The sequence below is a fragment of the Lichenifustis flavocetrariae genome (genome assembly GCF_026130545.1).
In the GTDB taxonomy this organism is placed as follows: Bacteria; Pseudomonadota; Alphaproteobacteria; order Rhizobiales; family Beijerinckiaceae; genus Lichenihabitans; species Lichenihabitans flavocetrariae.
In genome coordinates this window covers 1-53,110 of record NZ_JAMOIM010000020.1, presented here as the reverse complement: position 1 = coordinate 53,110, position 53,110 = coordinate 1, and the positions used below count along the sequence as shown (strand labels likewise).

At 64.4% G+C, this 53,110-nt stretch carries 65 protein-coding genes, 1 pseudogene and 1 riboswitch (1 of these 67 cut by a window edge); of the genes and pseudogenes, 15 read left to right on the top strand and 51 right to left on the bottom strand.

The annotated features are described in order from the left end of the window. A protein-coding gene (locus tag M8523_RS23870) for a methyl-accepting chemotaxis protein (protein ID WP_282587410.1) crosses the window boundary here: on the top strand, positions 1-533 show its end. The gene continues 1,255 nt to the left of window position 1, outside the view; only the last 533 of its 1,788 coding nucleotides appear in the window; its start codon lies off the left edge, out of view; the stop codon is at positions 531-533. Between the two features lie 247 nt (positions 534-780). Beyond that, positions 781-1,872: a dihydroorotase gene (gene pyrC / locus M8523_RS23865; protein ID WP_282587409.1), complete on the top strand. Its 1,092-nt coding sequence runs from the start codon at positions 781-783 to the stop codon at positions 1,870-1,872. Between the two features lie 9 nt (positions 1,873-1,881). On the opposite strand, the gene M8523_RS23860 is transcribed toward pyrC, so the two are convergent. The 5 genes from M8523_RS23860 to ykgO form a co-directional block, all read right to left on the bottom strand. Continuing rightward, positions 1,882-2,133, bottom strand: coding sequence for a hypothetical protein (locus tag M8523_RS23860; protein ID WP_282587408.1), 252 nt, complete (start codon positions 2,131-2,133; stop codon positions 1,882-1,884). A 110-nt stretch (positions 2,134-2,243) separates the two neighbouring features. Continuing rightward, positions 2,244-3,239, bottom strand: a complete 996-nt coding sequence (gene iolG, locus M8523_RS23855; RefSeq protein ID WP_282587407.1) for an inositol 2-dehydrogenase — start codon at positions 3,237-3,239, stop codon at positions 2,244-2,246. A 167-nt stretch (positions 3,240-3,406) separates the two neighbouring features. Continuing rightward, complete coding sequence (locus tag M8523_RS23850; RefSeq protein WP_282587406.1) at positions 3,407-4,180, bottom strand: SDR family NAD(P)-dependent oxidoreductase; 774 nt, start codon at positions 4,178-4,180, stop codon at positions 3,407-3,409. A 76-nt stretch (positions 4,181-4,256) separates the two neighbouring features. After that, a complete protein-coding gene (locus M8523_RS23845) occupies positions 4,257-4,811 on the bottom strand; it encodes a tetratricopeptide repeat protein (protein ID WP_282587405.1) in 555 nt (184 codons plus the stop codon). Positions 4,812-5,106: 295 nt separating this feature from the next. Then, positions 5,107-5,232, bottom strand: a complete 126-nt coding sequence (ykgO, locus tag M8523_RS23840) for a type B 50S ribosomal protein L36 (RefSeq protein WP_012590802.1) — start codon at positions 5,230-5,232, stop codon at positions 5,107-5,109. Positions 5,233-5,370: 138 nt separating this feature from the next. On the opposite strand from ykgO, the gene M8523_RS23835 reads away from it, so the two are divergent. Both M8523_RS23835 and M8523_RS23830 read left to right on the top strand, forming a co-directional pair. Continuing rightward, positions 5,371-6,087: a helix-turn-helix transcriptional regulator gene (locus M8523_RS23835; RefSeq protein WP_282587404.1), complete on the top strand. Its 717-nt coding sequence runs from the start codon at positions 5,371-5,373 to the stop codon at positions 6,085-6,087. A 44-nt stretch (positions 6,088-6,131) separates the two neighbouring features. Continuing rightward, positions 6,132-6,500, top strand: coding sequence for a VOC family protein (locus M8523_RS23830; protein WP_282587403.1), 369 nt, complete (start codon positions 6,132-6,134; stop codon positions 6,498-6,500). Between the two features lie 13 nt (positions 6,501-6,513). Here the strand turns inward: M8523_RS23830 and M8523_RS23825 are convergent, their stop codons facing one another. The 3 genes from M8523_RS23825 to mnmA are packed head-to-tail and all read right to left on the bottom strand — an operon-like array spanning position 6,514 to position 9,803. Continuing rightward, entirely contained in the window at positions 6,514-7,920 is a 1,407-nt protein-coding gene (locus M8523_RS23825) for an FAD-binding oxidoreductase (RefSeq protein ID WP_282587402.1), read from the bottom strand. Positions 7,921-7,926: 6 nt separating this feature from the next. Continuing rightward, complete coding sequence (locus tag M8523_RS23820; RefSeq protein ID WP_282587401.1) at positions 7,927-8,604, bottom strand: class I SAM-dependent methyltransferase; 678 nt, start codon at positions 8,602-8,604, stop codon at positions 7,927-7,929. Beyond that, positions 8,601-9,803, bottom strand: a complete 1,203-nt coding sequence (gene mnmA / locus M8523_RS23815; RefSeq protein ID WP_282587400.1) for a tRNA 2-thiouridine(34) synthase MnmA — start codon at positions 9,801-9,803, stop codon at positions 8,601-8,603. Before mnmA ends, M8523_RS23820 begins: the two co-directional genes overlap by 4 nt. A gap of 336 nt (positions 9,804-10,139) precedes the next feature. Between mnmA and sciP the strand changes: the two genes are divergently transcribed. Then, a complete protein-coding gene (gene sciP / locus M8523_RS23810; RefSeq protein ID WP_282587399.1) occupies positions 10,140-10,415 on the top strand; it encodes a CtrA inhibitor SciP in 276 nt (91 codons plus the stop codon). Positions 10,416-10,519: 104 nt separating this feature from the next. Further along, complete coding sequence (locus M8523_RS23805; protein ID WP_282587398.1) at positions 10,520-10,780, top strand: DUF3297 family protein; 261 nt, start codon at positions 10,520-10,522, stop codon at positions 10,778-10,780. A gap of 10 nt (positions 10,781-10,790) precedes the next feature. Here the strand turns inward: M8523_RS23805 and M8523_RS23800 are convergent, their stop codons facing one another. The 3 genes from M8523_RS23800 to hemE all read right to left on the bottom strand — a co-directional run bounded on the left by M8523_RS23800 (position 10,791) and on the right by hemE (position 13,361). Continuing rightward, positions 10,791-11,735 (bottom strand): lysylphosphatidylglycerol synthase transmembrane domain-containing protein, encoded by a 945-nt coding sequence (locus M8523_RS23800; protein ID WP_282587453.1) that lies wholly within the window; start codon positions 11,733-11,735, stop codon positions 10,791-10,793. Positions 11,736-11,852: 117 nt separating this feature from the next. After that, a complete protein-coding gene (hemJ, locus tag M8523_RS23795) occupies positions 11,853-12,284 on the bottom strand; it encodes a protoporphyrinogen oxidase HemJ (RefSeq protein WP_428351161.1) in 432 nt (143 codons plus the stop codon). 45 nt (positions 12,285-12,329) lie between these two features. Continuing rightward, a complete protein-coding gene (gene hemE, locus M8523_RS23790) occupies positions 12,330-13,361 on the bottom strand; it encodes a uroporphyrinogen decarboxylase (protein ID WP_282587397.1) in 1,032 nt (343 codons plus the stop codon). A gap of 442 nt (positions 13,362-13,803) precedes the next feature. Between hemE and M8523_RS23785 the strand changes: the two genes are divergently transcribed. The 3 genes from M8523_RS23785 (at position 13,804) to M8523_RS23775 (ending at position 16,863) form a co-directional block, all read left to right on the top strand. Then, positions 13,804-14,637, top strand: coding sequence for a pyruvate, water dikinase regulatory protein (locus M8523_RS23785; RefSeq protein WP_282587396.1), 834 nt, complete (start codon positions 13,804-13,806; stop codon positions 14,635-14,637). Between the two features lie 8 nt (positions 14,638-14,645). After that, the gene (locus tag M8523_RS23780) at positions 14,646-15,266 is read left to right on the top strand and encodes a Maf family protein (protein WP_282587395.1); all 621 of its coding nucleotides are present in this window, start codon (positions 14,646-14,648) and stop codon (positions 15,264-15,266) included. A gap of 169 nt (positions 15,267-15,435) precedes the next feature. Then, a riboswitch (glycine riboswitch) is annotated at positions 15,436-15,537 on the top strand. Positions 15,538-15,591: 54 nt separating this feature from the next. Continuing rightward, the gene (locus M8523_RS23775) at positions 15,592-16,863 is read left to right on the top strand and encodes a D-amino acid dehydrogenase (protein ID WP_282587394.1); all 1,272 of its coding nucleotides are present in this window, start codon (positions 15,592-15,594) and stop codon (positions 16,861-16,863) included. 26 nt (positions 16,864-16,889) lie between these two features. Here the strand turns inward: M8523_RS23775 and M8523_RS23770 are convergent, their stop codons facing one another. The 4 genes from M8523_RS23770 to M8523_RS23755 form a co-directional block, all read right to left on the bottom strand. Next, positions 16,890-17,360 (bottom strand): DUF2269 family protein, encoded by a 471-nt coding sequence (locus M8523_RS23770; protein ID WP_282587393.1) that lies wholly within the window; start codon positions 17,358-17,360, stop codon positions 16,890-16,892. Further along, positions 17,353-18,615, bottom strand: a complete 1,263-nt coding sequence (locus tag M8523_RS23765) for an SDR family oxidoreductase (RefSeq protein WP_282587392.1) — start codon at positions 18,613-18,615, stop codon at positions 17,353-17,355. The genes M8523_RS23770 and M8523_RS23765 overlap by 8 nt, the downstream gene beginning before the upstream one ends. A 118-nt stretch (positions 18,616-18,733) precedes the next feature. After that, the gene (locus M8523_RS23760) at positions 18,734-18,991 is read right to left on the bottom strand and encodes a hypothetical protein (RefSeq protein WP_282587391.1); all 258 of its coding nucleotides are present in this window, start codon (positions 18,989-18,991) and stop codon (positions 18,734-18,736) included. 66 nt (positions 18,992-19,057) lie between these two features. Further along, positions 19,058-19,564, bottom strand: coding sequence for a GbsR/MarR family transcriptional regulator (locus M8523_RS23755; protein WP_282587451.1), 507 nt, complete (start codon positions 19,562-19,564; stop codon positions 19,058-19,060). Between the two features lie 108 nt (positions 19,565-19,672). Here M8523_RS23755 and M8523_RS37085 point away from each other — a divergent pair. Together M8523_RS37085 and M8523_RS23750 are read left to right on the top strand one after the other, a co-directional pair. Further along, positions 19,673-19,942 (top strand): annotated as a pseudogene (locus tag M8523_RS37085) (GFA family protein); the annotation flags it as partial. Between the two features lie 3 nt (positions 19,943-19,945). Beyond that, positions 19,946-20,131 (top strand): hypothetical protein, encoded by a 186-nt coding sequence (locus M8523_RS23750; RefSeq protein ID WP_282587390.1) that lies wholly within the window; start codon positions 19,946-19,948, stop codon positions 20,129-20,131. Here the strand turns inward: M8523_RS23750 and M8523_RS23745 are convergent. From M8523_RS23745 to M8523_RS23725, 5 genes are all read right to left on the bottom strand, one after another. After that, on the bottom strand, positions 20,128-21,105 hold the full coding sequence (locus M8523_RS23745) for a glycosyltransferase family 9 protein (RefSeq protein ID WP_282587389.1): 978 nt from the start codon (positions 21,103-21,105) through the stop codon (positions 20,128-20,130). The two genes, M8523_RS23750 and M8523_RS23745, sit on opposite strands and share 4 nt — an antisense overlap. Positions 21,106-21,152: 47 nt before the next feature. Further along, a complete protein-coding gene (locus M8523_RS23740) occupies positions 21,153-21,710 on the bottom strand; it encodes a YceI family protein (RefSeq protein WP_282587388.1) in 558 nt (185 codons plus the stop codon). After that, the gene (locus tag M8523_RS23735) at positions 21,707-22,315 is read right to left on the bottom strand and encodes a cytochrome b (protein WP_282587387.1); all 609 of its coding nucleotides are present in this window, start codon (positions 22,313-22,315) and stop codon (positions 21,707-21,709) included. The genes M8523_RS23740 and M8523_RS23735 overlap by 4 nt, the downstream gene beginning before the upstream one ends. Before the next feature lie 16 nt (positions 22,316-22,331). Continuing rightward, positions 22,332-22,934, bottom strand: a complete 603-nt coding sequence (locus M8523_RS23730) for a YceI family protein (RefSeq protein WP_282587386.1) — start codon at positions 22,932-22,934, stop codon at positions 22,332-22,334. 126 nt (positions 22,935-23,060) lie between these two features. Then, a complete protein-coding gene (locus M8523_RS23725) occupies positions 23,061-24,818 on the bottom strand; it encodes a glucan ABC transporter ATP-binding protein/ permease (RefSeq protein ID WP_282587450.1) in 1,758 nt (585 codons plus the stop codon). Positions 24,819-24,988: 170 nt separating this feature from the next. Between M8523_RS23725 and M8523_RS23720 the strand changes: the two genes are divergently transcribed. Further along, positions 24,989-25,267, top strand: coding sequence for a hypothetical protein (locus tag M8523_RS23720; protein ID WP_282587385.1), 279 nt, complete (start codon positions 24,989-24,991; stop codon positions 25,265-25,267). Between the two features lie 116 nt (positions 25,268-25,383). Here M8523_RS23720 and M8523_RS23715 read toward each other — a convergent pair whose 3' ends face one another. The 6 genes from M8523_RS23715 to M8523_RS23690 all read right to left on the bottom strand — a co-directional run bounded on the left by M8523_RS23715 (position 25,384) and on the right by M8523_RS23690 (position 28,143). Continuing rightward, a complete protein-coding gene (locus M8523_RS23715; protein ID WP_282587384.1) occupies positions 25,384-25,920 on the bottom strand; it encodes a hypothetical protein in 537 nt (178 codons plus the stop codon). Continuing rightward, positions 25,917-26,234, bottom strand: coding sequence for a hypothetical protein (locus tag M8523_RS23710; protein WP_282587383.1), 318 nt, complete (start codon positions 26,232-26,234; stop codon positions 25,917-25,919). Before M8523_RS23710 ends, M8523_RS23715 begins: the two co-directional genes overlap by 4 nt. 31 nt (positions 26,235-26,265) lie before the next feature. Then, positions 26,266-26,454, bottom strand: coding sequence for a hypothetical protein (locus tag M8523_RS23705; RefSeq protein WP_282587382.1), 189 nt, complete (start codon positions 26,452-26,454; stop codon positions 26,266-26,268). A gap of 6 nt (positions 26,455-26,460) precedes the next feature. Further along, the gene (locus M8523_RS23700) at positions 26,461-26,682 is read right to left on the bottom strand and encodes a hypothetical protein (RefSeq protein WP_282587381.1); all 222 of its coding nucleotides are present in this window, start codon (positions 26,680-26,682) and stop codon (positions 26,461-26,463) included. A 30-nt stretch (positions 26,683-26,712) separates the two neighbouring features. Continuing rightward, positions 26,713-27,159: a glycoside hydrolase family 73 protein gene (locus M8523_RS23695; protein ID WP_282587380.1), complete on the bottom strand. Its 447-nt coding sequence runs from the start codon at positions 27,157-27,159 to the stop codon at positions 26,713-26,715. 66 nt (positions 27,160-27,225) lie between these two features. Then, entirely contained in the window at positions 27,226-28,143 is a 918-nt protein-coding gene (locus tag M8523_RS23690) for a hypothetical protein (protein ID WP_282587379.1), read from the bottom strand. A gap of 120 nt (positions 28,144-28,263) precedes the next feature. Between M8523_RS23690 and M8523_RS36825 the strand changes: the two genes are divergently transcribed. Beyond that, positions 28,264-28,521 (top strand): BrnT family toxin, encoded by a 258-nt coding sequence (locus M8523_RS36825; RefSeq protein ID WP_428351182.1) that lies wholly within the window; start codon positions 28,264-28,266, stop codon positions 28,519-28,521. After that, positions 28,503-28,931 carry a helix-turn-helix domain-containing protein gene (locus M8523_RS23685; RefSeq protein ID WP_282587378.1) on the top strand — a complete coding sequence of 143 codons (429 nt, stop codon included), beginning with the start codon at positions 28,503-28,505 and terminating at the stop codon, positions 28,929-28,931. The genes M8523_RS36825 and M8523_RS23685 overlap by 19 nt, the downstream gene beginning before the upstream one ends. Here the strand turns inward: M8523_RS23685 and M8523_RS23680 are convergent. The 7 genes from M8523_RS23680 to M8523_RS23650 all read right to left on the bottom strand — a co-directional run bounded on the left by M8523_RS23680 (position 28,850) and on the right by M8523_RS23650 (position 38,567). Continuing rightward, the gene (locus tag M8523_RS23680) at positions 28,850-30,979 is read right to left on the bottom strand and encodes an SGNH/GDSL hydrolase family protein (protein ID WP_282587377.1); all 2,130 of its coding nucleotides are present in this window, start codon (positions 30,977-30,979) and stop codon (positions 28,850-28,852) included. The two genes, M8523_RS23685 and M8523_RS23680, sit on opposite strands and share 82 nt — an antisense overlap. Further along, the gene (locus M8523_RS23675) at positions 30,979-31,734 is read right to left on the bottom strand and encodes a hypothetical protein (protein WP_282587376.1); all 756 of its coding nucleotides are present in this window, start codon (positions 31,732-31,734) and stop codon (positions 30,979-30,981) included. The genes M8523_RS23680 and M8523_RS23675 overlap by 1 nt, the downstream gene beginning before the upstream one ends. A 4-nt stretch (positions 31,735-31,738) precedes the next feature. Then, positions 31,739-32,137 carry a DUF2793 domain-containing protein gene (locus M8523_RS23670; protein WP_282587375.1) on the bottom strand — a complete coding sequence of 133 codons (399 nt, stop codon included), beginning with the start codon at positions 32,135-32,137 and terminating at the stop codon, positions 31,739-31,741. A 240-nt stretch (positions 32,138-32,377) separates the two neighbouring features. After that, positions 32,378-33,031 carry a hypothetical protein gene (locus M8523_RS23665; protein WP_282587374.1) on the bottom strand — a complete coding sequence of 218 codons (654 nt, stop codon included), beginning with the start codon at positions 33,029-33,031 and terminating at the stop codon, positions 32,378-32,380. A 391-nt stretch (positions 33,032-33,422) separates the two neighbouring features. Then, positions 33,423-37,361, bottom strand: coding sequence for a baseplate multidomain protein megatron (locus tag M8523_RS23660; RefSeq protein ID WP_282587373.1), 3,939 nt, complete (start codon positions 37,359-37,361; stop codon positions 33,423-33,425). Between the two features lie 77 nt (positions 37,362-37,438). Next, the gene (locus M8523_RS23655; RefSeq protein ID WP_282587372.1) at positions 37,439-37,915 is read right to left on the bottom strand and encodes a hypothetical protein; all 477 of its coding nucleotides are present in this window, start codon (positions 37,913-37,915) and stop codon (positions 37,439-37,441) included. Between the two features lie 79 nt (positions 37,916-37,994). After that, positions 37,995-38,567: a M23 family metallopeptidase gene (locus tag M8523_RS23650; protein ID WP_282587371.1), complete on the bottom strand. Its 573-nt coding sequence runs from the start codon at positions 38,565-38,567 to the stop codon at positions 37,995-37,997. A 338-nt stretch (positions 38,568-38,905) separates the two neighbouring features. Here M8523_RS23650 and M8523_RS23645 point away from each other — a divergent pair, with 338 nt between their 5' ends. Further along, positions 38,906-39,328 carry a cupin domain-containing protein gene (locus M8523_RS23645; RefSeq protein ID WP_282587370.1) on the top strand — a complete coding sequence of 141 codons (423 nt, stop codon included), beginning with the start codon at positions 38,906-38,908 and terminating at the stop codon, positions 39,326-39,328. A gap of 21 nt (positions 39,329-39,349) precedes the next feature. Here M8523_RS23645 and M8523_RS23640 read toward each other — a convergent pair whose 3' ends face one another. From M8523_RS23640 to M8523_RS23555, 18 genes are all read right to left on the bottom strand, one after another. Then, positions 39,350-39,784, bottom strand: a complete 435-nt coding sequence (locus tag M8523_RS23640) for an NlpC/P60 family protein (RefSeq protein ID WP_345894287.1) — start codon at positions 39,782-39,784, stop codon at positions 39,350-39,352. Positions 39,785-39,786: 2 nt separating this feature from the next. Further along, a complete protein-coding gene (locus M8523_RS23635; protein ID WP_282587368.1) occupies positions 39,787-40,683 on the bottom strand; it encodes a phage/gene transfer agent baseplate hub protein in 897 nt (298 codons plus the stop codon). A 164-nt stretch (positions 40,684-40,847) separates the two neighbouring features. Then, positions 40,848-41,489, bottom strand: coding sequence for a phage distal tail protein, Rcc01695 family (locus M8523_RS23630; protein WP_282587367.1), 642 nt, complete (start codon positions 41,487-41,489; stop codon positions 40,848-40,850). Next, on the bottom strand, positions 41,489-42,403 hold the full coding sequence (locus M8523_RS23625) for a phage tail tape measure protein (protein ID WP_282587366.1): 915 nt from the start codon (positions 42,401-42,403) through the stop codon (positions 41,489-41,491). Before M8523_RS23625 ends, M8523_RS23630 begins: the two co-directional genes overlap by 1 nt. Positions 42,404-42,583: 180 nt before the next feature. Further along, entirely contained in the window at positions 42,584-42,976 is a 393-nt protein-coding gene (locus tag M8523_RS23620; RefSeq protein ID WP_282587365.1) for a GTA-gp10 family protein, read from the bottom strand. Between the two features lie 41 nt (positions 42,977-43,017). Beyond that, the gene (locus tag M8523_RS23615) at positions 43,018-43,440 is read right to left on the bottom strand and encodes a phage major tail protein, TP901-1 family (RefSeq protein WP_282587364.1); all 423 of its coding nucleotides are present in this window, start codon (positions 43,438-43,440) and stop codon (positions 43,018-43,020) included. A gap of 55 nt (positions 43,441-43,495) precedes the next feature. After that, positions 43,496-43,924 (bottom strand): DUF3168 domain-containing protein, encoded by a 429-nt coding sequence (locus M8523_RS23610; RefSeq protein WP_282587363.1) that lies wholly within the window; start codon positions 43,922-43,924, stop codon positions 43,496-43,498. Continuing rightward, positions 43,921-44,307, bottom strand: a complete 387-nt coding sequence (locus M8523_RS23605; RefSeq protein ID WP_282587362.1) for an HK97-gp10 family putative phage morphogenesis protein — start codon at positions 44,305-44,307, stop codon at positions 43,921-43,923. The genes M8523_RS23610 and M8523_RS23605 overlap by 4 nt, the downstream gene beginning before the upstream one ends. Further along, positions 44,304-44,648: a hypothetical protein gene (locus tag M8523_RS23600; protein ID WP_282587361.1), complete on the bottom strand. Its 345-nt coding sequence runs from the start codon at positions 44,646-44,648 to the stop codon at positions 44,304-44,306. Before M8523_RS23600 ends, M8523_RS23605 begins: the two co-directional genes overlap by 4 nt. Before the next feature lie 7 nt (positions 44,649-44,655). Continuing rightward, entirely contained in the window at positions 44,656-45,030 is a 375-nt protein-coding gene (locus M8523_RS23595) for a DUF4054 domain-containing protein (protein WP_282587360.1), read from the bottom strand. Positions 45,031-45,133: 103 nt separating this feature from the next. Further along, on the bottom strand, positions 45,134-45,457 hold the full coding sequence (locus M8523_RS23590) for a hypothetical protein (RefSeq protein WP_282587359.1): 324 nt from the start codon (positions 45,455-45,457) through the stop codon (positions 45,134-45,136). Between the two features lie 3 nt (positions 45,458-45,460). After that, on the bottom strand, positions 45,461-46,408 hold the full coding sequence (locus tag M8523_RS23585) for a DUF2184 domain-containing protein (RefSeq protein WP_282587358.1): 948 nt from the start codon (positions 46,406-46,408) through the stop codon (positions 45,461-45,463). A 353-nt stretch (positions 46,409-46,761) separates the two neighbouring features. Next, positions 46,762-47,430 carry an anti-CBASS protein Acb1 family protein gene (locus M8523_RS23580; protein WP_282587357.1) on the bottom strand — a complete coding sequence of 223 codons (669 nt, stop codon included), beginning with the start codon at positions 47,428-47,430 and terminating at the stop codon, positions 46,762-46,764. 76 nt (positions 47,431-47,506) lie between these two features. Then, a complete protein-coding gene (locus M8523_RS23575) occupies positions 47,507-48,043 on the bottom strand; it encodes a hypothetical protein (protein WP_282587356.1) in 537 nt (178 codons plus the stop codon). Continuing rightward, positions 48,040-50,187, bottom strand: a complete 2,148-nt coding sequence (locus M8523_RS23570; protein ID WP_282587355.1) for a DUF1073 domain-containing protein — start codon at positions 50,185-50,187, stop codon at positions 48,040-48,042. The genes M8523_RS23575 and M8523_RS23570 overlap by 4 nt, the downstream gene beginning before the upstream one ends. Before the next feature lie 280 nt (positions 50,188-50,467). Continuing rightward, positions 50,468-50,923, bottom strand: a complete 456-nt coding sequence (locus M8523_RS23565; protein WP_282587354.1) for a structural cement protein Gp24 — start codon at positions 50,921-50,923, stop codon at positions 50,468-50,470. Further along, positions 50,923-51,960 (bottom strand): DUF2213 domain-containing protein, encoded by a 1,038-nt coding sequence (locus M8523_RS23560; RefSeq protein WP_282587353.1) that lies wholly within the window; start codon positions 51,958-51,960, stop codon positions 50,923-50,925. Before M8523_RS23560 ends, M8523_RS23565 begins: the two co-directional genes overlap by 1 nt. A gap of 85 nt (positions 51,961-52,045) precedes the next feature. Then, positions 52,046-52,720: an anti-CBASS protein Acb1 family protein gene (locus M8523_RS23555; RefSeq protein ID WP_282587449.1), complete on the bottom strand. Its 675-nt coding sequence runs from the start codon at positions 52,718-52,720 to the stop codon at positions 52,046-52,048. Positions 52,721-53,110 lie beyond the last annotated feature (390 nt).

The window sequence follows — 53,110 nt, the reverse complement described above, 5'->3', positions numbered from 1 at the left end:
CACGGGCCGGCGATGCGGGACGGGGCTTTGCGGTCGTCGCATCCGAAGTGCGAGGGTTGGCGCAGCGCTCGGCCGAAGCCGCGAAAGAGATCAAGGCGCTCGTGACGACATCCGAAACGCACGTTGGTCGCGGGGTTGAACTTGTGGGGGAGACGGGACAATTCCTTGGCCGCATCGCCGGTCAGATCGGTGGCTTGAACGCGGTCGTGGGAGAGATCGCGGCCCGCTCGCAGGAACAGTCGACTGCTCTGCAGCAAGTGAACGTGGCCATCGCCCAGATGGACCAGGTCACGCAGCAGAATGCCGCGATGGTTGAAGAAACCACGGCCGCAAGCCGTGGCCTTGCGGAGGAAACCGGGGAACTGGCGAAGTTGATCGGCGGCTTCAAGGTCGATGGCAGCGTGCGCTTCGACGCAAGGGAACGGCAAGCGGTCCCCACGAGTGCAACCTCTCCAGCGTTGAAAACCCTTGGCCGAGGTGGAGCGGCGCTGAAATCCGACGTTGCACCGGAAGAGGGCTGGACGGAATTCTAGAGCCTGGGTCGAGCGACAATGTAGCAAATCTCGGAGAGGCTGACTGCAGCCTCCACTTTTAGGCTTGACCCGACCTCCGATCGGTTTCAGCCAGTCTGGAAGACACAATCTGACGGCTGGCCATGCAGATCTTTGAAGACCGCTTACAGCCTGGGCGGCGGACCCCAGGCACGGTACGTATCATGCGCTTGAAAGATCATTCGCGTGGCCTGAGGAGCTTGCGAGCTCATGTCGGGGGTTCCGGCCGATGAGTGTCGCAGACCTCTTCCCCTCGGCTCCCACCGCCGGGCGGCCGCTGTCCGTCACGATCCGGCGTCCGGACGACTGGCATGTCCACCTGCGCGACGGCGCCATGCTGAAAGCGGTGCTCCCCTATACGGCGGCACAATTCGCCCGGGGCATCATCATGCCGAACCTGGTACCGCCGATCACCAGCGTGGCGGCTGCGGCCGCCTACCGCGAACGGATTCTTGCCGTACGGCCGGGCGATTCCGATTTCCGGCCGCTGATGACCTGCTATCTCACCGACAGGACCACGCCCGACGAAATCGAGCGCGGCTTTCGGGACGAGGTCTGGGCGGCGGCAAAGCTCTATCCCGCCGGGGCCACCACCAACGCGCATCATGGGGTGACCGACATCCCCGGCTTGGCGCCCGTCCTGGCCCGGATGGAGGCGATCGGCATGCCGGTGCTGATCCACGGGGAGGCAACCGATCCGGCGGTCGACATTTTCGACCGTGAGGCGGTCTTCATGGAGGAGACGCTGCTGCCTCTGCTCGCGCGCCACCAGGGCCTCAAGGTGGTCGTCGAACACGTGACCACGGCGGAGACGATCGACATCGTCCGGGCGCATGCCCCGCGTGTCGGCGGCACGGTGACGCCGCATCACCTGATGATCAACCGAACCTCCCTGTTTCAGGGCGGTCTGCGGCCGCATCTCTATTGCCTACCGGTCGCCAAGCGCGAGCGACATCGGCTGGCGCTGCGCAAGGCCGTGACTTCGGGGGACGGATGTTTCTTCATCGGCACCGACACGGCCCCCCATGTGGCGAGCGCCAAGGAAGCGGCCTGCGGCTGCGCTGGCATCTTTGTCGGCGCCACCGCGCTGCAGAGCTATGTGCAAGTGTTCGACGAGGAAGGCGCGCTCGACCGGTTCGAGGCTTTCGCGTCGCTCAACGGCGCACGCTTCTACGGGGTCGCGCCCAACGAGGGCCAGCTTACGCTGATCAAGCGCCCCTCCCGGTGTTTCGCCTCGGTGGCGGTCGACGACGAGGAGATCGTGGTGTTTCGGGGCGGCGAAGACCTGCCCTGGTCGATCGGCGAGATCACAACCCGCTGACGACGGCGCTCAGTTGAGGCTATATTGTGACGCGGGCACCGGAGGCTCATCGCGGTGTTGCTCACCTTGCGCCGACCATGCCGGGACTGCGACGCGTCGGCCATCCGGCAGCCGGATGACGGGCTGCGGCCACGCTTGCCGCTCAGTGTAATACACCAGCGGAGGCCCGTGCGGATCGTAGAAGAACTGTGCGGCGGCCGGACTGGACGCGCCCACATCGCACAGCATTGCGAGAGACAAAAGCGCAATCAGGGATTTCATCCGCCATTCCTCCACCGTCCCGCACTACCCAACGGTTCTGACGTCGTGCAGTTGCAGGAAAACGGGAATGCGGCGTCCCTTTGGGTCGGAACCAGTTGCCGCCGCGTGGCTCAGTCGAGTGAAATCTGCACCGGCTTGCCGCTCTTGGCCGATTCCGTCGCTGCATCGGCGAGTCGTTGCGCCCGCAGACCATCGATGCCCGAGGGCGAGGGCTTGGCGCCGCCGCTCAGCGCATCCACGAAGGCGCCGAGTTCCAGCCTGTAGGCTTCGGCATAACGCTGCAGAAAAAAGTCCTGCACGGGGTCGATCGTCAGTCCGGCCCCCGTCGCGAGCTCGACCGTGGTCTTGTGCATATTGCCGGCCCGCAGCATGCCCTTAGACCCGTGCACCTCGATGCGCTGATCGTAGCCGTAGGTGGCGCGGCGCGAATTGGAAATCTGGCAGAGTTTGCCAGAGGCGGTGCGCATCTGCACCACAGCTGTATCGACGTCGCCGGCCTTGCCGATGGCAGGGTCAACGAGGCTCGAGCCGAACGCCTGCACGTCGACCGGCTCCTCGCCGAGTAGGAAGCGCGCCATGTCGAAATCGTGAATCATCATGTCGCGGAACAGACCCCCCGAGCGCTCGATGTAGGCAACGGGCGGCGGGGCGGGATCGCGCGACAGGATGGTGACGATCTCCACTTCGCCGACGGCACCGGCGCGCAGACGCTTGTGGAGGTCAGCAAAACTCGGGTCGAAGCGGCGGTTGAAGCCGATCATCAACGGCACGCCCGCAGCCTCCACCACCTGGAGGGTTGTCTTGACGCGGTCCGAGGAGAGGTCGACCGGTTTCTCGCAGAACACCGCCTTGCCGGCCCGCGCGGCCGTCTCGATCAGATGGGCATGGGTGTCCGTGGGGGAGCAGATCAGGATGGCGTCGATGTCCGAGGAATTCAGGATCGCTTCGGAGCTCATTGCCTCCGCACCGGTCTCCGCCGCGAAAGCCTGGGCGGCCTTCAGATCGAAGTCCGCCACGGCGACGAGTTCGGCCCCCGGTCTGGCGTGAACGTTGGCGCCATGAATACGGCCGATACGTCCGGCCCCGATCAACCCGAATTTCAGCATCGCTGTGCCTCCCATCCTTCTCGGCTCGAGGCGCCTGTTCCCGGCCCCCCATCACAACGCCGCAAAGTTCATTTTCGAGCACGGCCATACAGGAGGGGCCGCCGTCAACCCCGAAGACAGCCGAAAACGGCTGGTGGCGGGACGCGCCCCGGCCTCACTCCATGCAGTTAGGGCATGAGCTGCCCGCCGTTCACCTCGATGATCTGGCCGGTGACATAGCCGCTGAGAGCGTCGGAAGCGAGAAACAGGAACGTCCCGACGCAATCCTCGACCGTGCCGGCCCGCCCCATGGGAACAGCGGAGACCATGCCCTGCATTTGCGCTTCGGTGCTGAACCGCTCATGGAACGGGGTGAGAATGACGCCCGGCGACACCGCATTCACCCGAATCCGATCGCCGACAACTTCCTTGGCGAAGCCCCGCGTGAATGTGCTCACGAAACCCTTCGCGGCCGCGTAGAGCACGGCGCCACCGCCGCCGCCATTGCGCGCCGCGATCGACGTGACATTGATGATGACCCCACCCTGCTTCTTCAACCAGGGATGCGCGGCCCGGGAGGCCCAAATCACCGAGTGGGAGTTGAGGTCGACGACCGCCCGGTCGTGATCCGCATTGGAGTCGAGCGTTGGGACGCGACCCAGCATACTTCCGGCATTGTTGATCAGCCCGTCGAGCCGGCCGAAATGCGCGGCCGTGCGATCGACCACCGACACGGCCTGATCATGGTCGGCCATGTTGCCACCGACCAGAAAGCTTTCGCCGCCCGCATCAGCGATGGCGGCCGCGACCTCGGTGGCCGCCGACTCACTGGCGTTGAAATGAATTCCCACGCGCGCACCTTGAGCCGCAAGCGCTATCGCCACGCCGGCCCCGATGCCCGTCGACGCCCCGGTGACGAGAAACACTTTGCCGGCCAAATCGGGGATCTTCAAGGTTGTCACGTCATCCTCCCTGGAGATGCCATCAGGCGGCGCATGACAGCCACGCTCCGCATCGACGCGGCACCATCGCAGAACTCTAGATGTCGCGCCCCTCGACTTCCAGCTCAAGCTGAGACTTGACCTTCTCAAGCTCGGTATTGTGAGGATAGATGCTGGCGGCTTTGCGCATCAGCGCCAAGGCCTCCTTCTTCATGCCATTGCGTTGAAGAATGAAGCTCATGCCGCTCAACGCGCCGAAATGCCGGGGTTCCAACACCAACACGTGAGCGACGTCGTCCATCGCGCCGACATCGTCGCCGTTCAGGAAGCGGAGTGTGGCCCGCTTGTTCCAGACCTCCGCCCAACCGGGATCGATCACCACGATCTTGTCGAGAAGCTTTGTCGCAAGGTCCGAGTCGTTTTTGCCCAGCGCCACGACGGCTCGGGCCATCAGGAGGTCGGCCGTATCCGAGCCCGACTGCAACCAGAGATGCTGGATGAGGAGCGCGATCCCGCTCGCTTGTTCGCTGTCCTCGGCATGAGCCAGGCGTTGGAACAGGTCGTCCAGACGATCCGCCTGGCTGACAGGCGCGACACTCTTTCCAGCCTGATCGTCGGCTTTCGGGGGCGGCGCTACAAGAGGCGCGGTCACGCCAGGATTGCCGGCCGGCTTGGATCTTGGCGACGTTCCATCGTCAAGCTGCGGCTGACCATGGAGCGGGGGGGACTGGATGGCAAACTGGTCGAAAAAACTCTCTTGCCCTTCACGCGACAAGAAGGGCTCGGCCTGTGCCGCAACCCCTGAGCCTATCGCCAGAATCGCTAAAAAAGCCGCTCGACGCATGACGTCAAGGTAGGGCGTTCCTGGGCCTTCGTAAAGCCACTCTGCGACGCTGCAACTTAAGGCCGCAGAGTGGTAACAACCAAACCCTTCGTCGTGAAACGAATCAGCCCTGACGGGCCTTGTAGCGCTTCTGCGTCTTGTTGATGATGTAGACGCGGCCCTTGCGGCGAACCAGCTGGTTGTCGCGATGGCGACCGCGCAGAGATTTCAGAGAATTACGAACCTTCATGGGAGTCCCCAGCACAAAAAAGCGGGGACTGCATCCTCCGCGAGCGGCCTTCCCTTGCCGCAAGCGGGAAGGAAAATCAATGTAAATCCGCTGTTGTCCGGGATGAGGCGGCCAAAGCGGGTCAGAAAGGGTGCGGATATGTCTCGGGCCGAGCGTCTCCTGGCCTTATTGCAGCTCCTGCGCCGTCATCGCGGCCCGGTCAGCGGCGCCCAGCTGGCCGCTGAGCTCGATGTGTCGCTGCGCACGGTCTATCGCGATATCGAAAGCCTCGTCGGACAAGGCGCCGCAATCGAAGGGGCGGCGGGCTTGGGCTTCGTGCTGCGCCCCGGCTTCCTGCTTCCACCGCTGATGTTCACCGAATCCGAGATCGAAGTCTTGAGTCTCGGTGCGCAATGGGTCGTCCGACAAGGCGATGCCGAATTGTCGGCCGCGGCCGAGAGCGCACTCGCCCGGATCAGAACGGCGCTGCCGGACCATCGGCGTCACGACCTCGATCATGTCGGCCTCCTCGCCGGGCCAGGACGAGCCGCGCTGCCCGGGATGGTCGACCTTGCCGAAGTCCGACGCGCCATGCGGGCACAAACGAAGCTGCGTCTTGGCTATTGCGATAAGGCCGGCACGGTGACCGAGCGCCTGGTATGGCCGATCGGGCTCGGGTTCTTCGACCAGGTCAGGGTGCTGATCGCCTGGTGCGAACTCCGCGACGACTTTCGCCATTTCCGCGCCGATCGCATCCGGACGATGAGCGAGACGGAGCTTCGCTACCCGAAACCACGTCGAATGCTTCTGAAACTCTGGCGCGATCGGGAGGGGCTCACCGGAGTGCCCGGGGCGATCACTGCTGACAGATCCTGACACGACGGCGTGACAGGATCGCAGGGTTCACCAAGGAGGACACCATGCCGGTCGCCCGTTTTATCCTGCTTTTCGTCGAATCGCCCGAAGCCAGCACGCGATGGTACGCGGCTCTGTTGGAAGAACAGCCGATCGAGCAATCTCCCACCTTCGCGATGTTTCGGCTCGCGGAGGGTCTGATGCTCGGGATATGGTCGCGGCACACCGCCTCTCCGATCGTGACGGCCCAACCCGGAGGGAGCGAAATCGGCTTCACGGTCGCGAATGCGGCATCCGTCGAGGCAACCCACGCCGCTTGGACCGCCAAGGGCGTCGTCATTGCTCAAGCGCCGACCGTGATGGATTTCGGCACCACTTTCGTCGGTCTCGATCCCGACGGACACCGACTAAGGGTCTTTGCGCCCGTCACCTGAAAATCGGGCTGCCCTAAAGCAGGATCTTGCCCGGGTTCATGATGTTCAGAGGGTCGATGGCCTGCTTGATCCGGCCCATCAGATCGAGGGTCGCGGCCGGGAACTCCTCGCGGAGGTACTTGGCCTTGCCCTGGCCGACGCCGTGTTCTCCCGTGCAGGTGCCCTCCATGGACAAGGCCCGGCGCACGAGCCGCTCCATGAAGGCGTGCACGCGCACCATTTCGGCGGGGTCGTCCTCGTCGACCAGCAGACCGACGTGGAAGTTGCCGTCCCCGACATGGCCGACGATCGGCCCCACGAGCCGGCTTTCGGCGATGTCGGCCTGGGTCGCCACCACGCATTCGGCCAGGCGGGAGATCGGCACACAGACGTCGGTGGGGATCGTCTTGGCCCCGGGCCGGAGCTTGAACCCCGCCCAGTAGACGTCATGCCGCGTCTGCCAGAGTTTGGTGCGTTCCTCGGCGGCGGTCGCCCAGGTGAAAGGGCCTCCGCCGAGGTCGGCCGCAAGCTCGGCGAAGCGCTCGGATTGCTCGACGACACCGGCATCCGATCCATGGAACTCGACGAACAGGCAGGGGCTCTCGGGCAGACCGATGCCGGAATGGAGGTTGCAGGCGCGCACCTGCAGCGCATCGAGGAGTTCGATCCGGGCCACGGGAATGCCGGACTGGATCGTGGCGATCGTCGCGAGACAGGCCGCCTCGACGCTCGGGAACGGACAGACCCCACCCGAGATCGCCTCAGGAATGCCCTGCAGCCGCAGCGTCACCGACGTAATGATCCCGAGCGTGCCTTCGGCACCCACGAACAGGCGTGTCAGGTCGTAGCCGGCCGACGACTTCCGGGCGCGATGCGCCGTCTCGACGAGCGCGCCTTCCGGTGTCACGACGGTCAGGGCCAGCACATTGTCCTTCATAGTGCCATACCGCACCGCATTGGTGCCCGAAGCCCGCGTCGAGGCCATGCCGCCGATGGAGGCATCGGCGCCCGGATCGACCGGAAAGAACAGGCCGGTGTCACGCAGATGCGCGTTGAGCGCCTTGCGGGTGATGCCGGGCTCCACCACGCAGTCGAGATCCTCGGCATGGACCGCGAGCACCCGGTTCATCAGCGAACAATCCACGCTGACGCCGCCGAAAGGCGCGTTCACATGGCCTTCGAACGAGGTCCCGGTACCATAGGGGATCACGGGCACCCGATGGGAGGCACACAGCCGGACGATTGCCACAACCTCTTCGGTCGTCTGCGGGAACGCGACGGCATCAGGGGGCTCGCGATTGACGCTCGTGGCCATATTGGCGTGCTGGAACCGGAGCGCTTCCGAGGTCTGCAGGCGGGTGCCGAGAAGCGCCGCCAGCCCGGAGATCACATCCGCCAGTGCGGCGCTGTCGGGACGGCCGTTTTCAACACGCTTCGTCATCGGTCACTACCCTTGCGGGTCGGCACCCCGTTTGCGCAGGGTGACGACGGTAAAGAGATTCAACACGCCGACGGTCCGGCGCCCCGTCAAAACCATGTCCGGCGTCTTGGCGAGCCAGTCGCCGAGCACCGCAAAGGGAAATTGCGGATGCCAGCCGAGCGAAGCCGCGCGCTTGCCGAGCCAGGCCTCGATCGCCGCGATCGGCCCCTGCGAAGCCCCGAAATGATTGACCAGCACGACGTCGCCGCCCGGCTTCACCACGCGATCGATCTCGTCGAGCATCGCGTCGGGGTCTGGCACCACGGTCAACACATAGGGTGCGATCACGGCGTCGAAGCTAGCGTCCGGAAAGGCCAGCCGGGCTGCATCCATGACGCAGAGACCGTCGACGTTGCCGGGCCCGCGCGCCGCCTTGGTCTGCGCCCGGCGCAACATCGGTTCGGCGAGGTCGATGCCCGTCACCCGTTGCTGCGGCGAAAACAGCGGCAGTTCCAACCCGGTGCCGATGCCGACATCCAGGACCCGTCCCGGCCTGGCCCCCAGAGCCGCGACGGCTGCCTGCCGTCCGGCCCGCATGACGAATTCGAAGACGAGATCGTAGACAGGCGCCCAGCGCGCATAGGCGGAGACCACCTGGGATGCGTCGCTGATCGTCGCCTTGGCCAGACGCGCGTCGTCGGTCATCCGGCCACAGCCTGGAGCGCTACCGTCTGATGACGGACTTGTGCGGTCCGCGTGATGATGCCGCCGCCATAGACCTGAGCCTGCGGCGCGTCAGAGGCATAGAACACACAGGCTTGACCGGGCGAGACACCTTCTTCGGCCTGCAGCAATTCGACAACAGGCTCACCATCGATGAGTTTCAACCGCGCCGAGACAGGCGGGCGTGTCGATCGCAGCCGGACCGCGATGTCCAACCCGTCTGGCGGAAGGTTTTCGAGCGTCGCCGGTCCGATCCAATTCACACCGCGCAGTGCGACAGACTGTGTCGCCAGCGCCGAGCGCGGCCCCACGACGACCCGCGCTCGCTCGGGCTCGATCGCCACGACATAGAGCGGTTCGTTGCCGCTGAGCGGATTGTCAGCGAGGCCCAGTCCCTTGCGTTGACCGATCGTATAATCGGCGATGCCCTCGTGGCGCCCGAGCACGCGGCCGTCGAGATGCACGATATCGCCCGCCTCAAGCGCCTCAGGTCGCAGCTTCCGGATCAGGTCCGTGTAGCGGCCGCTCGGCACGAAGCAAATGTCCTGGCTGTCAGCCTTGTCGGCGACCGCGAGACCGAAGTCTCGCGCAAGAGCCCGCACGTCGGCCTTCTGCATCTGTCCCAAGGGGAAGCGCAGGCGCTCCAATTGGGCCGCGGTGGTGGCATAAAGAAAGTAACTCTGGTCCCGATTGGCATCGAGGGCCCGGAATAGGCTCCAGCGCCCATCGGGCGCACGGTCGGCCGTGACGTAATGCCCGGTCGCCAGAACATCGGCTCCGAGATCGCAGGCGGCATCGAAGAGATCGGCGAACTTGACGTGCTGGTTGCACGACACGCAGGGGATCGGGGTCTCGCCGCTCAGATAACTGTCCACGAAGGGAAGAATGACCTTGTCGCGAAAGCGCGCCTCATAGTCGAGGACATAGTGCGGAGTGCCGAGCCGGGCGGCGGCGTCGCGGGCGTCATGAATGTCACGCCCGGCGCAGCAAGCCCCCTTGCGATGCGTCGCGGCCCCATGATCGTACAGCTGAAGCGTGATGCCGATCACTTCATAGCCGTCGCGCTTCAAGAGTGCGGCCACCACGGAACTGTCGACCCCACCCGACATGGCGACCACCACGCGGGTGTCCTCCGGCGGCTTGGCGAGCCCGAGCGAGTTGAGGGGAAACGATGACGGCATGGCGCGGGACAAAAATGTCGGAGGTATGAGGTTGTGTCGATGAGAACGCTTACCCGCGCAGCCGCGAAAAAGCCAGAGCCTATAATACCAGGTAAATAGCCATCGAGAAATGACAATGATGTTGTTTCAAAATGAACCGCTTTGCGGCCAAAATCCTAACAAGCGATGAATTGGAGACTTCAGGGAAAAGAATCGTTCATAACCCTAAAGGGTTCCTTTCAATCAAAAGCGTCCCAAAAGCGCTGAAAAAGCATAGCTTTGACTTAGTCGGATATTAAGTTGCGGCATTTAGCTTGGGTTCATCTGAGCAGTCCGTGTGAGTATGCGAGTTGGACCATGGTTGAAATGCATCGGCCGCGCGTCAAGTACGTCATCGGCCCTGATGGCTCTCCCCTAACGATCGCGGACCTTCCACCTCCTTCGACGAAGCGATGGGTGATCCGCCGTAAAGCTGAAGTCGTGGCGGCCGTGCGGGGCGGACTTCTCTCTCTCGAAGAGGCATGCAACCGCTATACGCTCACGGTGGATGAATTCCTGAGCTGGCAGATGTCGATCGACCAGCATGGCCTTGCGGGTCTCCGCACCACTCGCATCCAGCATTATCGTCAGTAACCGGAGGCTATGGCTCGTGATCGTCGGGCGGCAGTGATCTTGGCACGGAATGTTCGTCCGCCTATGTAGCGTTCGGTTCATTTTTCGATCTCGAGGTCCCCTGCATGAGCGAGACTCCGCCTGACCGACTTTCGGTCAATCCGAACAGTCCCTACTACGATGCCGCCGTTCTCGAACGCGGGGTCGGCATTCGCTTCAAGGGTGTCGAGAAAACCAACGTCGAGGAATATTGCATCAGCGAATCCTGGGTCCGCCTCGCGGCTGGCAATGGCAAGGATCGGGCTGGCAATCCTCTGACCATCAAGGTCACGGGCCCGGTGGAGCCCTATTTCCGATCTGACGAACCCGACGTTTCACAGACATAAATCACAGGACTCACCCGGGGCCGCGCTTGTCCAAGACACGCGCGAGCCGCCCACGCTCAAAGGCCACGACCGCAACAATGCCCAGGATCAGCGGCAGGAGGAGGTAGAGCAGCCGGAAGACCAGAAGGGCCGCCAACACGTCGGCCGGTGGGACATCAGGCAGGCCTGAGACGAAGACGAATTCGAGAACGCCGAGCCCGCCCGGTGCATGGCTGAGCATCGCGGCCGTGAACGAGGCCAGGAACACGCCGAGCACGACCAGAAAACCGGGATTGAACTCCGGCGGCAGCGCGACGTAGATGATACCCGCCGCGCCGAGGAGCTCCAACGGGCCTGCGATCAGCTGCCGGGCCGCGATTCCCGGCCGCGGATAGATGAGCCTGATGCCTCGGAAGACGAACGGCTTCAGGTGCAAGGCCGAGCCGATCACATAAAGCACCACGAGGCCGAGCAGCAGGCCCCCCAATTCGCGCACCACCATGGGCGGGATTGCGAAGAGCCTCTCCAGAATGCCCGGCTCGAAGAGGCAAACGATGCCCCCAAGCAGCACGTTGCCAAGCGTGAACGTGAAGGAGCAAAAGGCGACCAGAATGCCGATGTCGGTCAGGGTCAGACCCTTGGTCGAATAGGCGCGATATCGCACCATCGCACCCGAGAACATCGACATGCCGATGTTGTGCGACAAGGCGTAAGTCGTGAACGAAACGGCCGAGATGAAGCCCCAGGACAGCTTGAAGCCGAGATGCAACAGGGCGATGCGGTCGTACCAAGCGAGTGCGCCATAGGCCAGCACCGTACACGCGAAGGCGAGGCCCCAGCGCACGGCCGGGATGGCGGCGATCGCAGCCTTGACCTCTGCCCAGGACAGGTTGTGGATTTCGCGAAAGAGAAGCCAGCCGGACAGAAGAACCGCCGCGATTCCAATCACCGGCCAGAGATAATCGAGAATCCGAATCTGGCCGGTCGCGGGCGTGAGGACCACTTGAGGTGCTTTGGTGGGCGGAAAACCGGACAATCAAACCTCAAGTCCAGGTCGAAACGGAAGACGCCACCATGCCTTAGCGGCTTGGCATTAAAATGGCTTGACGACCGCGAGGATCACAATGCCGATCAAAAGCACGGTCGGCGCCTCGTTGAGAACCCGGTAGAACCCCGGTGACCGCGTGTTGGCGTCATTGGCGAACCGTCGCGTGGAAGCCGACAAGAACCCATGAACGCCGCTCATCAGGATCACGAGCAGCAGTTTGACGTGCAGCCAACCGGCCGTCTTGATGTAGCCCGACGAGATCGCCAACCATAGGCCGGTGATCCAGACCGCGATCATGGCCGGATTCATGATGGCCTTCAGAAGCCGGCGCTCCATGACCTTGAAGGTTTCGCTTTGCGGCGTCCCGGCGCCCACCTGCGCATGGTAGACGAACAGGCGGGGCAGATACAGCATCGCGGCCATCCAGGCGATGATCGCGAGCACATGCAGGGACAGCAACCACGGGTAATAATCCAAGCTGCTGCTCCAGCTGCATCGACAGACCGCTAAGCGAGTAGCGGTTCACGCCCGTCCGCGCAACCTGCCGAGCATCTGCTCGACATGCGCCACCGGCGTTTCGGGTAGAATGCCGTGTCCGAGATTGAACACATGGGGTCGTCCGGAGAGGGCGTCGCAGATATCGTCGACAGCCTGATCGAGAGCGGCCCCGCCCGCCATCAGCACCAGCGGATCGAGGTTGCCTTGGACGGGAAGACCCGCCGGCAGCATGCGGTGCGCCCACGCCGGATCGACCGCTGTATCGAGCCCGATCGCCGAGACGCCGCTCGATGCGGCCGTCAGGATCTGACCTCCCGAGGCGCGGGGAAAGCCGATGATGCGCGCTTCGGGCCGGGTTTTTCGCAAGCCGCGGACGATCGCCTCTAGCGGTGCCTGGCACCAGCGCAGATAGGCAGGCTGCGGCAGAACGCCGGCCCAGGAATCGAAGATCTGCACCGCATCGACCCCCGCAGCGAATTGGGTGTCGAGGTAAAGGATCGACGCCTCGACGAGCCGGTCGATCAGACGGCTGAACAGGTCCGGATCGCGGTAAGCGAGAAGACGCGCCGGCGCCTGATCGGGTGTTCCGCGTCCCGCCACCATGTAGCTCGCCACCGTCCAGGGTGCGCCACAGAAACCGATCAGCGCTGTCTCGGCTGGCAACTTGGCCTTGATGCCGGCAATGGCCTCGAACACCGGGGCCAAGCGGTCGAGATCGAGACTGTCGCGCAACAGCCCGAAGGCTTCCGGGGTCGCGACCGGGTCGAGCCTCGGGCCATGACCGGTTTCGAACGACACGGTCTGCCCGAGCGCATCGGGCACGACCAGGATATCGCTGAACAAGATCGCGGCATCGAATGCGAAGCGCCGGATCGGCTGCAGGGTCGCTTCGATCGCAAGCCGCGGCGTGTAGCAGAAATCGAGGAAACTCGGGGCTGTCGCCCTAATCTCACGATATTCCGCAAGATAGCGCCCGGCCTGGCGCATGAGCCACACGGGCGGGGGTCCGTCGATCCGATGGCCGTCGATGGTGCGGAGGAAGGGCTTGTCCACCATCAGGAGAGAACGGCGTGCCGTTCGTAAATAAATAAGAAAGATTCTTTAAGACTCATTTCTGTTTCTTCTCTTAGGCGGTGGGAATCGGGTCCGCTTCGTTCATCACACACTATCCCGTCTTAACCAATCGTTCAGAGGTATAACTAAAATCTTAACGACGGGGTGCGAGAAAGACGATTCCCGTCAATGATTCAGGCGGGAATACGGCGCACGGTGGATCGCCCCTGAGTCGATCATCCCCGATTCCCGCGATTCCCACAGGATTGGTGCTGGTCTCAGGCGACGAGGCCAGCCATGTTGACGGCGGCTGGGGATAAACCCGTGGGCTGGGCAACAAACCGTCACGCCCTCGGCTCTGGCGTCGTTTGTCCACAGCCGAGATCCCAAGTCGTGGGATAAGCATCGGCGTCAGGGCGTAAGCGTCGGAAACCGGAGACGAATCGTGGGCCGGCAATATTTTCATCTCCATCTTGTCTCGGACTCGACCGGGGAAACGTTGATCGCGGTCAGCCGCGCCGTGGCGGCGCAATACCAGGAGGTCTCGTCGATCGAGCATGTCTACCCGCTGGTGCGCTCCCGGGCGCAGCTGGAGCGTGCGATATCCGAGATCGAAGCCGCACCTGGCATCGTGCTCTTCACATTGGTCGAACCCGAGTTGACCGAGCGTCTCGAACAGGCCTGCCGGGAGATCGGATCGCCCTGTCTCTCAGTTCTGCAGCCGATCCTCGGCCTGTTCCAGGCCTATCTCGGGACGCCCTCGACGCCGCGTCCCGGCGCGCAGCACGTGCTGAACGCCGATTATTTCAAACGGATCGACGCGCTGAACTTCACCATGCTGCATGATGACGGTCAGGAAGGTGAAAGCTACGAGAAGGCCGACGTTCTGCTGCTCGGCGTAAGCCGCACCTCGAAGACGCCGACCAGCATCTACCTCGCCAACCGGGGCATCAAGACCGCCAACATCCCGCTCGTGCCGCAGGTGCCGCTGCCGCCGCGGGTGTTCGAGCTGAAGCAGCCATTGATCGTCGGGTTGATCGCCTCCCCTGAGCGCATCGTGCAGATCCGGCAGAACCGGCTGCTTACCCTCAACGCCGACCACGATACGCCCTATGTCGACAAGGCTGCCGTGGCCGAGGAGGTGGCCCATTCCCGCCGCCTGTTCGCGCTGAACCAGTGGCCCTATATCGACGTGACGCGCCGATCGATCGAGGAAACGGCGGCTGCCATCATCGACCTCTATAAGATGCACCGCATGCAATTTATCACTCAGGCGTGAGCGGTCCGATGTCGTCCCGCTTTTGGCTCGCCGACGCACCACTTGTTCTCGCCTCCGGCAGCGCCACGCGGCGCGTCCTTCTCGAAGGAGCGGGGCTCCCCGTCACCGTGCGGCCGGCCGATCTCGACGAACGCGCGATCGAGGCGCCGCTCCGCGCGGCCCGGGAAGCCCCGTCGGTCGTCGCGGCGCATCTCGCCCGGGCGAAAGCCATGACTGTGGCGAAGAGCCACCCCGGCCAACTGGTGCTGGGCGCCGATCAGGTGTTGGCGCTTGGCGAGGATCTGTTCGCGAAACCCACATCGAGCGAGGCCGCTCGCGCGCATCTTGTGCGTCTGTCAGGCAAGACCCACACGCTGTCTTCGGCCGTTTGCCTCGTCCGCGACGACGCCGTGCTGTTCGACACCGTCGCGGAAGCGCGTCTCACCATGCGGTCGCTGAGCGAACCCTTTCTCGACGCCTACTTGGCCGCCGAGGGGTCGGCGGTTTGCGCGAGCGTGGGGGCCTATCGGCTCGAAGGGCTCGGCATCCAGCTGTTCACCCGGATCGAGGGCGACCATGCGACGGTCCTGGGCCTGCCGCTGCTCGACCTTCTGCCTGCCCTGAGGCAACTTGGTTACCTTCTCGGCTGAGAGAGCCCAGGTTGGTGCATCTTTGCGCGCTGCGACGGATTGCCGATCCACCTCGCAGGAGTTATGTTTAAACCGTTCGACAAGTGACATGGGAGAGCGTTCGGGCCGTAAGGTCCGGGCCGCCGACGGAGCAAAGCCCCGCCAAACTCTCAGGCAAAAGGACCGTGTCACCGAACACTCTGGAGAGTGGCGTCTCAAGCGCCCACCGAAGGGGAAACGTTGATCTTGTGATCGGCGTGAATCTCTCAGGTTCCATGACAGAGGGGGCTCGAAGCTGGAGGAGCATTGCTCGTCCGGTCGGGCCAACTGTCTGGAGACCGTTTTAATGTCACACATTGCCGTTATCGGCGCCGGGATCACCGGCATAACCACTGCCTATGCGCTGACGGAACGAGGCTTTGCCGTGACGATCTTCGATCGTCAGCGCTACGCCGGGATGGAGACGTCCTTCGCCAACGGCGGCCAATTGTCGGCCAGCAACGCGGAAGTCTGGAACTCCTGGGGCACGATCCTCAAGGGGCTCAAGTGGATGCTGAAAAGCGACGCGCCGCTTCTGCTCAACCCGCGTCCGAGCTGGCACAAATATTCATGGCTGGCCGAATTCCTGGGTCAGATCCCGAACTATCGCGCCAATACGGTCGAGACGACGCGGCTGGCTATCGCGGCCCGCAAGGTGCTGGGGGCTTGGGCGCAACGAGAGCGCATCGCCTTCGACCTCGAACAGCGCGGCATCCTGCATATCTACCGCGACAAGGCGGGGTTCGATCATGCCGAGGCCGTCAACGCGCTTCTGACGGAAGGCGGGCTCGACCGCCGCGCCGTGACGCCTGACGAGATGCGGACCATCGAGCCGGCGCTGCATGGCGACTATTATGGTGGATTCTTCACGCCGTCCGATGCCACCGGCGATATCCACAAGTTCACGCGGGGTCTGGCGCTCGCGTGCCAGCGGCGCGGCGTCACCTTCGTGCAGGAAGCACTTGTGACCGATGTCGCAACCGCGGCGTCCGGGATCGACGTGTCCTGGATGCCCCAAGCTGAAACCGGTGACGAAAATGCCTCGCCGAAGCAGGAGCGGGCTCATTTCGACGGCGTGGTGATCTGTGCGGGCCTGTCGAGCCGCCATTTCGCGCAAGGGCTTGGCGATCGCGTCAATATCTATCCCGTGAAGGGCTATTCGATCACGGTTCACCTCGACGACGCTGAGAGTCAGGCGGCGGCACCCTGGGTCAGCCTGCTCGACGACCAGACCAAGATCGTGTCGAGCCGGTTCGGAGTGAGCCGGTTCCGGGTCGCCGGAACGGCGGAGTTCAACGGCGAGAACCGCGATATCCGGTTCGATCGCATCCAACCGCTCACGGCCTGGGTGCGGCACCTGTTTCCGGGCGTCGACACGAGCAAGATTGTCCCCTGGGCAGGTCTGCGGCCGATGCTTCCCAGCATGCTCCCGCGCGTCGGCGCCGGCAGCCGGCCGGGTGTGTTCTACAATACCGGCCATGGGCACCTGGGCTGGACCTTGTCGGCCGCGACGGCCGATCTCGTGGCGGAGGCCGTTGCGGCCAAGATGCCGGTCGCTGAATTGCGGAAGGCGGCTTGAGCGGACACGGCACACGTGGAAGCCGGTCAGAAGGTCGGCTTCTGGATCATGAGGTGGAAGATCACGAGCACCGACCCAAATGCCGGCACTCCGAGGACAAACCACCAGCGGAACAGCCGGTCGTAGGCCGCCGGCAGAGGCTGGGATGTCGCGGCGGCCTGGGCGGCCAGGTCGCGCAGTTTGATCTGGATCCAGACGACGGGCAGCCAGCACAGGCCGGTAAGCCCGTAAAGGAGGATCGCGCCCAGCAGCCAGCGATCATGCAGGCCATAGCCGGCCGAGACAGCCAAGACCGTGCCGGTGAGGGGCTGGAGCAGGACCGCAGGCGTCGTGAATATCCAATCGGCCTTCACGACATTCCGGGTCACGAGAGCCAGCCCCCGAACGTCCCGGCTGCGGTGAGCTGCCCACATCTGAAAAGCAGTTCCGATCCCGGTGCCGAAGATGACCGTCGCACCGAGGATGTGGGCATATTTGATCCAGAGATATTCATCCATGATCGGATCTCCGTGAGATCTGGGCCAGGAGAAGGGTGGCGACGAAGAGGGGGATATTCTTCAGGAGTCGCCCAAGGGGATCGCCCCAGAGCCCGGGGAGCAATGCCGTGGCGATGGCCGTATAGAGCAATATCGTCGCGGCTTGAGCGATCGTGGCCATTCCGCGGAAAGGTTTGAGGAGGGCGGCTGCGCCGAGGAGCACATCCCACATGGCCCCACCAAGCGTGACGCCGAGGGCGATGCGTCCGTCGATACCAGCCTCGCGCAGAAGCGATGTTCCATCCTGGAGGTTGACGACCGACACCAGTCCAGTGCCCACCCAGAGCAGCGCGAGGGACTGTCGCAAGCAGTGCGGCCAAGGCCCAAGCCGCGCCGCCATATGGTCGGCGCGCGATGCCGGATACCGCTTGAGCCCGTCCATCACGGTGCGGGGGCGAACGGCAGTGAGGCGGCCAAGCGCGTCCGGATCGCCATGGGCCCCTGCGACCAGCATCGTGATCGCGTCACGGTCAAGCAGCGACAGATGGAGGGTCGTTCCGACGGTCGCGGCGGCGACGATCAGGCCGGTCGGTATACGAACCGCACAGCGGGCGCGCAGGCCCAGCCAAGAGCCGAGGGCATCCACGTAGGCGTTGATGTCAAGGGATCGGGGTCCGACGGCGTCGATCGCGTCCGGCAGCGGCTGGCTGCTCTCAAGGAGATCCGCGATAGCCCCTGCCACATCGTCGACCAGGATGGGCCGGAGCGGTCCGCTATCCAGACGAAGCCTGATCGGTAGGGCCGCGACCGCCGCTAGAAACTGCATGCTGCGCCCGCCAGGGCCATAGACGAGCGATGGACGCAGGATCGTCCAGCCGGGAGGCTTCTTCGCCAGGATGGCGGCTTCTCCTTCTGCCTTGCTACGCAGAAACCGTGTCGGCGCGTGACTTGATGCGCCGACGGCCGACACAAGGACGAGGCGCGGGAGACCACGCAACCGTGCCGCCTTGGCGATGCGCCGCGGCAGATCGCGGTGCGCCTCGATCATTCCCGGTCCATTGAGCGACCCTGTCGCGATGACAAGCCCATCGAGACCGTCCAACAGCGCGATCCAGTTGGTGTCGTGGCGGATGACCGCCACATCTCCATGGACGGGAAGGAGGTCCAGTTGCATCAGGTCCCGTCCGAAGGCACGGACGTGATGGCCACGACCGACGAGTTCGGCGACCGTATGCCGGCCGATGAATCCCGTAGCGCCGACAATGCCGATCCGCATCACGCGCCCTCGCCTGTGCTCGGCTCGGTCAGGGTTTTGCGTCTCGTCTTGGCATCGAACAGCAGGTTGCTGGGCTTCCAGAGCGTGAAGCCGAAGACCGCGAGGGCCATCATCAGGGCTAGAATGGACCAAGAGTGCAACGCGCGACAAAGAGGGGATCACCCCATTGGACCGCCTCAGAACTTGTCGCGAAGCTCACCGCCAGCATCGGCGACAGCACGAGCATGATGACTGTGTAGAGGGTCCAGGACCGTCCTCGATCTGCGGTGCCGCAGAGGTCGACGACGACGCGAAACAGCGGCTTGCGCAGAATGGCGAACACGAGTGCCGCGCCACTGCCCGACGCCGCGAGAATGAGAGGAAACTGCATGTTCATTTGCTGTTTTCCTTATATTCTGTAATTACAGAAATCTATGATCGAAGTGGAGACGCGTGTTTTTGCTCAGTGTCGGATGAGCGCAGTTATTTTACCGCCCAGTTTCATAATGCCTGTCAGAGCCGCGCGCGGCAGGCGCTTCACCTGATCGTACCAACCGGTCAGACCGTCGAGGAACTCCAGCATGGTCGCGAGCCGTTCGCGCACAACAGGATCGGTCCCAGCATTCCCGTCGGCCTCCTTGACGCAATCCCGCAGCATGGTGAGTGCGGGGTCGATCTCCCGCCGCTTCCGCTCCTCAGCAATCCGAAGCATGATGTTCCAGGGATCTGTTTCGGCCTTGAAATGGTCCCGTCGGTCGCCGAGGAGGTGGACGACATCGATCAACTGATAGGCCTGCAATTCCTTCAGGCTGTTCGAGACGTTGGAGCGGGCGATCGACAGCGCGTCCGCGATTTCTTCCGCCGGCAGGGGTCGCGCGCTGAGATAAAGCAGAGCGTGGATCTGCGCGACAGACCGGTTGACCCCCCAGCGCGAACCCATCTCTCCCCAGTGAAGGACAAATTTCTCCATGATCGGGGTGATATGCACCGATTTCTCCTATTTCTGTTTTTACATAAATAACGGAACGAGCCGCGAGTCAAGCGTCTCGTTTCCTGCGCTGTCGCAGGAGCTGGATTGATGCGTTGCGCGTCGGTTGCTACCTTTCGGGCTCGCCTCTTGCCATGGTGGTATCGGATGACCCTCTCCTGCCTTTGCGGCCAAGTCCATGTCAGGGTGGAAAGACAGCCGGAGTTCGTCAATGAATGTAACTGCACGTTGTGCAGTAAAACGGGCGCTCGCTGGGGATATTTCACCCCTTCGGAAGTAAGCATCGACGGATCAACGAGAGGCTATTGCCGAGCCGATAAGGAAGACCCGAATGCGGAAGTCCATTTCTGCGCCGAGTGCGGTGTGACGACCCATTTCGTCCTGACCAAAGGTGCAGTGTCAAAATTTGGAAACACGCTCATGGGCGTGAACATGTGGCTGGCGGATGAGCGCGACCTGAGGGGCGTCGAAGTGCGGTATCCCGACGGACGGACTTGGCCCGGCATCGGGGGCTTCGGTTATCTGCGGGCGCCCCGGGTCATCGGCTAAGCGTCACGCGTTGCCCTGGTCTTCCGCGTCTCATTCAACCGTTCCAATACCCGGTGAAGCACCTCGGCGGGCTTCAAATCACTGAGATCGGACACTGCGATCGCGTCGAACTGCTCCCGGTGAATGCTCGCCTGTTCGGGCCGGAAGTGCGGGCCGAACAGCGCCAGGCCGGCCGCGCCGCTATGCGCCGCAAGATGGCTCGGGCCGGTGTCGTTGCCGACCACGAAGGCGCTGCGGCGGAAGACGCCCGCCAGTTCGAACCAGCTGAGCCGCCCGTGCTCCCGCGTCAGGTCGATGGCCGGGATCGTCTTCGCCAGGCCGGCCTCGTCGGGTCCCGGCGCGATCACCACTCTATAGCCGTGGTCGCGGAGTGCCGCCGCCAAGGCCGGATAATAGGGCCAGCGTTTGCCCGGATGCTTGGCCGATGCGCCGGGGATCAATGTGATGAAGGGACCCTCGACCCCGGCCTCCGTCAGCAGGGACGATACGTCATCCGCCATCCAGGACACGTCGGGCCGCTCCGTGTGGCGGACCGGCACGCCGGCCTTCCGGAGCTGGATCGTGAAACGTTCGAGCGAGGGGAGCTCTGGCGGGATGAGCCGGAACAGCCAGTCGCGGCGCTGTGGCTCGCCCGACCAGGGCAGGCCCCTAAAAATCCAGTCGCGGTAGGCCCCGGTCCGGGCGGAATTCTGGAGATCGTAGATCCGATCGACGGCCTCGGCGCGGAGCCGCGCGCGCAGCACCGCCATTCGGTCGAGGCGCCAACGCGATTCGCGCCGGTCGATCAGAACGCGGTCGACCCAGGGGCAGCGCTCAAAGATCGACCGGTAGGCCGGCGTCGTCAGCGCGACGATTTCGGCTCCGGGATGATGATCGCGAATGTCGTGCAGCGCGCCTTCGCTCTGGATCAGGTCACCGAAGGCGCCATGCTTGATGACGAGAATGCGCTCGGGGTGGGACAGGCGGACAGACATGGAACCATGATCGCGCCCGCCTCCTGGCGGGCATCGACCTTCTGATGTCAGGGTGCGCGTTTCGCTGTCAAGTCGAGGTCGACGTTCACGTCGAACCCTACATATTGATCGCTCGACCAATTGCCCTGGCCGACCCCAAAGGCGGTGCGCACGAGGTTGACCTTGCCGGTCGCATGAGCGGTGTCGCCATTGACCTTGAGCGTGAACGGAAGGGTCACGTCCTTGCTGATTCCGCGCAGCGTGAGCTTGCCGGGGGCCTCGAAAGCATCGCCGCCCTTGGGCTTGAACCCGGTCGCTTCGAACGTCGCCTTCGGGGCATGCGCCACGTCGAACCAGTCCTCGCCCGGGAGGGCTTCGTCACGCTGCTGGTCGCCGGTGCCGGCGCTCGCCATGTCGACGCTCACGAGCACATGAGCGGCTTCGGGCTTCGCCGGGTCGAAGTCGATCGTCGCGGTCCAGGTCTTGAAACTGCCCGAAAAGGGCTCGCCGGTCTGCGTGCCCGAGAAGCCGAGCTTGCTCTTCGCGGGATCAACGGTCCAGCTGGCAGCCCATGCCGGCCCGGCGACCAGTGCAAGGGCTGTCGCGAGACAAAGGATCTTGGTCATTCAGCGGCACTTTCGACGGTCGCGCGGGTCTGTCCCGGCAGCATGCGCCGCAGGGTGTCGTCGCGCAGGATGAGATGATGGCGCAACGCCGCCAACACATGGACCGCCACGATGGCGATCAGCAGGTAGGCGCCGTAGGCGTGGACGAATTTGACCCACGGCTCCCAAGACATTTTTTCGGCCCGGGGCAGGCTCGAAAGGAAGCTCAGGTGCGGCCAGGGAACGAGGCCATAGAGCACCGTCGGAAGGTTGAAGGCCGAAATGGAGACGAGCGCCCAGCCGACGAGCGGCAAGCCGATCATCAGCATGTAGAGCACCACATGGGCCGCATGGGCGCCGGCTTTCTCGATAACCGGCATGCCGGCGGGAAGTGGCGGTGGACGATGCGTCACCCGCCACAAGAGCCGCAGCACGGCCAGGATCAGGATGGTGATCCCCACCGATTTGTGCAGCTGGAACAGCTTGAACTGCGTCGCTGGCGCGAGTTTGACGTGCGCCATGACGAGACCCATGATGACGATCCCGGCCAGCGCCAGCGCCAGCAGCCAATGAAAGGCCTGAGCGACCGCCGTATAGCGCTGGACTGAAGGAGACCGGACCGTCATCGGGAACTCCCTCGGTTCAGCCTTGCTTCTCGAAGGCGCCGCTGATGATGAGGTTCACCTCGTCGCCGATGAGTGGCACATAGGTCTTCACACCGAAATCCGAGCGCTTGATCTTGCCCGAGACCTCGAAACCCGTGGTGTACTTCTTGTCGAGCGGGTTGATACCGGCGCCGTTGAACTTGACATTCAAAGTCACGGGCTTGGTGATGCCGTGGATGGTCAGGTCGCCGGTGACATGGGCCGTCTCGGCGCCGATCTTGGTGACCTTGGTCGACTTGAACGTGATGGCCGGGAACTTGCCGGCATCGAGCCAGGCTTCGCTCTTCAATTCGCCCGTGAGCTTGTCGCTGGGGGTGGAGATGCTGGTCGCATCGACGGAGACGTCGAGTTTGCTGGCATCGGGCTTGGCAGGGTCGAGGACTAGCGACCCGGTGGCCTTGGTGAACTCGCCATAATAGGACGAGAAGCCCATGTGATCGACGCTGAACAGAACGCGCGTGTGATAGGGCTCGACGTTATAGGAGCCGGCCTCGACCTTGGAGGCGTCCTTCACGACGTCTGCGAAAACCGGGGTTGCGACAAGGATGATGGCGGCGGCGGTTGTGAGAAGCTTGGACACGGGAGACCCTCTTTCTTGATGAACGGATGGGCCAGTCGGCCCAGTCGCGTTCGACCTAGCCAAGTTCATCTCATCGAATAAGGGCGATAATGTCGCAAAGAACCATCTAATATTTCGATGTGATGCCTACAGTGTTGTGAATTTGGAGCTGAGATCAACAGATTGGCTGTGAACCAGGCGGGCAAACGAGCCCTTCGCGCTCAGCAAACCCTCGAACGAACCATCCTCGACGATTTGGCCTTTGGCGAAGACGAGGATCCGAGTGGCCTGTCGAATCGTTGCGAGCCGGTGCGCGATCACGAAGGTGGTCCGGCCTCGGGTCGCGACCGAAAGCGCCTGCTGGAACTTGCGTTCCGTGTCGACATCGAGGGCGCTTGTGGCCTCGTCAAGGATCAGGATGGGTGGATCCTTGAGCAGCGCACGGGCGATCGACAGCCTTTGGCGTTCGCCGCCGGACAGGGTCCGTCCCCTCTCGCCGACGGATGTCGCCAGTCCCTCGGGCTGACGCGCCACGAAATCCGCCGCCTGTGCGAGCGACAGCGCGCCAGCGATCTCAGCTGCCGTCGCGTCCGGCTTGCCGATCCGCACATTGTCTTCGATCGAGCGGGCGAAGAGCATCGGCTCCTGGAAAACGACCCCGATGCTGCGTCGTAGGCGCGAAAGCGGCATATCGCGGATGTCGATGCCGTCGATCGTAATGCGGCCCGCGCGTGGGTCGAACACCCGGTGCAGGAGGCCGAGCGTGGTCGATTTGCCCGACCCCGTCTCGCCCACCAGGGCGACGACATCGCCGGGGTTCGCCTCAAAGCTAAGGCCGGCCACCGCGTCGACCATCCCATCATAGGAGAAGGCCACGCCTTCGAACCTGACACGGCCCGTCAGAGCACCGGCATCGGCGACACCTGGCCGATCGCGGACCTGGGGTTCGGTGTCGAGCACATGGAAGAAATCGGCGATCTTCGGACCGAGCAGGAACAGCGCGTTGAGGAAGGCTACGACCTGTTCAAGCCGGGCGATCAGCATGGTTGCGAACCCCATGAAGGCCACGATGGCGCCGACCGTGGCGAGACCGCGGAAGTGGAGCGCGAGACCAAGCGCGAAGATACTGAGGATGGTCAGCGTCGAGGCGGCCCGCGTCGCCACAGCCGCGATCGCCCACCAGGAGAGCACGGGCAACTGCGCTTGCAGCAATGCGTCGATGATGCCCCGCATGGCGCGGGACTCGGCCTCGACCTGCGTGAAACTCTGGATCACCGACACATTGCCGAGAGCATCCGCGACCCGCTCCGCGAAGGCGGATTGATACCCCTCGACCTTGCCCTGCAACCCCTCGGTCTTGCGCAGCACGAAGGCCGACAGGGAGCCGAAGGCAAGAACGAGGAGCACCAGAAGGCTGCCGAGCCGCCAGTTGATCACGAGCGAAAGGGGCATCAGCACGCCCAACGCCGCCAGGGCCGCGCAATGGTCACGGAAGAAGGAGAGCCAAAGGGCCGCCATGCCGTTGGCGCCTTCGAGCATGGTCTTGAGCAGCCGCCCCGAATGCGTGGCCCCATGGAAGCTGAGCGGAAGATGGAGGACATGGTCGAAGAAGGCCGCCATCGTGCCGAGCCGAAGCCGATGCGACAGCCGGTCGGCCTGCAGGGCCACCAAGGCGGAGCAGCCGATCACGAACAGGCCGAAGCCGGCCCAGGCGGCGCCGAGCGGTAGAACATCGCTCCAGCCTGCGGGGGTAACTCCCCCCGTCAGCCGGTCGACGATCCGTCCGAACAGCATGGGTTCTGCAAACTGCGCACCGGCGAGAAGCAGGTTGGCGACGATCATCAGAAGCGCGGTCGGAGCTTCCGGTTTGAGCGCGCCGAGGACGCGGACATAGGTGCGGAGCATGATGGGCCGGGACACGGGATGGGCTCGCTTCCTGCAACGCCCCACGCCCGAGCGCAAGCCGCAAACCAGGAAGCCGCCGGGCGACACCGGCGATCGGCGAAACCAAGCAAGGTCTCGAGCATTGGCATTTCAGACCGCTCAAGCGGCCCGCCTTTTGGAGGATCTTGCAGATGCCGACCGACCTGCCCCCGGACTACAAGCCGAGACCCGTGAACGATCCCAACAATCCGGCCGATCCGAACACGCCTGGCTCCACCCCTGCCTACCCGCCGACGCCGGGCGAGGATGCGCCGGGGGAGCCGATCGGCGTGCCGCAGCCCGGCCCGGGCGTCGGGGTTCCGGGGCCAGGACCCGATGTCATCGACCCGCCGGGCTGGAGCGAACCGCCGTTGACGCCGGGTGGTTCCCCGGTCGAAGTGCCGACCCCCGCCGGAACGCCGACTTTCTAGGACGGCGCCTGCCCTGAGCAGGTTCTCCCGAACCTGCTTACACTTCAAAATTTGAGCAGCGTTGATTTCGCTTTGAAGAAGCGAAGTCAACCGTGGCTTTAGCCACGCAAGGCTGCTTAGCGTCGGGGCTCGATCACGACAGGCAGATCCGGAAGGACCAGTGCCACGGGATAGAGCGCCTGCAGGTAGTTGCCGGGGCACTGGAACGCAAGAACGACCCGGAGGTGACCTTCGCCAGGCGCGGCGTTGGCCGGTGTCGCCCAGGCACGTGTGAAGGTCTCGCGTCCCGGCAATCCCGCGGCTTCGACGTGGGCAGGTCCGAAACTGTGGATCTCCTGCGCACCATCGTAGAGGGCCCAGGAAAGATCGGTGGAACAGGTTCGGAGCCGGGAGATCTCATAGGAGACGCGAACCGGCTCACCGGGCCGGATGCGCGGCGACAACAGCGTTTCCCTATGCACCACCACGGGCTGTTGCCTGTCGAGTGCCTGCGAGGCCAGCCAGCCGAGCGCCGCCATGACGCTGAACCAGTAAGCAAGATTGCAGAACCGCATGAACGCGGCCATGCGCCGGCCCGGCCCGACCAGGATGGCTAAGGCCCGGGCGTAGAAGATTTCATCGGTGGTCGGGGTGTCGTCGGCGTGGATGCTCATGGGTGCGGCACTCCGCCCTTGGCAATGACCAGGCCGAGCACGGCGACGATCACGCCTCCGATGATCAGCTTGATCACCCACCCCTGGTTGTCCTGCACCTTGCGGACCTTCTCGTCGACGATCGAGAGATCCGTCTTGGTCGCGTAGGTACTCTTGAGTTCCTGGGTGAAGGCGTCGAATTTCTGGCCCAGGATTTCGATGCGGCTGCCGAGGTTCTTGTCGATGCCGAACACCCGCTCGCCAAGAATCCCGACTTGCACGCGCAACTCGGTCACGGCGGCGGATTCGGCGCTCTTGTCGTCGGGATTTGTCACGGCAATGGTATCCTGGCGCGGCGTCGTCCGCTTACGGAGCGTCGCGGCGCGCCGGCTCTGAGGGGGCTTGGACGATCCCGTCGAGGTTGGTGGCCTGATCCAGCAAGGGCTCGATCAGGCGCGCCAGTTTGACGGCCGTCGCGATGATGTCGAACAGCGTGCCTTGCTCGGCACTCCTCCCGGCCGCGGCCAGGAGGATCTTGAGAAGGGTCGGATTCATCGCCGCTCAGATTTCCCTGTGCGTGATGAGCGTGCCGCCCGTGGGCTGAACCGGGACACGCGGGCCTGGCGCCAAAAGATTGAGAAGGGCTTTTACGGTGGCGATTCCCGCCGCGATGCCGGCCGCATGCGTGGGCGTGAGGATCGTCGACCAGTCGAGGCTGGCGCCCCCGGTGAGGACTGCGACAGCGGCCGAGAGACCAAATTGAATCCATTTGTTGGTCAGCATGGGAACTCCTTGAGGTTTGGGTAGGCGAACTCAGCCGTCGAAACGGGTGAGGTCATGCGCGTCGATCAGCGCAATGAGGTGGACCGCATAGCCGGGATCGGTGGCGTAGCGGCCTTGGAGGGCACGCGCGAAGGCGCGGCCGTCGTGCCGCACGGCTCGGGCTGGCCCATAGACCCGCGCGGTGGCGAGCAGCCGGCCGTGTTCGTCGAAGGCGGAGGAGAGATCCGGGAACTGACGGAACCGCTGCGGCAAGCGAAGCGTCCGGCCGCTGACCACCTCGCAGGTCTCCGCTGTCACGGCCGGCTGCCCGAGACGGGCTTTGATGCCGAATGGGTTGTTGGATTGTGACGGCATCGACCGGCCCCAGGCGCTTTCGAGCGCCCATTGGGCGAGACTGACGCTTGCCGGGATGTTCCATCGCTTCTGAGACGCCTGGGCGGCGGCGATGATCTCGGGCGGAAAGACGCCGGCTGTCATGGCGGAGAGACTCCCAAAACGCACATCGCCCGCCGAAGCGGGCGCGCGAACAAGCGGTGAGGCCGATCAGAGCGTGGTGGCGTCTTCGTTCCGCTGCCGGAAGTAGCGCCAGAGATCGCGTTTCAGCGCCGGCTTGTTGCCGGTGAGCTCGATCACGCCGCCCGTGTTGCGCTTGATGTCGCGCTCGGGATCGTAGCCGTGCCGCGTCAGGATCGACCAGCGGTCGACGTAGCGCCGGGCCTCCTTGGCGCCGTGCCAGGCGTGCTCGATCGTCAAGGGAAGATAACCGAGGTTGCCGCAGATGTGGTGCGTGGCCCGCTCCTGCCATGCGAGGATCGGCTTGACGTAGTTCGGATGGATCTCGCCGGGCAGACTGACCGCGGCCTTGCCGACCAGGGCGAGTGCCATGTGGTGATCGGCTGCGCCGCAGATCGCGTGCTCGATCAGGCCGCCGACATGTTCCAGCGCCTGCCGGGTCGCGGCCCAGGCATAGCCGGGATGGGCGAAAGTGTAGCCCTTGCCGAGCCTTTCGGTGGTGACCGGATCCTTGATCCATTGCCGACCGAAGGAGCAGTGCAGTGCGAGATGCTCGTCGGCCGGGCCGAGGTCGTAGCAATGCTCCCAGGGCTGGATCACGTCGAAGTGCTGGAGCGCATGGACCGTCTCTTCGGCCCAGCCCGGCTTGCGGAAGCGGATATCGGCATCGATCCAGGCGACGTATCTCCAATCCTCTGGCAGGCGCGACAGGCCGATGTTGAGGAGGTTCTCCTTGATCCAGACATGCGTCTTGGCCCGGACCTTCACGTGATTGACGCCGGGCCGCACGATGAGATCATGCGCCTCCTCGCCATAGGCGCATTCGACCGTGGTCAGCTGCACGCCCGACTCAAGCATATGCCGCTCGAAGGCGTCGTAGAGCGCGAGCCGGCTCTTCCAGCGCGCCGGGTTGGCGATAGCGGTGATGACGTGGAGGGGGTGGGGCATGGGTGCTCGCGGGACGGAGGCGAAGGTTTGCTTGGTGGAGCATCGGCAAGACCAAGCTCGGTAACGGTCATCGCTTGTCTTACATGCGCGGTTAGCGCATAGGGCTCGCGTGGAGTTCGTATTCGCGCAGACAAGAGCGATCGAAGTTATCGGGAGCGACGTCTCGACTTCGTTTTCGCCGCGCGGCTCTTCGAGGGTCTCGCCGTCGAATTCGTCGACCATCGTCACGATTGCGGTGAGTTGCGGATGGTCGCGGTCGGGCTCATCGAAGGCAAGCTCTACAAGGTCGTCTACACCGGCCACGCAGGGAGCCGCCGGATCATCTCGGTCAATCGTGCTAGCCGGCAGGAGAGAAAATCATGGCAATTGTCCGCGTGACCGGGATGGAGGCAAAAGCCAAGGGACGAATCGATGAAGCCAGGGTCGAGGCCCTGACCGAAGACGACATCCGCCGGTTCAACGCCGAAGATGGCTTCGATCCCGACGATACGCTCAAGGGCTTGAGCCGCGCCGTCTCTCCCGCCGACATCCGTAAACGTCTGAACCTCTCGCAGGAGAAGTTCGCGCGCGGCCTTCGGATTCCCGTGGCGACGCTGCGGAACTGGGAACAGGGGCGGACCCGGCCAGATCCGGTCGCGATCTCCTTATTCGCGCTCGTCGACGCCGATCCGCAACGCGCGTTCGAGGTTCTGGCCGAGGAGAAACTTTACCCCCCCACGTCCAGCACGATCGCCAGATCCGCACAGCCGGTGCCGCCCGACAGATCCCACTCGATCGTCTGCCCCTGAAAGATCCAGAAGGACGCGCCGGCCGCCCAGGAGGTCGAGGAGAGACCCAGGTGATTGGCCGTGATCGTGAAGGTGACGACCGTCGTGCCGTTGACCTTCAGGGTGACGGTCAGATCTGTCGTGCCGGCCGTGCCGAGGGTGCAGTAGACTTTGTTGACCTTGCCGGCACCACGCGCCGCGATGCTCAGGACCTTGGTCACATTTGAAGTGAGGCCCACAATATTGAGGCGCATCGGCTCGAAGGCATTTTCCATCACCTCGCGAGACGGGAAAGGCGAGAAGACCCAGACGTAGCCGTTCTTGATCGCGGTGAAGTCGGTCCCCGACAGCGCGATCTGCCAGTTGGCCGTGCCGGTGAACTGATAGGCCTGATAGCCCGTGATCGCGCCGATCCCCGGCACCACAACGACATCCGTCGCGGCATTGATGGCCAGATTGGCCGGGTCGCGCGTGTTCTGCGCGAGCGGATAGAGCCGGAGATAGCCCGATCCCGCCGCCGCCGCGTAGAAGCGGCGCCGGTACGGATAAGCGTTGGCCTGCTGCATGTAGCTCTGCACGGTCGCGTCCCAGTCGAAATTGGGGCGGAAGACCGTGACCATGCCACCCGAGATGACCGGCAGGAGACCGGTGCCGAGCGAACCGAGCCGCGTCGTCGTGGTGTTGAGGTCGTAGGCCGTGGCGGTCAGCGGGAACTGAAACACCGGGCCGCCGGCACCCATCTGCACGACGTCGCCGGGCAAGATCTCCTTGTAGCGGGCGCCGGGCAGGTAGAAGTCGAGATAGTCCTGGCCCGAGACATTGCCTTGGCCGACCCAGAGCCCCTGGCCGATCGTCGTGTAGAAGGCCGTGTCCTCGACCTCGCGGCTGTAGATCGTGTAGGGGGCGGCGGGCTTTGCGAGGCGGGCGAGATTGGCGCGTTGGGGGCTGAAGGGCTTCTTGAAGCCGATGAGGGGCGCGAGCCAGTCGGCCATCTGGGTCTGGGCGCCGGGCGTCGGGTGCAGCTGGTCGGACATCCAGCTCTGGCCCGCGCCACCCGAGGCCGCATAGGTGAAGCAGCTCTTGCCGAAGATGTCCTGCTTCTGCAGCACGAGCACATTGGGCCAGACGTTCTTGAGCTGCTCGTAAGCGCCATAGAGCAGCGTCGTATAGGCTTGCGCATTGGCGCTCGGCGTGACGAGCCCGGCGCCTGTCGGATCGTCGGTCAGGAAGGAATTCGGACCCCAGAGCACGATGTCGGTCGCGGGCAACACCGCGCGGACGCGGTTGATCGCCTTGCTGAGCAGGGCCACCAGCTGGGCTTGCGTCGTGGTGCCGGTGCGGACATCGTTGATGCCCCAGCACATCACGATGAGCCCGGGCACCTGCAGCACAGGCGTGCCGTTGATCTGGGCCCCCGTGGTCGAACACGCGATGGCCTGTCCGGAGCCGGCCGGCCCTGCAACCTTCGACCAGATGTCGAGCGCATAGGAGACATCGTAGTTCGACGAGCGGCTCGCGTAATTGTTCCTGGCCGTCTGGGCGTCGGTCGAGGCCGTCAGGGCCGCGACCAGATTGGTGATCGAACCGCCGAAACTCGTGCCGAGCGCCATCTGGTTGCCCGAAGGCGTCGCGCCATTGGCGATCCAGGTCCAGACCGTGCCGCCGATGGTGATCGTGTCGCCGGCGACGGGTGGATTGGCGGCCGGCCAATAGATCTGCTGGCTGGCCGAAAGAAGCCGGGTGATGTTGAAGGCGGCCGCCGAAGGTTCCTGCAAGGCGGTGGCGAGTGCCGCGCCGGTGTTGCCGAAATTGAGGATGCGGGTGCCCGCGAGATTTTCGCCCGTCTTCTGGTGCAGCATCACAAAGCGGGCCGACCCGAAGGTCGGCGTCGTGACGGGCAGCGGGCAGGCGCCGAACCAGCCGCCGCAGGTGGCCGTGGTGGAATCGCCCCAGAAGCAGATCGTGTCGTTGTTGAAGCCGCTTTCGGCGGCCTTCGACGCGCGCGCGAACCAGTTGGGCAGGCTCGAGACAATCGGCGGCGCCACGGAGGGAAAGGAATTGCCGCTCATTACCAGGCCCTCGCGGTGATGAAATGGCCGGTCGTGGCGCCATAGACGCTCACCGGGCCGCAGGGTTTTTCGCCCGGCTCGGTTGTGACGATGCCGCCGGCCGGGACGCGCGTGGAGCCTTGGCCGTTCGGCGCGGCCGTGGTCGAATCCGAGACCCAAAGGTCTTCGGCCGGATCGGGATTGGCGATCTTCCATCCATTGGCGGGCGTGGCGCCGGAAAACAGCGTCTGGGCCGTACCGCCTGCCGTGATGGCGGCATCGCCGGCCATCGCGGTCTTGCCGATCGTGACCGGCAGACTTGTGAGCGTGTCGGCATCGACCGAGACCGACAGCCGCGTCCCGAGCTTGGTCAGGATGGCGGCGAGATCGGCATGCAGCGTCGAGCCGACATCGGTGTGGAGCGTCGCGAGGTCCGAATGGTTCGTCGCGAGATCGCTGTTGAGCGTGCCGAGCGCGGTGACGACCGCCTGAACGGAGGCATCCTCGGCTGGCTTGCCACCGTCGTCATAGAGGATCAGCAGCGGATCGGCGGCGCTGAGGCCCGACATCGAGGCCTGCAGTGTCAGGGTTGTGCCCGAAAGCGCCGAATAGCCGTAGCCGGCCAGCGGCGCATAGATCAGAGCGCCGGTCTTGAGATCGATGACCGCGAAGAGGCTCGCGATCGAGAAGCCGGAGATGCCGGACAGGTTGAGCGTGCCGGGGCTGCCGCCCGTCCCCGGCGTGAACGTATAGCTTGGCGTGATCGGCCGCTTCATCGCGTCACCCGAAGATCAGAGCTTGAACGAAGGAGGTGGCCGCGCTCGAAGCGCCGCCCGTTGCCGGCACGGCCGGCGCCCAAGTCGCGCCGGTCCAGGCGAGAAGCGCCGCGCGGTCGTCCGAGAAGGCCGTGAACCCGGTCTTCGGCACGAAGAACGACCACGCCCCGTCCTGCCACGCGGCCAGTTGCAGATCCTTCCCGGCCCAGGCGCCCGTCGCACCGGCACCGACGATCCAACATTGCCCGTCGCCCGGGCCGGTGGGCGGCGATGTCAGGACGGTGCTCACGACGTTGCAATTCACGAGAGCGTCGAGGATCGAGAGCGCCGCATTGTGGGTGACGTGCTTCTGGTTCTGGTTCGCGTCGAGGAAAGGAAGCTGCAGGTTGGGGCTAGTGCTCAAAGTGATACGTCTCCGGTAAATGGGCGTTAACGCGACCGGATTGCCGCCTTTCCCCATGAGCGTATGACCCGGGTCGAGCGCGGAGCGGTAAGGGAGGATTTGAAAGGTGCGGCGCCGTCATGCGGTGCAAATCGTGATCTGTTCAGATCTTGTAAGGACGCTTCCGCCGCGCTGAGTTCGTCGTGCATTCGGTGACTATCAAAGATCTGGCTCGCAAATCCCCATTTGGCGGGGACCTTCTCAAGTTATGGTTGAGACGCCTGTCTGTAGTAATTTGCTCAGTTGCTTGGGTTCAACACAAACATAAGCAAGACTTAGACCTTTGAGCATTCGGCGGACGGCCCCTGCGCTATTTCCTTGGTGGCGATCTCGTGTGAAGAAGATATCGCAATAGGATAGCGCCATCACTGTATGACTCGCGTCTGGCCCGTCCGAACGGGTGGGGTTGCGCGAGCGGTCTCGCGCCCTGTCGGTTGTAAGAGAAACTTCGACAGCCATGGCAGGACATGCGACGAAAAAAGCTTTGCGCCTTTCGTAGCAGAATTGGGCTAACTCTATCCTCCGGGAAACAGACATGACGCGACCGTGTGGGCCTTCAAGAGGAATAGAATTCGTCAACCATGCCAAAAAGATTTCTTGATCCTTCGCTTTATGTTCTGCGGCCTCCACCCTCTGAAGGGCTGTTTGCGCTTGGGGCGAAAAGTCTTTTAGAGGATTGAGCAGATCGTAATCTAGCTCACCTATGAATTGGCGAGCAGTTAGCCCTATGCGCGTGGTGCGCTTAGATAGAAAAAAATCAACAACCGATAAATGCGGGCTTGAAACGACAATTTCATCTGCTGGATGATCGAAGTAGTATTTCCAAAGAAATCGTCGCACTTCCTGCATCTGCACACCTCGCCTCTCAACCATCCATAGAGGGTCTAGGCTTTCAATAAATCTCAGCCGCTCTTCCTTTTGCGCCCGATCGGAAGCCGCACCAATCTCAAACAGATTCCAGACCGAAAGAGCTACCCGGACGGTACCTGACGAAAGCGCCTGGTGGACGTAGGGCCACCAGTCGGGATTCGATACGACGCTGTGGTCAATGTAGAGCTTCCGCGGGATTGAGCTCGGGACTGGCATTAGCCCACCGTGACTATTGATGGAAACATCTCACGCATGAGACGATGAGCTCAACATGCGTAAATGGCCAGCACCGAAATCTGAAGAATGCATCCAATCTATATATGTCATATTTGAAGGAATTGCAGGAAAACGATTATACTGTTCCCAATTGTGGATCTCAGCAATAAACAGTTCGCGTCGCAACCTGCCCCCGCCCGTACAGCACCGACAACTGGTACACATTGAGCGTATATACCGTCTGCAAACCACCAAAATCGGCCGCCTGCTGCGCGGCCGGATAAGTCCAGTCGGGCGAGGGCAATCCCGACACTGTCCTGATCACCGCGCCGCCCGACAGCACCTCGACATCATACGCCTCGACGTCCTCGTTGAGCGGGACGGTCGCGGCATCCCAGGAATCCCCCGCGAAGCGCGTGCGCCGTTGCCAGGTGAAGGCGACATCGCCGGAGGACAGTCGCGTTCCCGCGATCTGGCTGACCGAGAAGGGTCGCAGGCCAACCGGCGCGCCCTGCATCGTGGTTTCCGTGTAACTCGCATCGGTCACCGGATAGAGGCTCGGGCCGTAGCGCAGGTTCTGCGCCAGCGAACGATTGTCGAGGACCATATCGAGCGGCGTGAGCGTATTGGCGTCGAGCACGACGACGCGGGCACCCGTCGCGACGGGATTGCGCATCGCGCCTTCGGTGCCGAGTTGGCTGCGCAACAGCTTCGAGAGCGCATAGCTGTTCTGGCCCGTGAGCGTCGCGTTCTGGTACTGCAGGACCTCCCAAGTCCCGTCGGCATTCTTGACCCCGATCGCGCCGCCCCCGGCCAAGACCTGCGCCTCGGCGAGGGTCAACAGATTGGCTGAGCCGTAGAACCGGACATAGACCACGTTGCCGCGGTCCCAGCGGTCGACCGGGCCGGCATAGAGCGGGCTCGTGAGTTCGCCCATGATGGCGGGCGTCTCCACGGTCGAGACATAGGTCCAGCCGTCCCCGCCATTGGCGCGATAGACATCGATGCCGGCCCAGGGGTTGCCATAGGCCGCGATGCGCGGCGCCCAGATCTCGGCTTCCTGGCCGGTGACGGGCGGCAGCTCCATGAATTCGATCACTGGAGGCCCGAAGGCACCGATGCGCGGCGCGCCGGGCTGACCGACCGGGGGTGAGCCGACCACCAGCAAAGATGGGTCGAAGCCGACGAGATCGAGCGCCCGATAGGTCGTGGTCTCGACCGACTTGATGCGGAACGCCAAGGTGACGCCGTCGACCGTCACGGTAACGGCGTCACCGGCATCGAGTGAGAGGCGCGAGGGCGGGACCTTGATGGCGCCGGTCTCGCGGGCGGCCCAGGTCTGCTGCAGGACGCTCGCGGCGACATCCGCCGCATAGGCGCCATCGAGCGCGGCGGCGGTCGAGACCTGGGCGACGTTCTGGCTGTTGCCAATGGCTTTGCGGCTCTCGACCCCGGCCGAGGCATAGGCGCGGAACGGATCCGCGAAGGAGAGACGCACGGCGCCGGGCAGATCGGTGTCGGACGCGCGGGTGAAGCTGTAGCCAGGGTCGGTGTCGCCGTCGATCACGAGATCTGCGTCGGTCAGGGCTGTGACCCGGACGTTCCCTTTGGCGAGGAACTCGATTCGCCCACCGGACTCGCGGGCGTCGAATTGAAACGCATCCATCAGCCCGGCCAACATGTCGCGCGGGCTGGCGATCGAGTCGGTCGCATAGCCGAGCACCAGGGTCGAGGCGCTGAGCAGATCCGCGGTGTCAAAGGCAGTGACGCCGACGACCGCGCAGAGCTCGGCGATGATCCATTTGAGCGGCACCTCGCCGGCCCGGCCGGTGAGCCAGTGACCGAGCTCGTAGTTCGGCGTGTCGTGCCAGACGGCGGTGCGGCCGGGGAAGTCGGGGAAGGGCCGCGCGTCCCAGGCCCAGGCGAACATGTTGTCCGTTGTCAGCATCGGCCCACCATAGACGGGCGACGTCGGCGCGTTATCCCGCCAGTAGGCCAGCATGGTCTCCAGATAGGCGCGCTGGACAGGGTCGTCCTTCGAGCCGCGCGAGAAATACGGCAGCGCGCTTTCCGATGATTTCGGATCGTAGAAGACGTTCGGCTGGTTTGGCCCCTTGTCGACCGCCGGGCAGCCGAATTCAGTGAACCAGATCGGCTTGCCCTGCGCCGCATAACCGGTCGCGCCGCTCGCGTGGACGCCGCCCGGCCGTGAGCGATGGGGGTTCGACCACCACGACCGGATGTCCTTCTGCCGGAAGACCCAGTGCTCCGCATAGGCCGTATCGACGATCGGCGTGCGGGTCTGCGACAGGCGGTCGGCCGCGCTGGCGTAATACCAATCGTAATCCTCGCCGCCCTCGATGTTTCGCGCGAGATAGGCCTTGTCGTAGATCGTGAAGGGGCCGGTGACCGGATCGGCATCGATATTGGGCACGCCGTCGCGCCAATCCGACATCGGCAGGTAATTGTCGATGCCGATGAAGTCGATGTTGGGATCGGACCACAGCGGGTCCATGTTGAAGATGACGTCGTGCGAGCCATCGCCGGGACGATGGGAATGGTATTCCGTCCAATCGGCGGCGTAGCCGACCCGGCACGCCGGACCCACGATGCCCTTCACGGTCGCGGCCAGCGCCTTCAGGGCTTGCACGGCCGGATAGGTGCCGTCACCGGAACTCGACCGGACTTGCGTGAGGCCGACGAGTTCCGAGCCGATGATGAAGCTGTCCACACCGCCGGCACTCACGCAGAGGTTCGCGTAATGGGTCACCATGGCGTGGTATTGGGCGAAGAAGGCGTCGATCTGATCGGCCGCTGCCGCCGTCTTGTCGACGGTTCCGGCCTGACTTGGGCCGGGGAAACAGGTGATCCGGCCGCGCCACGGGTACGCGGCCTGTTCCGCGCCGCCATAGGGATCCGGCAGGCCGTTGCCGGCCGGGATGTCCATCATCACGAAGGGGTAGAACATCACCCGAAGGCCCCTCCCCTTCATGTCCGCGATGGCCTCCAACACCGAGGAGTCGGACGGCGTGCCCCCGAAGGCGGGCACGAGACCGGTTGGTGGCGCCGAACCGGCCAGGCCGGTCGGGTCGAGGCTCGCGGGATCGATCTGGCTGACGAGCGGCGCGGTCGCGCGGGTGAATCCCGCGACCGACCATTCCGCCGTGCTCGGCGTGACCGTTTTGATATGGGTCTCCACCTTCGGCGTGATGGTGCAGGCGCCGGCGCGGAGGTCCGTGCCGAACCATGTGACGATCAGTGAGACGGCGGCGCGGTTCGGCAGGGTCTCGTCGAGCTGCAGCAGCGAGACCTGGATGTCGGAGGCCCCGAGCGGCGTGTGCTCGTTCTCGGGAAACCAGTTGCCGAAGCCGTCGGACGATTTGACGATGGTGGTGTTCAGCACGAATTCCCCCGCCCCCGGCAGTAGCGCGACCGAGCGCAGCAGGTTGGTGAGGTCGTCGGGATCGGGGATCGGCGGTGTGCGGATGATCTCGGCCGAGATCTGCGGCATGCGGTTGCCGAAGGCGTCGAGGTTCAGGCTATAGAAAACCAGATAGGCCGTGCCGCGATAGGCCGGGACGAAGCCGGTGCCTTCGACCGATTCCATGAAGGCGTCGGGCAGTTGGTTCTCGGAGCCGTTGTAGAACGCGTAAGACACCTGGCTGAGGTCGAGCGTGTTGCCGTCCGCCCAGACGCGACCGAGCTGCACGCTGTCGCCGCCCTCGCAGAAGGCGACGGCGAAACTCAGCGTGTAATGCGTGACGGTCGTCTTGGTCGACCCGCCAAACCCCTTTCCCGACGAGGAGGCCGTCTTTTCCTTTGTCGTGAACGTGTTGAACTGCGTGCACCAGATGACGTTGCCGCCGAGCCGCATGCGGCCCCACAGCTTGCGGACGGGAGTGCCCTCGGTCGAATTGGTGATGTTGATGGCATCGAGCTGCGCCGCCCGGCTCTTGCGCGACGTCAATGCGTTGATCAGCAGAGTGTCGACGACGGCCCCACCCACGGCGCCAAGCGCGCCGCCGATGAGGCCGCCCAAGGGGCCGCCGAGGGCCGTACCGATGGCGGCACCCGCCGAACGTAGGAGGAGGGTGGCCATGGGATATCCGCTGAGGTTTAGGAGGTCGCTGGCAGTAAGCGGCGGCGACGAAAATGGATTTGTGGAACGGGTCTCGTCTACCGGATCAAGTGACGGTTGAGCCTTTCATCATCGCCAAGCAACGCATGGCGATATTCTTCAATCCGATCGTTCGCGGCCGGGTTGAGGTAGTGGATCAGGCTGGCTTCCAAGATGTGGATATCGGCTTCACTGGCGCCGTATTCGACCCAGCTGACATAGATGCCCTGATCGCCGAATTGCTCCCGTGCTTCGAGGATAAAACCCTTCCCCTTGTGACCGCGGCGGCGGCTTCCGGGCCCGGCCACGAGGCGGTCGGCGCGAAAATTGACCAGGTAGCTGGGGATACGCTGTCTCAGCGTCTGTCCCGCTGCCTCGCCAATGTAGAGCACATGGCCAGGCGCAACGGTCTGCACCCCGATCGTAAACGCATAGCAGCCCGTGAAATCGGGAAGGAGGGAACGATCACAGTTGAGTGCGGCAACGTGGATGGGAGTGCTCCATCGCAATTGCGTGAACCAGGGCGGTGCTTCCACAATTCTCTACCTTACTTCAGATAGTCATTTCACCTGCGGCAAGGGGCAGGATATCGAACTCCTCCGGCATCCTTGGCGATCATACCGAAAGATCCATCGTCCTGTGCAACTTAACCTTGAGGTCCCAAGCCCACGCATTCAGGTAGGGCGTAGGATCAAGCAAATCGGAACGGCGTTCATAGTTTCCTTGCGGGACATATGAATATTTCGTGTCGTGTGATTTGTCGGTCAGCACATCGAGGCGTGAGGCGTTCTTGAACATCTCGAAATGAAGCATCGATCCACCGCACTGCACGCCGATCTTTGCGATGGCCTGTCCCTCGGTTACTTGAGAGCCTTTGCTCAAGCCATCCGGAAGCTCCAACGCGATTTCACAATATCGGGCGATGAACGTGCTGTGCTTGACGTCGATCGCATAGGTCGAACTCTGGCATTTGCTCTTTTCATCGGCGTAGGTGACGAACCAATACGGCCCCCGAATGATCTCGCCATCGTCGACGGCAAGAACCCCGGTTCCCGCCGGCCCAATCAAATCGCAGGCCCCGTGCATGGGATACGCGCCGTTACGCCCTGCTCCGAAATGAGTGTTCCGCGAGCCCGGAACATCCTGCCAGGGAACCGAGGGGAGAATTTTGAGAGGAAATGTCGACATGGCTCTATCTCTATGATGATCGGAACGTCCTGCAAGGTACAACCGGAAATAATACTTTGAATATGGAACGAAATCTAAGCTACGTTGCGCAGAGATCTTTTGCAATGGCGAGCGCCCGCGAGTGTGACGAGGGTCACGCTCAGTCGATGAAGGAGATCGCAACTCTCGCCGCGTGGGGTTCTCCTCACCTCGCAGACGACGCGCCGATCGCGCGTCATTCTTCCATGGCGTCATGGAATGAGGCCGCTTTGTCCTTGCGAATAGCTGTATAACCTTGCTCTCCAGGTGGATGAAGAATCACTCTGAACCACTTTGCCTGGCAAGACGGCGGATGCCTCATGGACGTGATCAAATTTGGCGGCTTGGAGCTCACCTTCCTGCAAAGCAAGGAGGGAACTGGCGGCAGCCTGGATCTCTTCGAAATGGTGCTGCAGCCCAACGCCCGCATGCCGGTGCCACACTATCACGAAAGCTGGGAGGAGACCGTCTACGGCCTGAGCGGCATCACGACCTTTACGGTGGCCGGCACGGCCATCGACCTGGCCCCAGGCCAGTCCTTGTTCATCAAACGAGGTGTCGTCCATGGGTTCAAAAACAACAGCGACGCTCCCGCGAAATGTCTCTGCATCCTGACACCGGGTGCCTTGGGGCCCGCCTATTTTCGTGAGATCGCCGCGTTGGCGGCTGGCGGATCGCCGGATCCGGCGCAGATGAAGGCAACGATGCTGCGCTACGGGCTGGTGCCCGCGCCGACCGCGTAGATCCTGGTCGAAGGTTGAGGGCTAAGGGACCGTCGGCGGAAACCCGAACGCCGCCGCCGCATGCCGCAGCCACCACCCGTTCATGGTCACCTCCCGCACCCGATCCTGCGATTGCGCGTGGATCATCGACGTGCGGCTCGTCAGGATGGCCGCATGTTTGGCGATCACGCCGTTCCGCAGGCGGAAGATCATCACGTCGCCCGCGTCGGCTTCCGCCACCGCGATCGGCACCAGATGCCGGGCAGCGGCGGCGAGCATGTGTTCGATCGGGCCCGTTTCACCCCAGTCTGGCGTGTAGGGCGGCGGGACCTCTGGCTCCGCTCCGTAAAGGTCGCGCCAGACGCCACGGATGAGGCCGAGGCAGTCGCAGCCGGCGCCCGCCAGGGCCGCCTGGTGGTGGTAGGGCGTGCCGATGTAGCGGCGGGCGGCCCGCACGATGTCGTCGCGACGGGGCATGTTCATGTTCCGTAGATCGAGCCGCCGCTTTCCCCCAAGGCGCCCTGAACGCCATAGCGCGTCACGACATCGGTGCCGGGGATGAGCGGAAAGCCGCGAAAATTCACGTGGTTGTCGAATTTGGATCTGCAGACCGCGAAGGTCTTGCGGCAGCCCGCCGTGACGGTCGCGGTATCGCCGAGCGCGACCGCGAAGGGCGCCGGCAGCCAGAGTTCCAGGATGTCGGCGCCCGCCGTGCGCAGATGCGCCTTGATCTCGAAGGTGAGGCCGGCATTGGCCCCGGCCGTGAACGCCAGCGTGCCGCCCGAAAACCAGTCCTTGCCATAGCCCGAGAGGCCACCCACCACGATCTGCGCCGTGAGTCCGGCCGTCTGGGCGATGGCGGTGCCGCGATAAGCGGCGGCCGTCAGGTCGATGGCGCAGCGGCTGTCGCCGAGGGTCGCCGAGCAGGTCCGCTCATAGGTCTGGCCGATCTTCTGGTTGAGCCGATTGGCGATCGAGCGAAACTCGGCCGAGAAGGCGACGCCCTGCCGCTTGATCTCGCCGAGATTGCCGGCCGCCACCGTGATCCCCTGGCTCGGATCCGACCAATCGACCCAGAAGAGTTCGACGGCCGCGTCGTCATAGCGCCCGGCCAGGATGTCGGCGTCCGTGATGGCTGCCGACGATAGTGCTCCCTGGGCGTCCATGTTGTCGACCGACAGGCCCAGGCTCTGCTCGATCTGCGACGCGGTGAAGCCGGACGAGGCCGAGAAAGTGGTGCCGGCATAGGTGAGATCGCGGTCGTGTTCGGTGAAACCGAGCACTGCGCCGTCGTGCCGTGTGATGCGCCAGCAATACACGAAGGTGGTGATGCCGCTCGCGAGTGCGGCGGTCATGGCCGGGGGCAGTGTTTTCATGAGGAGGTCTCCCCTTCTCCCGTGAGAACGGGAGAAGGTGGCACGACGAAGTCGTGACGGATGAGGGTTGGCTCGGCGTTGAGGTGGCCCTCATCCGCCCTTTCCGTCCGCTGCGCGGACCCGGGGCACCTTCTCCCGCTTGCGCGGGAGAAGGGCGATACTCGTCACACCCGAATCTCCACGATCGGGATGTTGGGGATTTCGCCGGCCTCGAAATGCGACAAGTCCACTTCCAGGTAGTCCGTGTCGAACCGCACCGGCACATCGAACTGGAACCCGGCCGTGATGGCGGCACCGGCGGCCGGGATGTGACCCGGCACGAAGGTCACGAGTCCGGTCGTGACATCGACCGTGAACCCCGTGCCGATCGTCACCGCCACGCCACCTACGGCGACGCTCACCGTCCCGACGACCGGCTTGCGGATCGGCCGCACATAGGGCGTCAGCCCGGCCGCATAGGTCTTGGTCAGCTGCCAGACCGCCGTCGTGCCATCGCCGGTTCCGATCAGCTGGTCGAGCATCCCTGGGGCCTGGGGCGAGGCGCAGGAGCGATAGTCGAAACGGTCCTTCCAGCGAAAGCCATAGAGGCGCCCGCGCTGCGCTTCGAAGAAGGCCAGCACCGCTTCCAGTTGCGCGAAGCTCTTCACCCCGTAGCCCGCCTGGTACTTGCGCCGCGCATCGGCCCAGAGGCTGTTGCGCTCCTCGGCGCCCGAACGCAGCGTCACCACGTCGGTGCGCCGCTCCGGGCCGCCGCGCGCGCCGAGTGCCACGTCGGTCGGGAAGCGGACCTCGTTGAAGCCGGTCATCAGCTGTTCCTTCCGCCGCGTGCCACGGCGCGGGAGACGAGCGCCGCCATCTGGGCCTCCGAGCGTGCGAAGGACGGCGCGTCGGGCGTCGTCACGTTGAACTGGATCACCTGGGTCGAGCGCTGGCCCCCCTGACCCATTGCCTTGGCCCAGGGCACCACGGTCGCCGGGCCGGCCACCACCTCGGCCCCCTTCTCGCCCACCACGCCCCACTGGCCGGCCCCGATGGTGCCGCCGTCGGCATAGAGGCCGGAGAAGGTCGAGGCCGCCGTGCTGCCGGTGAACAGCGATCCGAGCGCGCCGAAAAGGCCGCCGACCGCGCCATTGGTGCCCGCCGTGCCCAACAGCCCCGCGAGCGGTCCGGAGCCCGAAAGCGCGGCTGAGAGACCCGACTTGGCGAAGCTCGACAGAAGCGAGGCCCCGACATCCCGGAGTTTTTCGCCCTGAAAGATCATCGCCTCGATGCCGGAGGTCAGCGTGTTCGAGCCGTAGCGCCAGGCCGTGTTGGTCGCTTCCTGGGCGGCGCGTAGCTTGGCCTGCGCCACGGCGGCGGCGTCGATCTGTTGCACCAGCGAGGCCGCCGAGGCTTTTTGGGCCACGGTGGCGTCGCTGCCGAGCTTCGTCTGCGCCGCCTCGATCTTGATCTGTTCGGCGATGGCCGCGTGGGCCGCGCCGGTGCTCTGCAGGAGGGCGAGCTGCTGCGACAGCCGGGTCAGCTCGCGACCGGCCTGATCGTCGGTGGAACCCGTGGCGCGCGAGAGGCCGCTCGTGATGTCGAGCGGGCGTCCGGCCGCGAAGGCACTGGCGCGTTGCGACAGGGCGTCGAGCTTGGCGCCGGCGCTGTCGATGGCGCGGGCGAATCCCGACACATCCGCGTCGAACCTATAGGTGAGGCTTCCGGCCACATCAGCCATGCGGGTCGTCCCAAAATCCGGTGCTTTGCCAAAGCCCGAGCCGCGCGTCGAGGGCCACTGCCTCGGCGCGGCTCACGGGTGCGTCGTCGGTGTGGAGGCCGAGCACGAAGCCGCGATGACCCGCCCAGGCGTCGAGAAAGCCGCCCCAGGAGCAGGCCCAGAAGGCCTCCTCGGACCAGGTCAGGCCGCCGAGGGCGAACTCGCGCCAGCGTCGCCAGCGCTCGATCCGTCCAAAGGGCCCTGTTCCCCCGCCTCCCCGGCGCGGGGCGTGAGCTTGAAGCCGAGCGCGCCCATGAGGGCCAGGATGAAGGCTTCGGCTTCGGGCACGGTGGCGCGGGCCGCGATGGCTTCGGCCTCGGCCGGCGGTTGGCCGGTGGCCTGGAGTGCCGCCGAAAGCAGCGTCATCTGGTCGGCCGCCCGGCGCCCGATCACGACGCCGTTGACGACATCCAGAATCGATCGCCCGCCGCAGGCCTCCTCGATACGGGCGATCGTCCCGAGGGTTGTGTCGAAAGCGGAGGGTACACCGCCGATCGTGGCCGAGAACTCGCCGCGCAAGGGATTGGGTGTCATCGATTGTCTCCGGTCGGCTGGCGCGTGGGGTGACAGACGGATCACACGGGCGCTCCCGTGGTCCAGGCCGGCTGGCCGGCGCTCTCCAGCGTCAACGAGGAGGAAATCTCCTTGTCGTAGGGCGCGGATTCGTCGAGTTGGGTGATCACGAAAGCGCCCTGGTAATAGCCCGCGCCGGGATAGACGATCTGGCACGTCACCAGCGTGCCGCCCTCGAAGGCGGTGCGGAAAGCCTGGTAGGCCGTGTCGTTCAACCAGACGAAATCGCTGGCCGAGAAGGTCAGCGATTGCGGGGCGGCGCCGGGCAGCAGTTCCTGCCAACGGCCGGCCGAGTCGGCGCTCGTCACATCCACCTTGGCGGCGGCACGCTTCACCTGTTTCGAACGCAAGCCGCCCGCCGTGACAAAGGTCGAGCCGGTGGTGTTAACGCGCAGCAGTAGGCTTTTGCCCGGGGATGCGGACATGTGGTGCTCCTTTTCTGGGAACCCTTCTCACGCTCATGCGGGAGAAGGGGGATCGTCACGTCGTTTCGTGCCCCGCCAGCGCACTCACCGTCACCACCCCATGCAGGGTCACATCATCCGGGTCGCGGAACGGGCCTCGGGCCGATGTGCAGCGGAGCAGGATCAGGTTGCAGCCGGTCACGCTCAGCGGTTGCATGTGCAGAATGCGACGTACATGCCTCATCACGGCACGGGGGCGGGAGATGTTGGTCGCGAGCGCGTAGCGGTCCCACACGTCGATGTCGAACATCAGAGTCTGGGCTTCGGTGTCGGCCGTCGAGGCGTCGGTGGCGCTCACGAGTTTGAGCGTGACGCAGGGGGTCGTAGGAACCGCCGCCGCCGCGTCGTAGATGCGTTTGCCGACAAGCCCCGCGAGACCGGCGTCGGCCGTGAGCGCCGCGATCACGGCCGTGAGCACGGCTTGCTGGCGGTCCTGCGCGATCATGCGTCGTCTTCCGCTTGGGCGATGGCTTGGGCAAAAGCCTCCGCCATGATCTGCCGGGCCGCCTCGCCGGTTGCCGCGACGGCGGGCCGGAGGAAGGGGCGGGCCGCCATGTGGCGGGTGCCGTACTCCAGTGCGGCGGCAAACGGCGCCGCGACATTGACCATTGCGGTGCCGTCCCCCTCGCGCGCAGTGCCGATCGCGGCGGCGAGCGTGCCGGCGGGATCGGCGGGCGCCGCGCCGGGTGCCGAAGGGCCGGCCGCGCCCAAGGACCGGCGAGCTTCGGTCGCGACCGTCTCGGCGACGCGGTCGAGCGCTGCCTCCGTTGCGGCCTGCAGAGTGGCCGGCAACCCGCCGAGGCGGCGCTTGGCCTCCGTGGGCGTCATGCCGGCACCCCCACGAGCGCGAAAGCCGCTCCGGCCGGATCGGTATCGACCTGCACGACCCGGTAGGTCGCGCCGTCGACTGTGACGCTGTCATCGAGCGCGATGCCGGCCGTGAGCCCGGCGCGCAGCACGGTGAGGTGCACGGCGTTGCGCGGCAGGCCGATCTTGTCCTGCGCCGAGAGGCTTTCGACAAGAACCTTGACGCCACTGTCGATGGCGGTTGCCGTCACGCCGCCGATTCCGTCGTCCGTGAGCGTGGTTTTGTGAAGCACGCCATCGCCGTAGAGCGCCCCGAAGGCCGATCCGAACACGGCCCGCAGGCCGCCATTCAACAAGGACATGGGCACCTCAGGGTACAAGGATCGCGGGCTGGTTGACGGCGAGCAGCGCGAGGAAGCGGCGGCCGTAGCTGGTCTGCGCCAGTGCGGAGCTACCCGCTTTCTCGGAGGTGGGCGCGCGTTCCAGGTGCAATGCGCCCGAGCGCAAAGTCTGGAACCCCGAGGCGCCCGCCGCCCCGAGCGCGGCCTCCGCCCCTGTGCCGAAGCCGTCGAGCGTCAGGACATGGGCGGCGTAGAGCATGATGCCGAGCGGGTAATCGCCCGGCGTCCAGGTGGTGTCGACGCGGGTCGCGGCTTCGGCCAGGACCGCCGCGAGAACATTCGGGTCGATGGCCGCGAAGGCCGGGAAGCGGGTGGTGAGGTCGGTGGGGCTGGGCTGGGACATCTGGGCTCCTTCGAACGCATCGTTCCCCTTCTCCCGTGCGAACGGGAGAAGGTGGCCTTGCGAAGCAAGGTCGGATGAGGGCGACTCGGTGTCGAAGTTTCCCTCACACGTCAGGTTTCGCCGCGACACCCTCTCCCGGAGACGGGAGAAGGGGAGCAGCATCCGCCGACGGCAACGCCGCCAGCGCCTCCGCTTGCATCTGGTCCTCCGCCTCCACCCTCGCCTCGAGACGCTTGCGCATCGCCCGCGCCTCCTTGTCGGGCACGGGGGCGACCGTCACGTCGCCGGCCTCTTCCCAGGCGCGATGCGCCGGGTGGTCGGCGAGGTCGAGGAGCAGCGTCTCCCCGGGATCGACGAGCGCGATCCCCCCTGCCCCCGTGTCGAAGCCGCGCGGGCTCGGCGCCAGGTTGGTGACATGGGCCAGCATGGCTCAGATCCCGTCGTTGTAGCTGATGCCCTTGGGCAGGCGCACGTCGAGCCCGCCCAACCGCATCATGCCGGGGATGATGAATTCCAACATGCGCTGCTGCGGCGGGAAGAATTGGTGCGGCATCGGCATGTGGAATTTCAACACTTGCGGGTCACGCCGATAGGTGATCATCCGGTTGGTGCCGCCGGCCCCCGCGCCCGTCAGCTGCCGCAGCGTGCGAATGGTGAGGGGTTGGCCGGTCGTCGCGGTATAGATGTTGTTGGCCTGCAGATAGCTCAGGATCGTCGTGTCGGCATTGGTCGAGCGTGGCGTTCCGGCGATGAGGCCATATTGGGCGATCGGCAGCAGCACCGTGTCGTGCAGCTCGATCTGCTGGGTGGCCGACCAGGCACCGACGATCGAGTTGTTGACGTCCGCCAGGATCTCGCCGGGCGTTTTGCTGGACCAGAGCGGCGACGAGGCGGCGCCGTTCGGCACAGCCGCCTGCGGCACGCTCGTCTGGTTGACGAGGCCCAGAAAGCCCTTTCGGGTATCGCCGGAGAGCACGACCCTTTCCACCAGTTCCTCGGCGGCGCGCCTCGCTGCGGCGGCCTTGTCGGCGGTCAGGTTCATGCCGGGGATCATCATGGCCTGGTTCACTTCTTCCAGGCTGTAGCGGTAGCCGATTTTGGCGGCCTCCACGGTGGTCTCGTATTTGGTATGCGCGATCTCGGCGAACGGCATGTCGGAAGCATTGCCGTTCATCCAGTCGGCCTGCCCCGCCTGATCCACCGTGAAATACGTGACGGTGCGGGCCCACGGATAGGCTGAGGTATCGACCGGCACGAGGTTCGGATATTGGATATCCGCGTAGCGGATCGCATAGACCTCCTGTTCGATCGACGAGGTTTGGGACACGAGAAACCCGAGGGTCGCTTGGGCATCGAAGCTCGCGGCTGTGCGCAGCATTGGAAACTCCATTGAGAGGCGAGGAATGGCCGTGATTTGCCGCTCCCGCGCGAGCGGAAGAGGGCGAAGCCGGTCAGGGGCAGCGTTCGACTAGGGTCATGGCCTGCGCGGCAGGCCGGGATGTCGAACGGAGGGCGCGACTTGCAAAGCAAGCCGGGGTGAGAGGTGGAGGGCGACCCTGCTCGGGAGGCTCGGTAAGGGCCCACCGGGCTGATAGCCGCCCATCTTACCTTCTGCGTACTGGCCGACATTGCTGCGTGGCTGTCCGGGCCAATCACGCGTCGCCTGCGCAGATTGCAAGGCGAAATCACCGATGTTTGAATCAGGTCTCACATTGCCTGGAAGCGCGCTCTTTACGTCTGGATGGATCCTACCCGCCGCGAGCTGACCCGCCACGAGCCTGGCCATGACGGCCTTCGGCCACAGCCCCGCATAGATCCCCGTCGCCTGCGCCCTCGAGAGCGCGGTCGCGGCCTTGGTGGCGGCGTCCATCTGCCAGAGCGAGCGGAACGTGAAGGTGAGCGCGCCCGGGGCGAGGCCGGCCGGGCCATCAGCAGGCGGTCGAGGCGCTCCAACTGCGGCCGGAGTTCGATCTCCTGCCGGGCCGCGATCATGTCGTAGTAGTTGCGGATATCGTGGTCACCGGTCGAGGACAAGCCGGCAGGGGACTGGCCGAGCAGGCGGGTGACCGGGATGTCGGCGGCCCCGGCCGCGACCTGCAGGAAGGTGCGCACCATCTCGGGCAGGCCGGCGAAGTCGATCCCTTGTCGCGTCCAGGTCTCGCCGTCGCCGAGCAGGAGGAGGTTGTTGAGCGACTTCATGGTCGCGGCGTAGCCGAACCGGGCGGAAAGCTGGGCCGTGGTGGCGGCGTTGCTCAGATGTTCGGAAAGGTCCGGCACGGTGACGACGTCGACCTTGGCCTCGTGCATGAGGCTGGTGGCGCCGGTGGTGGTGAGCGCGACCGCGTGGATGGCGTCGTAGAGCGCGGTCAGCACCGAGTCGGACCAGAGGTCGGCGCCCATCAGGGCCGGATCGCCATAATGGAATTCTATAGGATATATTTATCCTGCGTGACAGAGTGGTAGATTAAGCAAAAATTTATCCTACTCTTGTAAACATATATAAATTGATATGTGCTCTATCTTCATGATTGTAGATTGCATCCGCGCCAGCGTATCTCCCGCGCTCAAAGTGAACTAGCAAAAATTCATCCAAATTACCGCCATCGATGGATGAATCAAAAAAAACGTAGTCTGCAGATTCGTCATCTATATCGATCTGAAAAGATCCGCTAAAATGCGCATCGCCGATAACGTCTTCTGTGATATGGTCGAACGACCAATCAGCTTCGGCAGCCTCCACTTGAGCGATTATGACTTGGTCAGCCTTGCATGTGATCAAAGCTGTTTCGACTGGAGGAGCAATGATAATAGGTTTGCTCATCACGTTGGAGAAATATCCCGCGTGATCGAAGCTAAGATTATCTTGACCTGTTAGCGCACAAGCCGTGTTATAATCTGATTCATATGGGGATTGTGGGCTAGTAGAACCTTTCCCGAACACTCCTTTCCAGCGTATCAAATCCTTACGATTGAGCCCAATGAATGGTCCTCCATACGACGTGATCGTCTTCATCGGGGATAGCCTTTTTTCTTCAAGCTGCTGATAATACCGCCTTGCATATCACTACACGTTCTGCAGTGCGGATATATAAACTGCTCAGAGCCAGCGTCATTGAGCGCGGTAGGAACCTGGTGATCAAGATAGAACTGACCCGATTTTGATCCAGGCTCCTTAGAGCCGCATCTATGACAGCCCCATCTATAACCGGTTTCTGTATTCTGCCGTTGGATCAGAGGAGAGATCTTACCTGAATTTGTTACACGGATAGCCTCACGAGCATATGGCCCTGGTCCTACAATCCCTGGCAGGTCGAGCTGCCGAGCCCATGACGGCAACACTGGACCAGTCGTCTTGGATGTCGAGGTGGACCGCGCTGACGAGGGTACAGGATGTTCAGCGGCTGGTTCAGACAGTAGCGAAATTCCCGCTTTTCCTGGAAGCGGCGAAGTCGAACCTATTGAATTCCGGAGCTGAGGTCCGGCGAGCGGCCGCAACTTTGGAATGGGCTCTGCTTCGGTTGGAGGAGGTGGGTTGCCGGTTGTCGCCTGTTCGATTTCCTTTTCCGGATCGATCTCTGCCGCTTCGGCCGATCCGATCGGATTGAAGAATTGCAAACCGCTGCTGAGCTTCGCGAGAAGGCCGCTGCCGGTGCTCCATCCGGCCCGTTCGCGTGCGCCAGTATGCATTGGGGCCACGCGCGCCGCCGGTTGGATCGTCAAGTTATGTGGATCCGCGGCGGTGGCATGTGTCTTTGCAGAGACTTCCGACTGCTCTGTCGCTGTACCACCCCCCTCGGTCCACCGGCCCTGCGGATCGCGCGGCTGATCCGGGCTGTAATCCCGCACCGGTTGTGGCGAGCTATCCGTCTCCGCTCCCGCTTCGAACGCCGCCGCCGCATCGGGATAGATCCCGTCCTCGGCGAGCTGCCCCGCCACGAGCCTCGCCATGACCTCCGTCGGCCACAGTCCCAGCCCGGCATAGATCCCCGTCGCCTGCGCCTTCGAGAGCGCGACAGCGGCTTGGGTGGCGGCATCCATCTGCCACAGCGGGCGGAAGCTGAAACTCAGCGCCCCCGGCGCCACCCCGGCCGAGGCCAGAAGCAGCCGGTCGAGGTGTTCCAGTTGCGGCCGGAGTTCGATCTCCTGCCGGGCCGCGATCATGTCGTAGTAGTTCCGCGTATCGTGGTCACCGGTCGAGGACAGGCCGGCAGGGGACTGGCCGAGCAGGCGGGTGACCGGGATGTCGGCGGCGCCCGCCGCGACCTGCAGGAAGGTGCGCACCATCTCGGGCAGGCCGGCGAAGTCGATGCGCTGTCGCGTCCAGGTCTCGCCGTCGCCGAGCAGCAGCAGGTTGTTGAGCGACTTCATGGTCGCGGCGTAGCTGAAGCGGGCGGAGAGCTGGGCCGTGGTGGCGGCGTTGCTCAAGTGTTCGCTCAGATTCGGCACTGTGACGACATCGACCTTGGCCTCGTGCATGAGGCTGGTGGCGCCGGTGGTGGTGAGGGCTACGGCGTGGATGGCGTCGTAGAGGGCGGTGAGCACGCTATCGGACCACAGGTCGGCGCCGAGGAGGGACGGATCGGCGAGGGGGTTGCCGAGGAAGCGGATGACGCGGGAGGGGTGGAGGGTGAGGCTCCCGCGCTCGGGCGCGGTGACCTCGTAGGCTTTGGGCTCGCCGAACCAGGGGCTGAGCGGATCGCGTTCGATCTCGGCGACGGCGAGTTGCCAGCGCGAGACGGCATGCAGGAAGGCGATGCCATTCGGGCCGACGTCTCTCGGCCGCAGTTCGGTCATGAGCGCGGCCGGATCGGTCTCGGTGGTGCCGATGATGAGCGCGCCGCCGCCGTAGAGCCGGCCCATGACCATGGCGCGCTGGACGGCGCGGCGCAGGTTAAGGCTGCGCTCGACGCTCTCGATGCGGGATACATCGGCGCGGTCGCCAGCCCATGTGCGCCATTCGCGGACGCAATCGTAGGGCACGATGTCGACGATCTTCCGGGCCAGCCAGTCGCCCCGGTAGAGGCTCTCGATCTGGTCACGGGCGAGGCTGGGGATGAAGAAGGCGTCGCCCGCCTGCTTGTCCTTGCCGGCATTGAGCGAGGCCGCGAGGTTCGACAGGCTGTCGAGCGCCGCGTGGCTGGAGAGGCGATGGGGCATGGGGTCTCGTGAGTCTCTGAACGAGAGGCGAGGCGGTGCCACCTCCCTTCTCCCCGCCAGGGAAGGAGGTGCGCAAAGCGCGGATGAGAGGTGGACGCCGGACGATTGGCGATGAGGCAGACCCCTCATCCGCCTGCCGGCACCTTCTCCCCGCCAACGGGGCGAAGGAGGCATGGGCCGGTGACGTGTTGGTTGGTGTTTCGAAGGCCGAGCCGGCCCTCATCCGTCACGGCTTCGCCGCGACACCTTCTCCCGTTCGCACGGGAGAAGGGGAGAGGGCTCAGCCCAGGCGCAGCCGGGCAAGGCCCGCAATGGTCGTGGTCGAGTCCCACATCCCATTGGCGATCGCGGTGTTGTTCGTCGCCACATTGGTCAGCGCGCCAGCCGAGGTGACATAGGCTGGCTGTCCCGCCGCCACCGCGACTGTGGCATTGACCCAGATGACCCCCTTGGTGAGGACGGCCGCGGTTAGCGTCGCGACATATTGATCGCCGGCGCTCGGCGGCAGGGTCGGGTCGCGCACCGCGATGCCGCGAAAGGCGCCCGAACCGCCGCTCACGGACTGTATCGTGCCGTCGGAGGCGCCCTGCAGCACAGGATCGCCGAAACTGATCGGGTTCGCGGTGGCGGGGTCGACCACGCGGGAGATGACGTTGGTCACCTGCTCGCCATCGGCGATCTGGCCCAGGAAGGCAGCGGCCTGATTGCTCGAGAAAGTGGATTGCACTGCGGGCATCACAAAGCTCCGTGGGTCGGTGCGCCCTTCCAGGCGTGGTTGAGGAAATGGTCCCGGCTGCGCAGGGCGGTCTCCCGGCTTCCCGCGCCGTCCCGGACAGGCGCCGCGAGGTGGCGGGCGAGCGGGTTCTGGCCGGGCGGCCGCAGGGCCATCAGCGTGTCGAAGGCCGCAGCCACGTAAACGTCGCTCCGCTCCTCGACGGGCCTGCCGAGCAGATGCGTGACGACGCCGCGACGGATCTCCGCCGTCGTCTTGCCAGCGGCCAGGAAGCCGGGGCCCAGAACAGAGCGGGCCGCATCGACGACGACGGCCCGCTCGGCGACCCGCGCCTCGATCGCGGCCTCGTCCGAGACCTTGGCGGTGAGCGCCGCGATGGCACCATCCTTGGCCTCGACGCTCAGCTTCAGCCGTTCGAGCGCCTCTGCGCCGGCGGCCGTCGTCTCGATGGCGATGCCGTCGATCGTCACGCGGGTGAGATCGGCGCAGCCGCAGTCCCGCACGGCCGCATCCCCGACCCGGCAGCTGTCGCCGCAGCGCCCGGCATCGACAAGCGCGATATGATTGCCCCGGATGTTCGACTGCACGGCGTCGTAGGGTTCACCGTCCGGCGTCGTGCCCGGCGTGAAGTCGAAATCGGCGTGGTAGCCGTTCGACAACTGCGCTCCGGCCTCGGCCCGCCGAACCGCCTCCGCATCTGTGATGAGGAGGTCGGTCACGACATGCTCGCCGTCCCGCGTCACCTCCGGGCCCGATTGGCCGACCGCATAGCGCTTCCAGTTGCCGGCATCGACCAGGACGGGTGGGTGGTCGTCCGTGACGGGCTTGGCCGCGAAGGACGCGAGGGAGTCGGGATCGAACACCTGGTCGGGCGGGCGGTAGACCCGCACGGTCCCGTCGCGGTCCCAGGAGTCGGGCGCGCCGAGCTCGCCGGCCCGGTAGAGGTGAATCCCGGTCCGTGCAATGCGGGCCCGGACGCGCAAGAACCCTTCGGGCGTGCGGGTGCGCGCCGCAGCCGTGGCAGTGTCGTGGATGAGCATGGGATTTGTCCTCAGAAGGAGCCGCCGTTGCGGAGGGCGTGAGCTCACACCTCGATTGGCGGGTCGCGGGTGAAGCGCCAACCTGTCACGCGTGACGCGTTAGCCGCCTTGGTTGGTGTTCGAGAAGCCGGGCGCCTCGCGTGCCTGCTGGGCTAGGCGGACGCCGCGCGCGCTCGCAATTCACATGACGTCGACTGTCCGGCCAGCTTGGCTCGGTTTGGCCGATGTCGCTCCCGCCTGCATGGATGGCGTCATAGAGGGCGGTAAGGACGCTGTCGGACCAGAGGTCGGCGCCGAACAGCGAAGGGTCGGCGAGCGGATTGCCGAGGAAGCGGATGACGCGGGAGAGGTGCAGCACCAGCGCCCCGCGTTCGGGGGCCGTGACCTCGTAGGCCTTGGGTTCGCCGAACCAGGGGCTGAGCGGATCGCGTTCGATCTCGGCGACGGCGAGTTGCCAGCGCGAGACGGCGTGCAGGAGCACGATACCGTTCGGGCCGACCGCCTCGGGCCGGAGTTCGCTCCTCAGCGCGGCCGGATCGGTCTCGGTGGTGCCGATGATGAGCGCGCCGCCGCCGTAGAGCCGGCCCATGACCATGGCGCGCTGGACGGCGCGGCGCAGGTTGAGGCGGCTTTCCAGCGCCTTGAGGCGTGCCACCGCTTGCGCCTCACCGGCCCATTCGCGCCATTCCCGCACGCAATCGTAGGGGACGATGTCGACGATCTTTCGGGTCAGCCAGTCATCCCGGTAGAGGCTCTCGATCTGGTCGCGGGCGAAGCTTGGGATGAAGAAGGCGTCGTGGGCCTGCTTATCCTTGCCGGCATTGAGCGAGGCCGTCCAGGATTGCCGAGGACAGCGCTAACGGCGAAGTGCCGCTTCGCAATCTGCTTACCAATTCTTGGTCAAGCGTTGTCCGCGCAGCAATCGGTCCCATTTCAGATCAGAAAAGCTGACCTTCTGTCCATCTGAGACAATAAACTTACCTCTTTCAAATCGGGCTAACCGGCCCTATTCACGGACGCGCTTGGATTTCGGCCAGTTTGGCGGCCCGATGCTTGCGGTCGAGGGTCATCGTGCAGCGTGAGGAGCTGTTCAGGATGGCGGCGATGTCGGTGCGGCGCTGGAGGACGTGATGGGTTCGAGCGTGAGGGG

What these genes read in the sequence shown, in the direction of transcription:
- pyrC (WP_282587409.1), top strand. Translation starts at nt 781, where the DNA reads ATGAGTGTCGCAGACCTCTTCCCCTCGGCTCCCACCGCCGGGCGGCCG.
- M8523_RS23585 (WP_282587358.1), bottom strand. Translation starts at nt 46,408, where the DNA reads ATGCTGCGCACAGCCGCGAGCTTCGATGCCCAAGCGACCCTCGGGTTT.
- hemE (WP_282587397.1), bottom strand. Translation starts at nt 13,361, where the DNA reads ATGGTGGACAAGCCCTTCCTCCGCACCATCGACGGCCATCGGATCGAC.
- M8523_RS23780 (WP_282587395.1), top strand. Translation starts at nt 14,646, where the DNA reads ATGTCGTCCCGCTTTTGGCTCGCCGACGCACCACTTGTTCTCGCCTCC.
- M8523_RS23565 (WP_282587354.1), bottom strand. Translation starts at nt 50,923, where the DNA reads ATGCCCGCAGTGCAATCCACTTTCTCGAGCAATCAGGCCGCTGCCTTC.
- M8523_RS23635 (WP_282587368.1), bottom strand. Translation starts at nt 40,683, where the DNA reads ATGAAAACACTGCCCCCGGCCATGACCGCCGCACTCGCGAGCGGCATC.
- M8523_RS23715 (WP_282587384.1), bottom strand. Translation starts at nt 25,920, where the DNA reads ATGAGCATCCACGCCGACGACACCCCGACCACCGATGAAATCTTCTAC.
- ykgO (WP_012590802.1), bottom strand. Translation starts at nt 5,232, where the DNA reads ATGAAGGTTCGTAATTCTCTGAAATCTCTGCGCGGTCGCCATCGCGAC.
- iolG (WP_282587407.1), bottom strand. Translation starts at nt 3,239, where the DNA reads ATGCTGAAATTCGGGTTGATCGGGGCCGGACGTATCGGCCGTATTCAT.
- M8523_RS23675 (WP_282587376.1), bottom strand. Translation starts at nt 31,734, where the DNA reads ATGAAGCGGCCGATCACGCCAAGCTATACGTTCACGCCGGGGACGGGC.
- M8523_RS23590 (WP_282587359.1), bottom strand. Translation starts at nt 45,457, where the DNA reads ATGCTGGCCCATGTCACCAACCTGGCGCCGAGCCCGCGCGGCTTCGAC.
- M8523_RS23640 (WP_345894287.1), bottom strand. Translation starts at nt 39,784, where the DNA reads ATGCCCCGTCGCGACGACATCGTGCGGGCCGCCCGCCGCTACATCGGC.
- M8523_RS23610 (WP_282587363.1), bottom strand. Translation starts at nt 43,924, where the DNA reads ATGATCGCGCAGGACCGCCAGCAAGCCGTGCTCACGGCCGTGATCGCG.
- M8523_RS23700 (WP_282587381.1), bottom strand. Translation starts at nt 26,682, where the DNA reads ATGCTGACCAACAAATGGATTCAATTTGGTCTCTCGGCCGCTGTCGCA.
- M8523_RS23680 (WP_282587377.1), bottom strand. Translation starts at nt 30,979, where the DNA reads ATGAGCGGCAATTCCTTTCCCTCCGTGGCGCCGCCGATTGTCTCGAGC.
- M8523_RS23765 (WP_282587392.1), bottom strand. Translation starts at nt 18,615, where the DNA reads ATGCGGATCGGCATTGTCGGCGCTACGGGATTCATCGGCCGGCATACG.
- M8523_RS23720 (WP_282587385.1), top strand. Translation starts at nt 24,989, where the DNA reads ATGCCGACCGACCTGCCCCCGGACTACAAGCCGAGACCCGTGAACGAT.
- M8523_RS23620 (WP_282587365.1), bottom strand. Translation starts at nt 42,976, where the DNA reads ATGACACCCAATCCCTTGCGCGGCGAGTTCTCGGCCACGATCGGCGGT.
- M8523_RS23570 (WP_282587355.1), bottom strand. Translation starts at nt 50,187, where the DNA reads ATGCCCCATCGCCTCTCCAGCCACGCGGCGCTCGACAGCCTGTCGAAC.
- M8523_RS23650 (WP_282587371.1), bottom strand. Translation starts at nt 38,567, where the DNA reads ATGTCGACATTTCCTCTCAAAATTCTCCCCTCGGTTCCCTGGCAGGAT.
- M8523_RS23705 (WP_282587382.1), bottom strand. Translation starts at nt 26,454, where the DNA reads ATGAATCCGACCCTTCTCAAGATCCTCCTGGCCGCGGCCGGGAGGAGT.
- M8523_RS23690 (WP_282587379.1), bottom strand. Translation starts at nt 28,143, where the DNA reads ATGCCCCACCCCCTCCACGTCATCACCGCTATCGCCAACCCGGCGCGC.
- M8523_RS23605 (WP_282587362.1), bottom strand. Translation starts at nt 44,307, where the DNA reads ATGACGCCCACGGAGGCCAAGCGCCGCCTCGGCGGGTTGCCGGCCACT.
- M8523_RS23825 (WP_282587402.1), bottom strand. Translation starts at nt 7,920, where the DNA reads ATGACGAAGCGTGTTGAAAACGGCCGTCCCGACAGCGCCGCACTGGCG.
- M8523_RS23860 (WP_282587408.1), bottom strand. Translation starts at nt 2,133, where the DNA reads ATGAAATCCCTGATTGCGCTTTTGTCTCTCGCAATGCTGTGCGATGTG.
- M8523_RS23835 (WP_282587404.1), top strand. Translation starts at nt 5,371, where the DNA reads ATGTCTCGGGCCGAGCGTCTCCTGGCCTTATTGCAGCTCCTGCGCCGT.
- M8523_RS23685 (WP_282587378.1), top strand. Translation starts at nt 28,503, where the DNA reads ATGGCAATTGTCCGCGTGACCGGGATGGAGGCAAAAGCCAAGGGACGA.
- M8523_RS23630 (WP_282587367.1), bottom strand. Translation starts at nt 41,489, where the DNA reads ATGACCGGCTTCAACGAGGTCCGCTTCCCGACCGACGTGGCACTCGGC.
- M8523_RS23580 (WP_282587357.1), bottom strand. Translation starts at nt 47,430, where the DNA reads ATGGGCGCCGACCTCTGGTCCGACTCGGTGCTGACCGCGCTCTACGAC.
- M8523_RS23595 (WP_282587360.1), bottom strand. Translation starts at nt 45,030, where the DNA reads ATGTCCCAGCCCAGCCCCACCGACCTCACCACCCGCTTCCCGGCCTTC.
- M8523_RS23695 (WP_282587380.1), bottom strand. Translation starts at nt 27,159, where the DNA reads ATGACAGCCGGCGTCTTTCCGCCCGAGATCATCGCCGCCGCCCAGGCG.
- M8523_RS23645 (WP_282587370.1), top strand. Translation starts at nt 38,906, where the DNA reads ATGGACGTGATCAAATTTGGCGGCTTGGAGCTCACCTTCCTGCAAAGC.
- M8523_RS23615 (WP_282587364.1), bottom strand. Translation starts at nt 43,440, where the DNA reads ATGTCCGCATCCCCGGGCAAAAGCCTACTGCTGCGCGTTAACACCACC.
- M8523_RS23575 (WP_282587356.1), bottom strand. Translation starts at nt 48,043, where the DNA reads ATGAAGACGATCACGTCGTATGGAGGACCATTCATTGGGCTCAATCGT.
- M8523_RS23560 (WP_282587353.1), bottom strand. Translation starts at nt 51,960, where the DNA reads ATGCTCATCCACGACACTGCCACGGCTGCGGCGCGCACCCGCACGCCC.
- M8523_RS23660 (WP_282587373.1), bottom strand. Translation starts at nt 37,361, where the DNA reads ATGGCCACCCTCCTCCTACGTTCGGCGGGTGCCGCCATCGGTACGGCC.
- M8523_RS23745 (WP_282587389.1), bottom strand. Translation starts at nt 21,105, where the DNA reads ATGTCTGTCCGCCTGTCCCACCCCGAGCGCATTCTCGTCATCAAGCAT.
- M8523_RS23725 (WP_282587450.1), bottom strand. Translation starts at nt 24,818, where the DNA reads ATGCTCCGCACCTATGTCCGCGTCCTCGGCGCGCTCAAACCGGAAGCT.
- M8523_RS23735 (WP_282587387.1), bottom strand. Translation starts at nt 22,315, where the DNA reads ATGACGGTCCGGTCTCCTTCAGTCCAGCGCTATACGGCGGTCGCTCAG.
- M8523_RS23805 (WP_282587398.1), top strand. Translation starts at nt 10,520, where the DNA reads ATGAGCGAGACTCCGCCTGACCGACTTTCGGTCAATCCGAACAGTCCC.
- M8523_RS23755 (WP_282587451.1), bottom strand. Translation starts at nt 19,564, where the DNA reads ATGGAGAAATTTGTCCTTCACTGGGGAGAGATGGGTTCGCGCTGGGGG.
- M8523_RS23770 (WP_282587393.1), bottom strand. Translation starts at nt 17,360, where the DNA reads ATGGATGAATATCTCTGGATCAAATATGCCCACATCCTCGGTGCGACG.
- sciP (WP_282587399.1), top strand. Translation starts at nt 10,140, where the DNA reads ATGGTTGAAATGCATCGGCCGCGCGTCAAGTACGTCATCGGCCCTGAT.
- M8523_RS23740 (WP_282587388.1), bottom strand. Translation starts at nt 21,710, where the DNA reads ATGACCAAGATCCTTTGTCTCGCGACAGCCCTTGCACTGGTCGCCGGG.
- M8523_RS23760 (WP_282587391.1), bottom strand. Translation starts at nt 18,991, where the DNA reads ATGAACATGCAGTTTCCTCTCATTCTCGCGGCGTCGGGCAGTGGCGCG.
- M8523_RS23830 (WP_282587403.1), top strand. Translation starts at nt 6,132, where the DNA reads ATGCCGGTCGCCCGTTTTATCCTGCTTTTCGTCGAATCGCCCGAAGCC.
- M8523_RS23625 (WP_282587366.1), bottom strand. Translation starts at nt 42,403, where the DNA reads ATGGCTGATGTGGCCGGAAGCCTCACCTATAGGTTCGACGCGGATGTG.
- M8523_RS23775 (WP_282587394.1), top strand. Translation starts at nt 15,592, where the DNA reads ATGTCACACATTGCCGTTATCGGCGCCGGGATCACCGGCATAACCACT.
- M8523_RS23820 (WP_282587401.1), bottom strand. Translation starts at nt 8,604, where the DNA reads ATGACCGACGACGCGCGTCTGGCCAAGGCGACGATCAGCGACGCATCC.
- M8523_RS23600 (WP_282587361.1), bottom strand. Translation starts at nt 44,648, where the DNA reads ATGTCCTTGTTGAATGGCGGCCTGCGGGCCGTGTTCGGATCGGCCTTC.
- mnmA (WP_282587400.1), bottom strand. Translation starts at nt 9,803, where the DNA reads ATGCCGTCATCGTTTCCCCTCAACTCGCTCGGGCTCGCCAAGCCGCCG.